Here is a 55,949-nt window from a genome sequence, read left to right as displayed (position 1 = left end):
GACATGCGGGTCTCCAGGGTGGGCAAATCACGCAAAGGATTTTGAGGGGGTGCCTTACACAAGCAATCGCAAAGCTGAACGTCTAATCAGTTTCCCCACTTTGGTTCGCCTACTTCCCAAGGCATGTCGCCGAGAATCACGTTTCTGCGCGATGAAGAACCGCAACCTCTCGTCGTCAGTACTTGAGCCGGATGGATCGTTTCCAGCATGGACGTTCGGGCGCGAACTTTAGAACCACAGCTGGCCGAGATCAATTAAAAATCCTGCTTCGTTCCATTTTTTCCAGGGCGGCGAACACCCCTCTGTTTTAACCGACAGGCATGACGTCACGATGTTCCGGATTCGACGCGCCGCTCGCCGACCGGATGGGCCGACCGGGGAGGCGGATACCGGCCCTCAGCCGGCGGCCTGCTCGGCCGGCGAGACGATGGTGGTCTTGCCGCGCGAGCGGCCGGAGCTGAGGTAATCGGCGATCGATTCCTGGGTGACTTCGCCCAGGAAATCGTTGTCGGCACTGAGCACTGGCAGCCAGGAACTGTTGAACTGGTACATGCGCGACAGGAGGATGCGCAGGTGTTCGTCGAACGCCGCGGTGGCGGTGAACGGCCGGATGAAGGCCCCGATCGCGCCGCTCTGCCCGCGCAGCTCGCGGCGACGGATGAAGCCCAGCGCCTTGTTGGCTCCGTCGGTCACCACCAGGTAGCGGCGATCGGATTCCTCCATCAGCTCCAGTGCATCGGCCACCGGCAACTCGGGCTGTACCGACGGCGCATTGTCGGCGGCGTCTTCGGCGCGGATCAGCAGCAGCCGCTTCAAGGTCGCGTCCTGGCCGACGAAGCTGGCGATGAACTCGTCCTTCGGGTGCGCCAGCAGGGTGTCGGGGTGGTCGATCTGCACCAGCTTGCCGGCACGGAACACCGCGATCTTGTCACCCAGCTTGATCGCCTCGTCGATGTCGTGGCTGACCATGATCACCGTCTTGTTCAAGGCCCGCTGCATCTGGAAGAACTCGTTCTGGATGGCGTCGCGGTTGATCGGGTCGACCGCGCCGAAGGGTTCGTCCATCAGCAGCAGCGGCGCATCGGCGGCCAGCGCGCGGATCACCCCGATGCGCTGCTGCTGGCCCCCGGAGAGTTCGCGCGGGTAGCGCCTGAGGTACTGCTTGGGATCGAGCTGGACCATGCTCATCAGCTCCATCGCCCGCTCGTGGCACTTCTTCTTGTCCCAGCCGAGCAGCTTGGGCACCACGGTGATGTTTTCCTCGATAGTCATGTTGGGGAACAGGCCGATCTGCTGGATCACGTAACCGATGTTGCGCCGCAGGCTGACCTCGTCGAGCGCCGCCGTGTCCTCGCCGTTGATCAGCACGCGCCCGGACGTCGGCTCGATCAGCCGGTTGATCATCTTCAGCGTGGTGGTCTTGCCGCAGCCGGAGGGGCCGAGAAAGACGCAGATCTCGCCTTCGTTGACGGTCAGGCTGACGGCGTCGACCGCGGTCACGTCCTTGCCGTTCTTCTGCTTGAAGGTCTTGGTCAGCTTGTCGAGTTCGATCATCCGTTTTCTCCGGCGCTCAGGTGCGCAGCCCCTTGGGCGTCAATGTACGTTGCAGCCACTGCAGCAGCAGGTCGGCGATGATCGCGAGAATGCTCACGATGATGGCCCCGACGATGAGCTGGCCCATGTCGCTGCGGCTGATGGCGGTCAGGATCAGTTCGCCGAGGCCCCCGGCGCCGATCACCGCGGCGATGGTCATCACCCCGATGTTCATCACCACCGCCGTGCGCACGCCGGCGAGAATCACCGGCACGGCGAGCGGGATGTCGACCATGCGCAGGCGCTGCCAGAAGGTCATGCCGATGCCCTTCCCCGCTTCGCGAATGCCGGGTTCGACATTGGTCAGCGCCAGGTAGGTGTTGCGCAGGATCGGCAGCAGCGAATAGAGAAAGGCCGCGGTGACCGCCGGCAACGGGCCCAGGCCCTGCCCGATCTTCGAGTACAGCGGCAGCATCAGGCCGAACAGGGCGATGGACGGGATCGTCAGTACCACCGTGGCGGCGCCCTGCAGCGGCCCGGACAACCAGGGAAAGCGCGTCATCGCCACCCCGAGCGGCACGCCGGCGAGGATCGCCAGGCCGACCGCCACGCCGACCAGGGCGATGTGCTGCAGGGTCAGGGTGCCGACCTGGCCCCAATCCATGTAGGTGAACGTCGATAACCAGTCCATGGGGCTCCTAGGGTCTGTTGAGGGTTCGGCGCGAGCTGCGCTGCGGCGATAAATCGCGCCAGGCAAGGAGCGGGACGCCGGTGATGGTCGCTCCCTTGCCAAATCCCGCGACGCCGCCTGGCGCGATTTGCCGCCCAGCCCGAAGGGACGGAGCGCTTCTTTCGCCATGCAGCACTGCTAGTCGTTCGTTCAAAGCAACCACGTTTTTCTCCTGCATGATTACGCGAAAGAAGCGCTCCGTCGCGCCGTGCGCAATCGTCAATAGCCCCTAGATCAGCTCGTGCTGGCGCAGAAAGTCGGCCGCCACCGCCGCGGGCGTCTCGTGGCCGATGTCCACCCGGGCGTTGAGCGCCCGCATGGTGTCGTCATCGAGCAACCGGGCCAGCGAGGCCAGCAGCTCGGCCAGCTCCGGGTTGGCATCGAGCACGTCGCGGCGCACCACGGGCGCTGCGGTGTAATCGGGGAAGTGCTGCCGGTCGTCCTCGAGCAGGTGCAGGTCGAAGGCATCGAGCCGGCCATCGGTGGTGTACACCAGGCCCGCGTAGACCTGCGCGTTGCGCAGCGCGGTGTAGACCAGGCCGGGGTCCATCTGCCGGACCTCGTTGCGGGTCAGCGACAGCCCGTAGCGCTCGACCAGCGGCGTCAGCCCGTCCGGACGGTTGGCGAACTCGATGTCGAAGGCGATCAGGTGCGGCTCGTCGGTGGCGTTGATCACCCGCGTCAGGTCGCTGATGGTGCGCACGCCGTCGCGTTCGGCGACCTCGCGCGGCACCGCCAGCGCGTAGGTGTTGCTGAAGCGCGACGGCTCGAGCCAGACCAGGCCCTTGGCCCCATCCAGCTCACGGACGCGCGCGAGCGAGGCTTCGGGCGAAAGCACCTCGGTCTGGTTGTTGTAGGCGAACAGCGAGGTGCCGGTGTATTCCCAGTTCAGGTCCAGCTCGTTGTTTTCCTGCGCGCTGCGCGCCACGGTGCTGCCCAGCCCGGCCACCACGCGGGTGCGATAGCCCTTGCTCTGCAGGTACTGCGCGGTCATCTGGGCGAGGATGCGCTGTTCGGAAAACACCTTGGCGCCGATGCGGATCAGCGGCTTTTCCTGGGCGCAAGCGAGCCCGCCGGCAAGCGCCAGGAACACTGTCATGCACAGCAGTACGTATCGTTTCATCGCGCGCATCCTCAGCGGGCCAGGCCGCGTTCGAGCCACAGGCGGCTGCCGAGGCTGACCAGCCCGTCGAGCAACAGCGCCAGCAACGCCGTGGTGGCGGCTCCGAGCAGCAACAACGCCTGGTTGTTCAGCGCGATCGCCGGAAAGATCAGGCTGCCCAGGCTGTTGGCGCCGATGAGGAACGCCAGCGGCGCGGTACCCACGTTCAGCGCCAGCGCCACGCGAACGCCGCCGACGATGATCGGCACCGCATTGGGCAGCTCGACCCGCAGCAGCACCTGGCTTGGCGTCATGCCGATACCGCGGGCCGCCTCCTTCAGCGAGCCCGGGACGTTCTTCAGCCCCTCATAGGTGTTGCGCACGATGGGTAGCAGCGAGGCGAGGAACAGCGCGAAGATCGCCGGCCCGTTGCCGATGCCCAGCACCCCGAGGGCGATCGCCAGCACCGCCAGCGGCGGAATGGTGTTGCCGATGTTGAAGACCTGCATGAAGCGTTCGGCGCTGCGGGCCATGAATGGCCGGCTGAGCAGCACCCCGACCGGAATGCCCAGCAGCAGCGCCATCAGCATCGAGGCGCCGACCAGCAGCAGGTGCGATTGCAGGTAGAACAGCAGATCGCCGCGCGTGTCGCGCAGCGTCTGCACACCGATCCAGTGAACCAGCAGCGCCAGTACCACGACGAGGACTGCCAGCCCGGCGAGCAGCTTGCCGGTGGTCTTGCTCATGACGACTCCCTTCGAACCCGCGCGTCGATCCGCAGGCATGTTCTGATGGGCGCGGCCCGCCTGGCAGGCGCAACCGCTTGATTCTCCGACGGCATTTGCCTCCAAGAGGTTCCACCGGCCTCGCGCGCGCAACGCTTGGCGTCAGGTCGGACGAACACGGCGACCTCCGCGGCGCCCGGGGTTTTGCCGTATACTCGCGGGCTTTTTCCGACACGCTTTAGATACCGGGACCGCCATGACCACCCAGGCCGCCGAAGTCGCGAAACGTCGCACGTTCGCCATCATTTCCCACCCCGACGCGGGCAAGACCACCATCACCGAAAAACTGTTGCTGATGGGGCAGGCGATCGCCGTGGCCGGTACCGTCAAGTCGCGCAAATCCGACCGCCATGCCACCTCCGACTGGATGGAGATGGAAAAGCAGCGCGGCATCTCCATCACCACCTCAGTGATGCAGTTCCCCTACCGCGAGCACATGATCAACCTGCTCGACACCCCCGGCCACGAGGACTTCTCCGAAGACACCTACCGCACCCTGACCGCGGTGGACTCGGCGCTGATGGTGCTCGACGGCGGCAAGGGGGTCGAGCCGCGCACCATCGCCCTGATGGACGTCTGCCGGCTGCGCGACACCCCCATCGTCAGCTTCATCAACAAGCTCGACCGCGACATCCGCGACCCCATCGAGCTGCTCGACGAGATCGAGGCGGTGCTCAAGATCAAGGCCGCGCCCATCACCTGGCCGATCGGCTCGTACCGCGATTTCAAGGGCGTCTACCACCTCTCCGACGACCGCATCTACGTCTACACGCCGGGCCACGGCCACGAGCGCATCGAGACCCGCGTGATCGAGAAGCTCGACTCCGACGAAGCCCGCACCCACCTGGGCGACCTCTACGAGCGGTTCGTCGAGGAGCTTGAGCTGGTCCAGGGCGCCTGCCACGCGTTCGACAAGGACGCCTTCATCCGCGGCGAGATGACCCCGGTGTTCTTCGGTACGGCGCTCGGCAACTTCGGCGTCGACCAGGTGCTCGACGCGGTGGTCGACTGGGCGCCCCGCCCGCTGTCGCGCGCCGCCAACGAGCGGGTGGTCGAGCCGGTCGAGGAGAAGTTCTCCGGCTTCGTGTTCAAGATCCAGGCGAACATGGACCCCAAGCACCGCGACCGCATCGCCTTCATGCGCATCTGCTCGGGCCGCTATGAAAAGGGCATGAAGCTGCGCCATGTGCGACTCAAGAAGGACCTGAAGATCGCCGACGCGCTGACTTTCTTCTCCAGCGAGCGCGAGATGCTCGAAGAGGCCTGGGCCGGCGACATCATCGGCCTGCACAACCACGGCACCATCCAGATCGGCGACACCTTCACCGAAGGCGAGAACCTGGGCTTCACCGGCATCCCGCACTTCGCGCCGGAACTGTTCCGCCGGGTGCGCCTGAAGGACCCGCTCAAATCCAAGCAGCTGCGCCAGGGCTTGCAGGAACTGGCCGAGGAAGGCGCCACCCAGGTGTTCTTCCCCGAGCGCAACAACGACATCGTGCTGGGCGCGGTCGGCGTGCTGCAGTTCGACGTGGTCGCCAGCCGGCTGAAGGAGGAATACAAGGTCGAGTGCGCCTACGAGGCGATCAACGTCTGGTCGGCGCGCTGGATCGAATGCGACGACAAGAAGAAGCTCGAAGACTTCAAGAACAAGGCCTACGAGAACCTCGCCATCGACGGCGGCGGCCACCTCACCTACCTGGCGCCCACCCGCGTCAACCTGAGCCTGATGGAAGAGCGCTGGCCGGACGTGAAATTCCGCGCGACGCGGGAGCATCACTAGCCCGTCGCCCGCGCCCGGCGCGAACCTTGCGGGCAGGCGTGCAAGCACGGCGCCTGCCCGCAAGGTCACACCCGGCCACCTTCTCCTGGACGACAGGCACCTGCCGATGCCTGTCGCGCTAGTCCTCAGGCGCGCTGAGGTTCCAGGGTCCTGGAAAACACCGCGGCACCGTCGATGTCCCGAAGGGTGACGCTCAAGGCGCCGCTGCGCGAATCGATCTCCACCTCTCCGAAGAACTGGAAGCCGGCATAGGGCGACGCGTTGGCGGTCGCCGGCGCTTTCTGGAAGACCACCTGCGGGCCGAAGGTCGCATCCAGCGGATTGGGCCCGAAGCTGCCGGCGTTGAGCGGCCCGGCGACGAACTCCCAGAACGGATCGAACTCCTGGAAGGCGGCGCGATTGGGGTGATAGTGGTGCGCCGCGCAGTAGTGCACGTCGGCGGTCAGCCACAGGGTATTGCGGACCCGATAACGGCGGATGAAGCCAAGCAGATCGGCGATTTCCAGCTCGCGGCCACGCGGCGGGCCGTCCTGCCCGTTGGCGATCGCCTCCCAGCGCGCACGCCCGGCTTCATCGGTGCCATCGGGCACATGCAGCCCAATGGGCATATCGGCGGCGATGACCTTCCATGTCGCCCGCGAATGACGCAATTCGCTCTTGAGCCACGTCAGCTGCTCGGCACCGAGAAACGCGGTGTCCGGCCCCTGCGTCTGCTGAAGGTTATGGGTGTTGGGGCCGCGATAGGTGCGCATGTCCAATACGAACACATCCAGCTGCGGCCCATAGGCGATCTTGCGATAGACGCGCCCGGAGGCATCGCGCCCCTCCAGGCGCATGGGGGCGTACTCCAGAAACGCCTGGCGACCGCGACGGGCCAGCAGGTCGATGTCTCTGACCTGGTAGCGCTCGTCCAGCACCTTGCCGGGGGACCAGTTGTTGGTGACCTCGTGGTCGTCCCACTGCCAGATCTGCGGCACCTCGGCATTGAACTGGCGCAGGTTGTGATCGAGCAGGTTGTAGCGGTAGTTGCCGCGAAACTCGTCGAGCGTCTCGGCGACCTTCGTCTTGGGTTCGGTGACGACGTTGCGCCACAGACGCCCGTCCTCGGCGGTCACCTCGGCCTGGATCGGGCCGTCGGCGTAGATCGCATCGCCGCTCTGGATGAAGAAGTCCGGCCGGCGCTGGCGCATGGCTTCGTAGATGCGCATGCCGCCGAAGTCGGGGTTGATCCCCCAGCCCTGGCCGCAGGTATCCCCGCCCCAGACGAAGCGGATGTCCCGCGCCCGCCTGGGCGCCGTGCGCAGGTGCCCCAACCAGGGCTCGCTGCGCACATGATCGCGGGCGTCTTCGAAATAGGCGCGATAGAAGATCGACTGGTCCGAAGGCAGGCCGCGCAGGTCCAGGCGCGCCGTGTAGTCGAGGCGCTCATCGGTCGGTCGCGAGACCATCCGCCGGGCATTGCCGAACCCGCTGGTGGTGTCCCACTCGACCACCAGCCGGGCTGGCCGATCACAGCGGCTCCAGATCACTGCGCGATCGGCCAGTACATCGCCGGACTGCACGCCGTCGGTCATCCAGGGCCGCGCGGTTGGCGCCGCGACGATGGCGGGCGATACGCCCAGCGCCGGCAGCGCGAGCCCCGCGCCGAGGCCTTGAACGAGGCGGCGGCGTATGGGGTCCGGTTCGGTATGGTTCTGCTCGGTTACGGTCGGTTCGGTCATGGTGGTCCCTCCAACGTGTGCCCGTCGAGAAGGGTTAAGCGACACGCTTGACAGAACCGTGACGCGCCGACGAACGGCGTGCCGTCGAGCCGCGCCCATGAGCCCTGAAGGCGACGGCACCACTCACCGCGACGCCTCCGGGCCTACTGCTCCTCCTCCAGCGTCCAGGCCACGACCGAATCGCCGATCTGGGTACCGAACGAGCCATGCCCGCCAGCCATCTGCACCACGTACTGCTTGCCGGTCCTTTCCGACACGTAGGTCATCGGCGTCGCCTGGCCTCCGGCCGGCAGGCGACCTTTCCACAGTTCCTCACCGGTCTGCAGGTCGTAGGCGCGCAGGTAGTAGTCCAGGGTGCCGCTCATGAAGGCCAGGCCTCCGGCCGTGACGATCGGGCCACCCAGCGCGGGCGTGCCGACCCGCAGGGGAATGCCCAGCGGGGCGCTGTCGCGGCTGGTGCCGTTCTTGCGCATCCAGACCTTCTGCATGGTGCGCAGGTCGACGGCGGTGACGTAGCCCCACGGCGGCGCCTGGCATGGCAGGCCGAGCACCGAGAGCAAGGGATTCAGCCGCACCATGTAAGGCGCGCCGAGGTTCGGCTGCAGGCCGGTCTCGCCGCCGCCTGTGCGCTCTTCGGGATCGACCTCGCTGCGCTTGACCATCTGCGAGACGAACGCCAGGTAGTTGGGCGCGCCGAACAGCAGCTGGCGGCTCGGGTCGACGGCCACCGAGGGCCAGTTGAAGGTCCCGACGTTGCCGGGGTAGATCAGCGAACCCTGCTCGGACGGCGGGGTGAAGTCACCCTCGTAGCGCAGCTTGCGGAACTGGATGCGGCACATCATCTGGTCCAGCGGGGTACCGCCCCACATGTCGCGCTCGTACAGCGGCTCGTCCGGCGCGTAGCTGAGGGCAGAGGCCGGTTGGGTCGGCGCGGTGAAATCGCCCTCGACGGTGCCCTGCGGCACCGGGCGCTCCTCGACCGGAACGATCGGCACGCCGGTGCGCCGGTCGAGCACGTACAGATCGCCGCGCTTGGTGGGCTGGATGATCGCCGGCACCCTGCCCTGCGGGGCGTCGATATCCACCAGGGTCGGCTGCGAGGGCAGGTCCCGGTCCCAGAGGTCGTGATGGATGGTCTGGAACTCCCAGCGCACGCGGCCGGTTTCCAGCTCCAGCGCGACCAGCGTCGCCGTGAAGCGCTCTGACTCGGGCGTGCGCAACACACCCCACTGGTCCGGCGTCTGGTTGCCGGTGGGGATGTAGACCAGGCCGAGCGACTCGTCGGCCGTGGCGATGGTCCAGGCGTTGGGCGTGCTGCGTACGTAGGTCTCGCCCGGCGGCAGCGGCTCGGTGGCGTCCGGGTTGCCCGGATCGAAATTCCACACCAATTGGCCGCTGCGCACGTCGTAGGCGCGAATCACGCCGCCCGGGGAGTCCACCGCGCCGTTGTCGGTGATCGAACCGCCGACGATCACCAGCCTTTCGGTGACCACCGGCGGCGAGGTGGGCAGGTAGACACCCAGCGCGTCGTCACCCAGCCCGACCTTCAGGTCGACCACCCCGGCGTTGCCGAAGTCCTCGCAGGGCTTGCCGTCCTCCACGTCGAGGGCGATCAGGGTGCCGTCGTTGGTCGGCAGGAACAGCCGGCGCTCGCAGCGTCCGGCAGGCTGCGGGCTGGTCGGCGTCGCCCCGGCATAGCGGGTCGCGTCGTGGAAGGCCAGGCCACGGCAGGTCATGTGCTGGTAATACTCGGCCTTGCGGTTGATGCTCGGGTCGAAGCGCCAGCGCTCCTCGCCGGTGTCGGCATCCAGCGCGATGGCGATACTGTGCGGGGTGCAGAGGTACAGCGCGTCGCCGATCTTGAGCGGCGTGACCTGGTTGGTCAGCTCGCCCGGATCGCCTTCGCCCGGCAGGTCGCCGGTGTGGTACTCCCAGGCCTTTTCCAGCTTGTCGACGTTCTCCGGGGTAATCAAATCCGCCGTCGAATAGCGGTCGCCCCGGTCCGAGCCGCCGTAGGCCGTCCAGGCGTTGGCGGAACGATCGGCCTGCCCGTCCGGGCCGATGCCCTGCATCTGCGCGTCGCTGAACTGGCCCTCGATCGAATGGTAGTCCTGGGTCAGCGAATAGACGGCCATCAGCACACCGGCGAGCAGCCCCACGCCGAGCAGGCCGCTGGCACCGTCGCGCCAGGAGCGCCGGTCGTCCACATGGCGGTTGACGAAGGGCAGGATCAGCCACAATCCCAGCAGGCACCAGAGATCGATGCGCGGCGCCAGTTGCCACCAGTCGAACCGCACCTCGTAGATCGTCCAGGCCAGCGTCGCCAGCAGCAGCACCGCATACACCCAGAGCGCCGCCCGGCGCCGGGTGAACAGCAGGCCCGCCACCACCAGCAACCCGACTCCGGCGACCAGGTAGTACCAGGAGCCACCCAGTGCCGCCAGGTAGAGGCCGCCGGCCGCCATGATGCCGCCCAGCACCAGCACCACCAGGGCGGTCAGGGTAATCCGCAGCGGTCGGGCCCCGTGTTCGATGCTCATCAGCACGCTCCTGCTCGTCGGTTGAGGCGAAGGGGCGAAGCGAAACGTTTTGATACACCTCACCCGCTATGGATGGATGCAGCTGCGGGGCCTTAGTTCAGCTCAGGCGACGGCGTCGACGCTCAACGGTTGTGCCTCGGGCTTCTTGATGACGGCATAGACCACGCCGGTCAGCAGGCTGCCGGCGGCGATGGCCAGCAGATAGAGCAGCGCGTGGTTCATCGCATTGGGGATCAGCAGCACGAACAGCCCGCCGTGGGGGGCCAGCAGGCGGCAGCCGAAGGCCATCGACAGCGCGCCGGTGAGCGCGCCGCCGGCGATGCTGGCGGGGATGACCCGCAGCGGGTCCTTGGCGGCGAAGGGAATCGCCCCCTCGGAGATGAAGCACAGCCCCAGCACGCCGGCGGCCTTGCCGGCTTCGCGTTCGGCCTGGGCGAACTTGCGTCGGGCCAGCACGCTGGCGATCGCCATGCCGATCGGTGGCACCATGCCGGCGGCCATGGTCGCGGCCATCGGCGCATAGCTCTGGGAAGCCAGCAGGCCGACGGAAAAGGCATAGGCCGCCTTGTTGATCGGCCCGCCCAGGTCCACGCACATCATCGCGCCGAGCAACAGGCCGAGCAGTATCGCGTTGGACGTGCCCATGGTGTCGAGGAAGGCGGTCAGCCCGTTGAGCATCTGCGCGACCGGCGTACCGACCACATAGATCATCACCAGCCCGGTGAACAGGCTGGCGAGCAGCGGAATGATCAGGATCGGCTTGAGCGACTCGACGCTCACCGGCAGCCGCACCCAGCGGATCACCGCCAGCGCGCTGTAGCCGGCCACGAAGCCGGCGATGATGCCGCCGATGAAACCGGCGCCCAGGCTGCCGGCCAGCAGCCCGCCGATCATCCCCGGCGCGAGGCCCGGGCGGTCGGCGATCGAATAGGCGATGTAGCCGGCCAGCAGCGGCACCATCAGCTGGAAGGCGGTCTCGCCGCCGATCTTCATCAGGGCCGCGGCGAGCGTCCCCTCTTCCTTGAACGCCTCGATGCCGAAGACGAACGACAGGGCGATCAGCAATCCACCGGCCACAACCATCGGCAGCATGTAGGACACGCCGGTCAGCAGGTGCTTGTAGACGCCCGTCTTCTCGGCCTTTTTCGGCGCCTGGTCGGCAGCGCTTGCGCCACTGCTCTCGACGCGCGCTTCGTCGAGGGCCTTCTGCAGCGTCGCCTCGGGCTGCTTCAGGGCGACGCCGGTACCGCAGCGGTAGATGCGCTTGCCGGCGAAGCGCTCGACATCCACCTCGATGTCGGCGGCCAGCAGCACCGCATCGGCATCCTCGATGGCCTGGCGCTCCAGCACGTTGCGCGCGCCAACCGAACCGCGGGTTTCGACCTGCAACTGGTAGCCGAGCTTCCCGGCCGCCTGCTGCAGGGCCTCGGCGGCCATGAAGGTGTGCGCCACCCCGGTCGGGCAGGCGGTGATCGCCACCAGCCGCGGCGAGCGCTCAGCCTGCGCCGTGGCGGGCTCGCCTTCGCCCTCGAACACCTGGGCCTCGGCAGCCGCCTGCTGGATGAACGCCTCGGGGTCGCGCAGCGCCTGAGCCGGCGTCGACTGCACCAGCCGCTTGCCGACGAAGCGCTGCAGGGACAACGGCCCGGTCCTGACCACCACCACCAGGTCGGCGGCGGCGATTTCGGCGGCGGTCAGTGGCGAGCCGATCGCACGCGGGTCGTGCACCTCGACACGCGTCGACCAGCCGAGGCGCTGCGCCGCGGCTTCCAGCAGGCGCGACGTCAGCACGCTGGTGACCATGCCGTTCGGGCAGGCCGTGACGATCAGAAGATTCATTCCTCACCTCGTGTCGGGGTTGGCTCGAGCGCCTGCACGCTCACCTCGGTTTCCAGCCGGGCCAATTGCTGGCGGTCGCCGATGCCGAAACCGATCTGCCCGACCGCCTGCGCGGCGACCGCCGTGGCCAGGCGCAGGGTGCGCTCGCCGCTCCAGCCCTCGAGCAGCCCGTGGAGCATGCCCGCCAGCAGCGAGTCGCCCGCACCGACGGTGCTGATCACCTCGACCCCGGGCGGCGCCGCCTGCAGCAGCCCCTCCGGGCCGAACCAGCTGACCCCCTCGGCGCCCCGGGACACCACCACATGCTCGATCCCGGTGTCGCGCAGCCGTCCGGCCTCGGCCGCCAGCGCCGCGGACGAATCGAGCGTTGCGCCGCTGGCATCGGCCAGCTCTTGCTCATTGGGCTTGATCAGCCAGGGCGACACCGCGAGCCCGGCCCGCAGCGCCGCGCCGCTGGTGTCGATCGCCAGCGGGATATCGAGTTGCCGGAGCATCCCGAGCAGCTCGGAGAACCACTCGACACCGACGCCCCGCGGCAGGCTGCCGGCGACCACCACCGCGTCGTGGCCCGGCGCGATGCGGGCCAGGCGCGCCAGCAGCATCGCCTGGGCCTGCTCGCTGGCCATCAGCCCCGGGCCGTTGATGTCGGTCACCCGCCCGCCGGTTTCGGCGAGCTTGACGTTGCTGCGTGTCTCGCCCGGCACACGGACGAACTCGTCGGCGAAACCGCGGCGGGCGAACAGCGCATCGAAATCGTTGGGGTTGCTTTGCCCCAGAAAGCCGCTGACCGTGCAGCGATGCCCCAGGTCGGCCAGCACCTGGGCCACGTTGAGCCCCTTGCCGGCCGCATGGACGCTCAGCGACTCGCCGCGATTGACCTCGCCGAGGCGCAGGTCGCCCAGGCGTACGGTCAGGTCGATCGCCGGATTGGGCGTGATGCTCAGTATCCTCGCCATCAGCTTTGCTCCGTCACGAAGGCGCGCACGTCGGCCGCGCCGGGCAGGTTGAGGGCCTGCTGGGCCAGTTGCCGGCAGCGGGCCTGATCGAGTTCGCGCACCCGTGCCTTGACCAGGGCGATGCTGCGCGCCGACACGCTCAGCTCGTCAACGCCGAGGCCGATCAGCAAGGGCACGGCCAGCGCATCGGCGGCCAGCTCGCCGCAGACGCCGACCCACTTGCCATGGGCATGGGCCGCCTCGACGGCCATGCCGATCAGCCGCAGCACCGCGGGGTGCAGGCCGTCCGCCTGGCCCGAGAGGGAGGGATGGCCGCGGTCGATGGCCAGGGTGTACTGGGTCAGGTCGTTGGTGCCGATGCTGAAGAAATCCACCTCGGCGGCCAGCACGGGCGCGATCAGCGCGGCCGACGGCACCTCGATCATGATGCCGACCTGCAGGTCGGCCACCGGAATTTCCTCGCGCAGGCGGTCCACCAGCTGCCTGGCGACGCGCCACTCCTCCATGAAGCCGACCATGGGGAACATGATGCGCAACGGCCGTCCCTCGGCCGAGGCCAGCAGGGCGCGCACCTGCACGTCGAGGATGTCCGGGCGCTGCAGGCTCAGGCGGATACCGCGCACGCCGAGGAAAGGGTTCTCCTCGGCGGGCATCGGCCAGTAGGACAAGGGCTTGTCGCCCCCCACGTCGAGGGTACGCACCACCAGCGGCCGGCCACCGAGGGCGTCGAGCACGCGTCGGTATTCGGTTTCCTGGGTGGCCTGGTCCGGCGCCTGGGCGTGGTTCATGAAGACCAGCTCGGTGCGCAGCAGGCCGATGGCTTCGGCGCCCTGCTCCACCGCATCGGCGGTTTCGGCGCTGCTGCCCAGGTTGGCGGCTACCTCGATCCGCCGCCCGTCGCGCGTCACCGCCGGTTCCATGCGCCGGGCGTCGGCCAGGCGCTGTCGTTCCAGGCGCTGGGCCCGTGCCTCGATCGCCTTCTGCAGCTCGCCCTCGCTCGGCGCGACCTGCAGCTCGCCGCGATCGCCATCGAGCAGCAGGAGCGTGCCCCTGTCGAGCCCCAGCACCGTCGCGCCCGCGCCGACGATGGCGGGAATGCCCAGCGCACGCGCGATGATCGCGCTATGGGCGGTGGCGCCACCACGCGCGGTGAGGATGCCGGCCACCCGCTGGCGGTTGAGGGTGGCGACATCCGAAGGCGCTACCTCATCCATCACCAGCACGTAGGGCTCGTCCGGTGCCTGCTCGGCTTCGGCGCCGATCAGGCAGGCCAGCACCCGCCGGCCGACGTCGCGCAGATCCGCGGCACGCTCGGCCAGCAGCGCGTCGTGCAGGGCTTCCTGCTGGCGCGCCGCCGCCTCGACCTCGTCGGCCCAGGCCGCTTCGGCGCTCAGGCCCTGCTGGATCTTCGCCAGCACGTCCTCGCGCAGGGCCGGATCGCGCAGCATCGCCTGGTGGGTGACGAAAATGTCGCGCACGCTGGCCACGTCGCTTTCGGCGATCAGCCGGTCGATCTGGGCGAACACCTCGTCCAGCGCGGCGTCCAGGCGCTGCTGCTCGACCTGCGCCGATGCGCCCTCGCGTGTGAAGTCCATCGTCAGTGGCGTGCGTACCAGCGCCGGGCCGATGGCGATGCCGGGCGAAGCGGCCACGGCCTGGATGCGCTCGCCCGGCTGCAGCCTCGGCACGGCGGCGGCATCGGCTTGCGGGTAGGCGGCCGGCGCCTCGAGCACTTCGTCCAGCTCGGCGGGCAGCGGCTCGACCGCCTCGCCGAGCCCCTCCTCGACCGCCGCCACCAGCACCGGCAGGGCGTCGGCGGCGATGCCCGGCTCGGCGAGAAACTCCAGCGCCTGGCCCCGCTGGACGCCCATCGCGAGCAGCTTGCTCAGGCTCTTGGCCGACACACCGGGGCCATCGGTGCCGGCCAGCCGCACACGGATATCGCCGGCGAACTGCTGGGCGACTTCGATCAGTCTCTTCGCCGGGCGCGCGTGCAGGCCGTGGGCGTTGGCCAGGACCACCCGTGCCTGCGGCCAGTCCGCGGTCACCTCGCCGCCCAGGGCCTCGAGCACCACGCGGCTGCTGCGGGCATGGGCCAGCTCCTCGCCCCGCCCTTCGATGAGCAGGTCGCAGAGGCGCTCGAGCATCGCGCGATGGGCTTCGCCGAGGCTGGCCAGGCAGAACAGCCCGGTTACCGGCTCCCCGCCGTGGCTCAAGGCCCTGGCCGGTGTGACGAAGGCCAGCGCCGGGCGCAGCACGGACTGCTCGCTGCTCAGCCACCAGAGGCCCTGGCCCAGCGGCAGCGCTTCATCCAGCGACAGGCTGTGGCCGAAGCCGGACTCGACGCAGTCGGCCTTTTTCAGCAGCCTGACGCTCTGCCAGACCAGCTCGTCGAAATCATCGGCGGCAGTGGCCAGGGCCACCAGCTGGCTGTCGAGGGCCAGCTCCCGGGGCGCGCCCTGCAGCAGGTCGATGATGGTTTCGGCGCGCTCGGCGCTCTTCAAGGCATCGCTCATGTCCGCCTCGCCCAGGGCGCGGGTAAGCAGCTGCAGCAATCGCAGGTGTTCGTCGGAGCGGGCGGCGATGCCGATCGCCAGGTAGACGCGGTGGCCGTCGCCCCAGTCGACGCCATCGGGAAACTGCAGCAGGCGCACGCCGGTGGCATGTACCTGGTCGCGGGTCTGCGGGGTGCCATGGGGAATCGCGATTCCCTGGCCGAGGTAGGTCGAGCCCTGGTCCTCGCGGGCGCGCAGGCCCTGCAGATAACCGGGGGCCACCAGACCATCGGCCACCAGGGTGTCGGCCATCAGCGCCAGCGCGGCGGACTTGTCGGCTGCGTACTGGCGCATGCGGATATGCTGGGCATGCAACTCGAGCATGGGGTCTCCTGTACCGGCTACGGCCCGCCGGAATGGGCTCGCTCGCGGTGCAGCGGGCGAGCGAAATCATGAGAGGCGGTATGACCGGACGACTGCTGAAACGTTTCACCAAGACTGGAAACATACCCTACTCTCGGGTCATCCTAGAAGTCCCGCGGCCGATACGCCCCATCAACCTTAGGACATTCGCTTGAAACTGACCGACATCGCCCGCCTCGCCCAGGTCTCCGTGACCACCGCCAGCTACGTGATCAATGGCCAGGCCCAGCGCCGGCGCATCAGCCAGGCGACGGTCGAGCGGGTCATGGCGATCGTCGAGCAGCAGGGCTATCAGCCCGACCAGCAGGCCGCCGGCCTGCGTCGCGGCCAGACCCGCACCCTGGGGCTGGTGGTGCCGGACCTGGAGAACCCCAGTTACGCCCGCCTGGCCAAACTGCTGGAGCAAGGCGCGCGCCGGCGCGGCTACCAGTTGCTCATCGCCAGCTCCGATGACGACCCGGACGCCGAGCGCACCGTGGTGCAGGTGATGCGATCGCGGCGCTGCGACGCGCTGATCGTCGCCAGCTGCCTGCCGGCCGAGGACCGCGGCTATCGCCGCCTGCTCGAGGCCGGCCTGCCGATCATCGCCCTCGACCGGGCGATGGACCCGGAGCACTTCCGCTCGGTGGTCAGCGACGACCACCAGGCCGGCGCCCAGCTCACCGCCTCGCTGCTGAGCCCACCTCCCCGGCACATCGCGCTGATCAACGCCCGCCCGGGCCTGCGGATCAGCCAGGAGCGCGAGCGCGGCTTCAACGATGCGCTCGAAGGCTTCTCCGGGCGCGTCAGCATTCTGCGGGCCGAGCAGTTCAGCCGGGCCAGCGGACGTGAAAAGATGCTCGAACTGCTCGCCGACGACATGCCCGATGCCCTGGTGACCACCGCCTACCTGCTGCTCAAGGGGGTATTCGATGCCCTGCGCGAGCGCCAGATGCTCTGGCCCGAACACCTGCGCCTGGCCACCTTCGGCGACTCGCAGCTGCTCGACTTCATGCCGCTGCCGGTCAACGCCATTTCCCAGCAGCACGAACGCCTTGCCGAGCGGGTCCTGGAGCACGCCTTCGGCGCCATCGAACAGGACGACTACCGCCCCGGCATCGAGGCGATCGAGCGCATCCTCAAAGTCCGCGCCTAGCCTCGACCGCCGGTTGCGCCCGCGCGGCGCCTGGCGGAAGCTAGCGGCTTTTCACGCGAGCCGTCCCATGAACATCGACACGATCGTGCAGCGCCTGCACCGCATCCGCGACGCCAACGACTGGCGCCGCTATCACTCGCCGAAGAACCTGGCCATGGCCGCGAGCGTCGAGATGGCCGAGCTGGTGGAGATCTTCCAGTGGCTCGACGAGGACCAGGCACGGCAGCTCGACCAGGCGCAGCGCGAACACGTCGGACAAGAGGTGGGCGACATCCTGATGTACCTGATGCTGCTCTGCAGCGAGCTGGGCATCGACATGGAACAGGCGCTGCTGGCCAAGCTCGCCGACAACGAACGGCGCTTCGCCCGATGAGCGATCGCCACTTCGACGAACTGGCGACCCGCTTCGCCGAGAAGATCTATGGCGGCGCCAAGGGCGCGATTCGCCTGGCCGTGCTGCAGGCCGACCTGGCCGAGGCGCTGCCCGAGCGCCCGCTGCGGGTACTGGACGTCGGCGCGGGGCTCGGCCACATGAGCCTCTGGCTCGCCGCGCAGGGGCACCGGGTCACCCTCACCGAGCCGGCCGAACCGATGATCGAGGGCGCCCGCCAGCGCTTCGCCGAGGCCGGTCAGGAAGCGACCTTCATCCAGGCGCCCTGGCAGGCGCTGCCCGAGCGGCTCGAGGGCCCGTTCGACCTGGTGATCTGCCATGCGGTGCTCGAATGGCTGGCCGAACCCCAGGCGATCCTGCCGGTGCTGCGCCAGTTCACCGCCGACGATGGCTGGCTGTCGCTGGCGTTCTACAACCGCGACGCGCTGATCTACCGCAACCTGCTCAAGGGCCACTTCAAGAAGCTGCGCAGCGGGCAGTTCGCCGGCGAGCGGCAGAGCCTGACGCCGCAGCGACCCCTGGACCCACGCGAGCTGGCCGCGCAACTCGACGCGCAGTGGAGGGTCGAACACCGTAGCGGCGTGCGGGTCTTCCACGACTACATGCCGTCCGATTTCCAGGCACGCGCAGAACCGGCCGAGCTGGTCGAAATGGAGCTGGCCCATCGCAGACATCCGGCCTTCGCCGGCCTCGGCCGCTACCTGCACTGGTTGTGCCGTCCACGCTGATTACGGCACAGGAGGTTCCGACATGATCCGCCCGCTCGCCCTGGCGCTCTGCCTTGGTCTGGTCGGCTGCCAAGGGCCGCAGCCCTACGTCGCAGAGTCCACGCCGATTCCGCCCGCGCCGGCCAACGTCGGCCAGGGGCCGGACATGAGCGCCTATCCGGCAGCGCCGCTGGACTTCTCCCGCTACCAGCACTGGAGCTGGAGATCGCCGCCAGCCGGCACGGCATCCGTCACCCCCGAAAGCCTGCAGGAGATGGTCAGCGGCGCGCTCGACCAGCGTGGCCTGAGGCCGGCGCCCGGCGGCAGCCGGGGCGACGTGCAGGTCACCGCCGACGCACGCCTGGAGACCCGCACGCGGCAGGTTTATGACAGTTACGGCACCTACTACGGGCAAGGCCTCTACGGCCGCGGGTACGGCCTCGGAGGCCAGGTCCCGCTGGCGCGCAGCTACGAAGAACAGGTCATGCTGGTGCGCATCGCCCTGTTCGACGCGGCCACGGGACGACAGGTCTGGAGCAACCAGGCCGAAGCCCGCAGCTCCGGCAGCCAGGCCGAGCGTGCCGACGCGATGCGCGAAGCGGTGCACCGTGCGCTGGACGATTATCCGCCGCGCTAGCGCCGCTGGCTCGGCCCCCAATTCAATGCAGGAGATCGACATGATCCAGCGACTGCTTCTGATTCCCGCCCTGCTGCTGCTCGCCGCCTGCCAGAGCGTTCAGCTCGATCGGGACTTCGACCCCAACCGGGACTTCGCCGGATACCGCAGCTGGGACTGGAAAGAACCGGCGGTGCAGTATCGGCCGGACGACCCCCGCATCCAGAGCGACCTGACCGAGCAACGCATCCGCGAGGCCATCGGCGACCAGCTCGACCAGCGGGGCCTGCGCCCGGTGGCGGCAGGCACCAGCGCCGACCTGCTGGTCCAGGCCTGGTACCTGGTCGATGAGCGCGAAGAGCAGGTGATGACCAGCAGCTACGGCGGCTGGGGCGGCCCCTGGCATGGCTTCTGGGGCGGGCCGGGAATCACCCAGATGCGCACCATCCGCTACCAGGTGGGCACCTTGCAGATCGACCTCTACGACCGCCGCGACGGCAAACTGGTCTGGCGGGGCACCGGCAGCCAGATGCTGCAGGCAGGCCAGCCAGGCCCCGGCGAACGTGCCGCCGCGATACGCGAGACGGTGACCCAGGTGCTGTCGCAATACCCGCCGCGCTAGAGCGCCTGCGCGGCTCCCGAAGCTGAACTATCCTGACAGCGACGCCGTCGAAACGTTGGTCCCGCATCGTACGGACCTCGTCGCAGCGTTACCGGAACAGCCAGGGGGGCCGCCATGCGCACTGGACATCTACGCCCTCTGTCTTCCGAAGAGCGGCGCCGACAGGACGATGCGGAGCTGATCGAAATCCGCTCGCCGGACCCTGGCTGGCCTCGGCGCTACCTGGACGAAGCCTGCGCGATCAACCGCACCATGAAGGCCTACGGCATTGAGGGGATGCGCTTCGAGCATTTCGGCAGCACCTCCGTCCCCGGCCTTGCCGCCAAACCCATCATCGACATCATGATGCTGCCGCCGCCGGGGTGCGACTGGCGCCAGCTCGTCGTGCCGCTGCTGTCGCTGGGCTATGTCCACTGGCGCGACAACGTCGCCCCGGAGCGCATGTTCTTCGTCAAGTCGATGCTCCCCCAGGGCCGTCAGCGCACCCATCACGTGCACGTGATGACCCTCGCCGAAGCCGACAAGCACCTGCGTTTTCGCGACTATCTGCGGCGCCATCCCGACGTGGCCGAAGCCTATGCCGACCTCAAGCGCGCCCTCGCCCGCCAGCACCCCTACGACCGCGCCGCCTATACCCGCGGCAAGGACGCCTTCTTCGCGATGACCCTCGGCCAGGCCAATGCGGAGCGCATCCTGCAGCGCTGACGTGGCGACGACAGCCGACCTTGCCCATACTGTCGCGCCCCGTTTCCGGAGATTTCAGATGCCCGCTACTGCCTGGTGGCTGCTCGCGCTGCCCTTCATCGCCGGTTCCTTCCTGCCCCTGCAGGCCGGCATCAACGGACAACTGAGTCGGCAGATCGCCAGCGTCACCGGTGCCGCGCTGATTTCCTTCGCGATCGGCACCCTGGCATTGCTGGCGCTGGTCATCGCCCAGCGCGAACTGCCGACGATGCAGGCGCTGCGGGAATTGTCGTGGTGGCACTGGAGCGGCGGGCTGCTCGGCGCGTTCTTCATCACCACCGCAGCCTTCGCCGGACCGCGCATCGGTGCGCTGCTGTTCATGGCGCTGGCCCTGGCCGGCCAGCTCGCGATGGCGACGCTGCTGGATCACTTCGGCTGGGCCGGCTTCCGTCAGTCGGCGGTCAGCCTGAGCAAGATCGCCGGACTGCTGCTGATCTTCGGCGGCGTCTGGCTGATCAATCGCGGCTGAGCCGGCCTGCCGTCACTGCCGCGAAAAGACGTAGAACAGGTTCGGCTCACTGACCAGGTAAAGGTCGCCACGCCCATCGAAGGTCATCCCTTCGGCCTGCGGCACGCCGCGCTCGAGGCCCGCGAAACCGCTCCAGAGGGGCCGCGAACTGACCAGTCGGCCCTCGCCGTCCAGTTCGACGATGATCTGCGACTCGTCGCTGAGCAGCGCCAGATGGCCGCTGCGCGCATCGTAATGCACCGATGACAGATCGCTGACCGGCAGCTGGTCAGCCAGCCAGGCGGCCCGGTCGATCACCTCGATGTTCAGCGCGCCATTCATGCTCCCCTTGAGCCCGCGGATCTCGTAGAGCTTCATCGGGGACTTTTCCTTGACCACGAACAGCCGGTCGCCGGCACGATCGTAGTCGACGCCTTCGAAGCCCAGGTTGTCGCCGTCACCGAGCGCCAGGGTCAGGCTGCGCGACTGGTGCCGATGGATCGATCCGGGGCTGGTGGGCACCGGCAGTATGTGGACGGCCTGGCTGCGCTCTTCGAGCACCACCAGAAGGTCGTCCCCCAGGTAGGCGACGCCCTCCACATCGATGAAGCCGCTCAGGGGGTACTGGCCAAGCACGTGGCCGTCGCGGCTCAGGGCGAGCAGGGTCTCGGGGTTGTTGACGACCGCCCAGAGCTGGTCACGGTCTTCATCGAAGGCCAGCCCGGAAAGGTTGTTCTGCACCTGTGCGACCGGATGAGCCTCCACCCGTACCTGGTAGCTGCCCAGGGCCATGCCCGCGGACGCCGGCGCCGCCTGGCGCCACGCCGACTTCAGCGCATGATAGAGGTGATCGTCCAGATGGACCTGATGCAGCTGGTACAGGGCGAGCAGCCCGCAGGCGGCGAATATCAAGCGCCAGGGGCGCGCGGTGGGACGCGCGGCGAACCACGATTTCATGGTGGTGATCATCGATAGACTCGGCTTATCAGTACGGGCCGAGTCTACCCCGTCAATGTGTCAGCCTGACGACCGATGTCGCACTATCGAAACGCCATCAGGGCGCGGTACAGGCCAGCTCACGGCGAAACCCCGAGACATCCAGGCGCCGTCCCTGCTGCACCGAGCCGATCAGCTGTGGATCGCGTACGGCATGGCGCAACAGGGCGTCGCGGATCTGCGCCGCGCTGGCACAGGGGTTGAGCGAGGCATACAGCGCTGCCGCCCCCGCGACGTGCGGGGCCGCCATCGAGGTGCCGCTGTAGTAGGCATATCCGCCTTCGGTGGCCGTCATCGGCGCGGTGGAGATGATGTCCACGCCGGGCGCCGAGAGGTGCACGCTGGCGGCGCCGTAGTTGGAGAACTCGGCCCGGGCACCGCTCGGGTCGTGGGCCGCCACGGTGATGACGTTGGGCAGCGCGTAGCTGGCCGGGTAGCTGGGGAAACGGTCGATATCGAGGCCGTCGTTGCCGGCCGCGGCGATGAACAGGATCCCGGCATCGCCCGCGGCCCGGATGGCATCGGCCAGCGCCTGGGAATAACCGCCGCCGCCCCAGGAGTTGTTGGTCGCGACCAGGGCGATGCGCTTCTCGCGCTTGAGGGTGGTGAGGTAATTCACCGCGGCGATGGCGCCGGCCGTGGTGCCTCCATCGGCGCCGAGAAACTTGGCGGCGATCAACTTCGCGCTCGGGCAGACGCCAGCCACCCCGATGCCATTGTTGGTGACCGCGGCGATGGTCCCCGCCACATGGGTGCCATGATCGTCCTGCACGCCATCGAAGACCGAGGCGTCGTTGGCGTCGAAATCCCAGCCGTGGACATCGTCGACGAAGCCGTTGCGGTCATTGTCCTGGCCGTCGGGCCGGCTGCCTTCGCCCGGGTTGACCCAGACATTGGCGCGCAGATCGGGGTGGTTGACCATCACGCCTTCGTCGATCACCCCGACATGCACCTGACTCGAGCAGAGCGCCGACGCATTCCAGGCCGCCAGTGCGCCGGAGCCGTAGGGGTGCGCGGGCGAGGTGGTCGGCCCCTGCAGCCCCCACATCCACTCCAGTCCCGGATCGTTGGGGTTGCTCCGCTGGGTGCGGTAGACCCAGTTGGGCTCGACGTATTCGACCGCGGGGTCGTTCAGGAAAGCCGCGAGAGTCGCCCTGTCGAGCCGTTTGCCGGCCAGGCGCACCTTCACCAGATCGCCCCTGCCGTCGCGACGCTCGCGCTTGCTCGCCAGGCGCCGCGCAGGCGAGGCGGCGTGCCGCGAATAGGCGGCGCTCTTGGCCTCCTCGCTGGCCTCGGCGCGAAACTGCACGATCAGCTCGCCGGCCACGTGCGGCCGCCCCGAGCGCAACGAACCTTCGATCGATTCCACCGTGGGACGCGCCATCAGATCCCCGCATCCCAGTCCCAGCAGCCCTGCCAGGGCCATCCCCATACGCCGTTCGATCATCATGTCTACCTCGGGAACAACGATTGAGGACCCGCCGTTGCGGCGGCATTTACTACAAAAGGTTTCAGGATCTTAGCGGCTCCGCTCACCCGCACCCGAGCGCACCGACGAAAGGCAGAACGCCCGGAAGGCCGCCATACCCCGGGGTTACGGAACTCCCCGACCGTCACCGCAGCCCAAGTGAGGCGCCGTGCGTGGACGACGGCGCAGCACTCGACCCAAGGGAGCGAAACATGCAGGTAGATTTCTTCGGCTGGCTCGGCCAGGCGCTGGGCACGGTGATCCGTTATATCGTCGACGGGCTCGAATGGTTCTTCGGCCTGTTCGCCGTCGCCGGCCACAACTTTCTCCGCGGCCTCTCCGAAGCGCTGGGCATGGACCAGTCGGTGATCAGCCTCGGCGCTCTGGTGGTCGGCCTGTTGCTGCTGGTGGCCGCCGCCCGGGCCTTCTTCCGCCGCTCGATCGTCGCCGGCATCATCTGGCTGGTCCTCGGGCTCTGGCTGCTGAGCTGGATCATTCACTGACGCAGCAGACCTGCCGGCCATCGCGCCGTATCATGCGCGCTTCCCCATCAAGCCAGCCTTCCCCATGCCGATGACCGCCTGGCGCGATCGCCCTACCCATCGCCGGGTCTGGGCGCTGGCCGCGCCGATGATCCTGTCCAACCTGTCGGTGCCGCTGGTGGCGCTGGTCGACACCGCGGTGATCGGGCATCTGCCCCACGCCCACCAGCTGGCGGCGGTGGCGGTAGGCGGCAGCCTCTACACGCTTCTGGTCTGGGTGCTGGGCTTCCTGCGCATGGGCACCACCGGCTTCGCCGCCCAGGCGGTCGGTCGCGGCGATGGCGGCGCGCTGCGCCAGGTCCTTCTGCAGGGACTGTTGCTGGCGCTCGGCTTCGCGCTGCTGCTGGGCCTGGCCGCCGTGCCGCTCAGCGGGCTGGCGCTGCAGCTGATGCAGCCCTCGGCCGAACTCGACGCCCTGACCCGCGACTATTTCCACACCCGCCTGTTCGGCCTGCCGGCGGCGCTCGCCAGCTACGCACTGATCGGCTGGTTCCTCGGCGCACAGAATGCCCGCGCACCGCTGGCGATCCTGCTCACCGCCAACCTCACCAATGTCGCGCTGGACCTCTGGTTCGTGCTGGGCCTGGACTGGGGCGTCGCCGGCGCCGCGCGGGCTTCGGTGCTGGCCGAATGGGCCGCTGTGCTGATCGGCCTGGCGCTGGTACCCAGGGCACTGGCGCACCATCCCGGCAAGCTGAATACCCGGGCGCTGGGCCTGTGGCGCAACTGGCGACCTCTGCTGGCGGTCAATCGCGACATCTTCATCCGCTCCCTGGCGCTGCAGCTGGTGTTCTTTCTGGTCACCACCCAGGGCACCCGCCTGGGCGACGCCACAGTGGCCGCCAACGCGCTGTTGCTCAACGGGCTGATGCTCACCGCCCATGCGCTCGACGGCCTGGCGCATGCCGTCGAGGCCCTGGCCGGCAGGGCCATCGGCGCAGGTGATCGCCGCGAACTGGTGCGCGTGATGACGGTGGCCGGGGGCTGGTCGCTGCTGGCGAGCGCCGGCTTCGGCCTGTTCTTCCTGTTAGGCGGCACCCTCTTCGTCCAGCTGCAGACCGACATCGCCCCGGTACGCGAACAGGCGATCACCTACCTGCCCTATCTCGCCGCGCTGCCGCTGGTGGCGGTATGGAGCTACCTGCTAGACGGGTTGTTCATCGGTGCCACGCGGGCGCGGGAGATGCGCGACAGCATGCTGCTGGCGGTCGCGATCGCGTTGCCGCTCGGCTGGCTGCTCCAGGGCTTCGGCAACCACGGGCTCTGGCTGGCGTTCCTCACGTTCATGCTGCTGCGCGCGCTCTGCCTGGGGATGCTCGCCTGGAAGCTGCAGCGCGATGACGGCTGGTTTACCCTTGCGCACCAACCACCACACGCCGAACCGAAAGGATCCTGACATGGCGTACGCGTTCGCCGCCTACCTGCACTTCATCGCCATCTTCGTGCTGTTCGCCCTGCTCACGCTCGAGCACCAGCTGTTTCGCCTGCCGCTGACCCTGGAGCGGGCACGCAGCCTGTTCCGCATCGACATCGCCTTCGGCGTGACCGCTGCCGTGGTGCTGGCCACCGGCATCACCCGGGTGGTCTGGTTCGGCAAGGGGCTGGGCTACTACCTGAGCAACAGCGCCTTCCACGCCAAGATCGCGCTGTTCCTGCTGGTTTCGCTGCTGTCGATCTACCCGACCCTGACGTTTCTCAACTGGCGCAACGCGCTCAAGGCCGGCCAGGTGCCGGAAGTCAGCCCACAGACCGGCCAGTGGGTGACCTGGGTGATCCGCCTGGAACTGATGCTGTTGCTGCTGATCCCCCTGGCCGCGGCGCTGATGGCGCGCGGCTTCGGAGTGATCACCTGAGCGCCGCTCAGGGCGTGAGGTAGGACGAGCGGGTCAGGCCCAGGCGCAGCGCGTCGATGTACTGGGTCCGCTCCTTGGCGCTGAGCTTGGCCCCGGCCACCTTGTCGCGGTAGTAGGTCATCAGCTCTTCCGGCGACAGGTGCACGTAGCGCAGCATGTCCTCGATGGTGTCGTGGGTCTCGATGCCGGCGTGGTAGAAGGTGCCGTCCTCGCGCTGGTAGACGTTCACCGAGTCGGTGTCGCCGAACAGGTTGTGCATGTCGCCGAGGATCTCCTGGTAGGCGCCGACCAGGAAGACACCGAGGAAATACTCTTCGCCGGCCTGGATTTCATGCACCGGCATGCTGCTCTCGATGCTCTGCTCGTCCACGTAGTGCTTGATCTTGCCGTCCGAATCGCAGGTCAGGTCCTGCAGCACGGCGCGGCGCACCGGCTCCTCGTTCAGGCGCTGCAGCGGCACGATCGGCAGGATCTGGTCGATCGCCCAGGTGTCGGGCAGGCTCTGGAACACCGAGAAGTTGCAGATGTACTTGTCGGCGAGCTTGTCGTTGAGCTCGTCCAGCACGGCGCGGTGCGAGCGCTGACGGGCCTTGAGCTGGTTGTACAGGCGGCGGCAGATGGCGAAGTAGCTCTGCTCTGCCAGCGCCTTCTGCGCCAGCGTCAGCTTGCCGGCGGCATATTGAGCCGCGGCCTCGCTCATGTAGTGGGTGGCACGCCAGTAGGTTTCGGTGACCATCTCCGGGTCCGACGGGCCGAGCAGGTCGGCCAGCGACTGCACGATGTCGGGCAGCTCGTTGTAGTTCTCGATGGTCGGCGCCTCGTCGTTGTGGCGCTCGAAGTCGGTCACCTGCATCACCAGCACCGCGTGGTGCGCGGTCATCGCCCGCCCGCTTTCGGAGAAGATGTGCGGGTGCGGCAGCTCCTGGCGGTCGCAGAACTCCTTGAGCATGCCGACCACGGTGCCCGCGTACTCGTCGATGTCGTAGTTGATCGAACTGGCGTTGCGCGAATGGGTGCCGTCGTAGTCGACGCCCAGGCCGCCGCCGACGTCGATGTGGTCGACCGGCAGGCCCAGCGCGCGCAGCTCGGCGTAGTAACGGATGGCTTCGCGGAAACCGTCGCGGTAATCGGCGAGGTTGGCGATCTGCGAGCCCATGTGGAAATGCAGCAGGCGCACGCCCTGGTCGATGCCAGCCTCGCGGAAGCGCTCGATGACGGTCAGCAGCTGTGCGGCGGACAGGCCGAACTTGGACTTTTCACCGCCGGTATCGGCCCACTTGCTCGACGCCAGCGACGACAGCCGCACGCGCAGGCCCACCTGCGGCACCAGCTTGAGCTCGGCGGCCTCCTCGATCACCAGGCCCACCTCGGACATCTTCTCGATGACGATGAAGACGTTGTGCCCGAGCTTCTGGCCCATCAGCGCCAGGCGGATGAACTCGCGGTCCTTGTAGCCGTTGCAGACGATGGTGCCGCCCTTGGGCGCCAGCGCCAGCACCGCCATCAGCTCCGGCTTGGAGCCCGCCTCGAGCCCGATGGAGACGTTCTGGGTGGCGATGATGTTCTCGATCACCGCTTCCTGCTGGTTGACCTTGATCGGGTACAGCGCGGTGTAGCGGCTCTGGTATTCGAGACGCTCGATGTTGGCGTCGAAGGCGCCGGTCAGCCGCCGCACGCGGTCCTGCAGGATGTCGGGAAACCGCACCAGCAACGGCAGGGTGAGACCTGCCTCGCGCAGCTGCTCGATCAGGCCGGTGAATTCCACCGGTGCGCCATCGGGTCCCTGCGGGCGGACCTCGACCTGGCCCTCGTCATTGATCGAGAAGTATCCGGCGCCCCAGTGGCGAATGCCGTAAACACTGCGGCTGTCGGCTGCGGTCCACTGGCTGCCATCGTCTTTGCGTGTGCGTCGTACAGGCATCGAAGCCTCCTGAAAAATGCATTCGTCCAGCCGCGGCGCTGATCACGCGGCAGGCATATCGGGTTTGGACAGGCCGGGGCCCGGGAAAATCGTTTCACAAGCGGGCGGTCGTGCGATCAGCCCTCAGCCGCCGGACTTCTTCGCCTTGAAGCCACGCTCGAGCAACTCGTCGAGCAGCAGCTGGACGTGGTCGCCCTGGATCTCGATGACCCCGTCCTTGAGCGAGCCACCGGTGCCGCACCGACGCTTGAGCGCCGTCGCCAGCGCCTTGAGCTCGACCTCGGTCAGGGGTATGCCGGTAACGGTGGTGACGGTTTTCCCGCCGCGCCCCTTGGTTTCGCGGCGCACGCGCGCAATCCCGTCGCCGGCCGGAATCACGCTCTGGCCACAGATGCATTCGGCCTGCGGCTTGCCGCAGTCGGGACAGTGCTTGCCGCCGTCGGTGGAGTACACCAGGCCACCCAGGCCTGCGAACGAGGTGGTTTTCTTCGCCACGAAGACCTCATCGAACAGAATGGTGATCGGCCCGGCATCGGGCCCGAAGGGGCGGCAATGTATCAGCAAAGTGTGTCGATGCTAATCCCCGCCCCTGGCCGTCAACGCTCAACCCAGCCGACCGCCCGGCGCGTACGGGGTGGGGTCGACGATCGGCGCCCGCCCGCTCATCAGATCGGCCAGCAACTGGCAGGACGCCGGCGCCAGCACCAGACCGTTACGGTAATGGCCGCAGTTGAGCCACAGCCCCTCGAAACCATCCACCCGTCCTATATAAGGAACGCCTTCGGGCGACCCCGGACGCAGCCCGGCCCAATGACGCACCACCTCGGCATCGGCCAGCGCGGGCAGCAGTTCGATGGCGCTGGCCCTGAGGCTGTCCAGCGCGGTATCGGTGGGCGTCTTGTCGAAGCCGGCATGCTCCAGGGTACTGCCCACCAGGATATGCCCGTCGCGGCGCGGGATCGCATAGCGCGTCCTGGCCAGCACCATGCTCGGCAGGAAATCGTCGGCGCACTTGAAGAGAATCATCTGCCCCTTGACCGGCTCGACCGGCAGCTCGAGGCCAAGCGTGGCCAGGAGCTCGCCGGACCAGGCACCGGCCGCGACCACCACCTGATCCGCCAACATCTGCCCCTGCGCCGTCTCCACGCCGAGGATGCGTTCCCCCTGACGGACGAAGCCGCGCACCGGACAGTTCTCCAGCAGACGTACGTTGGGCATCCGCCGCAACGCCTCGCGCAGCGCACGGAGCAACCTGGGATTGCGCACGTTAGCCACGCCCGGCATGTGGATGGCGCTGGAGAACCCCGGCCCCAGCGGCGGAACCGCCCGATGGACCTGCTCGAGGTCCACCGACCGAAGCGGCCGCCCTTCCCGACGCGCCCACTCCAGCGCCTGCGCTTCGTCTTCCAGGTCCAGCCAGTAGAGGCCGGTCACGTGCACCTCGGGATCGACGCCCGTCTGGGCGAGCAGCTGCTCGCCCAGCTCCGGGTAGAACGCCTGCGACCAATGCGCCAGGGCCGTCACGGCCGGGCTGTAGCGCCACGGATACAGCGGCGAAACGATCCCACCACCGGCCCAGGATGCCTCCTGGCCGGCAGCCTGCCGTTCGGCCAGCACGACCTGCGCCCCGTCCCGCGCCAACATCGCCGCGCTGAGCAGCCCGATTACACCGCCGCCCACAACCAGGAACTGCGTCACAAACTTCTCCTTCAATAAACCGTCGAGCGTTGACCTGGCCTCAGCAAAGGCTGAAAAGAGAAAGGCAACCTCATTCGAACCACAAGGACGTGGTCATGAAACGAACCAACACAGGCATGTCGTTGGCGGAGCTGCTTATCGTTGTATGCCTGCTCTGCATCGCGAGCAGCATTGCACTGCCCGCCTTCTCCCACTTTCTTCAACGCAACACGCTCGAAGCCCTCACCGAGCAGTTGCAGGGCCAGCTCGCCCATGCCCGGGCCTTGAGCGTGGCGACTCATCGCGACGTGGAGCTCTGCGGCACCGTCGATGGCAGCACCTGCACCAGCTCCTGGGAAAGAGGCTGGATACTCCGCTCGCCCGCGACCGGGCTCGTCATCAGTCACCATGCGATCGATGTTCCGCGGCAGCTGCGCTGGGCAGGCGCGTCGAAGAAGATCAGCTTCTATCCCAATGGTACGACAAAGATGGGCAATGGCCGATTCTACCTCTGCGATCGGCAGGGCGAGGTCGCCTGGCAGCTCGTCCTCAACAAACAGGGCCGGATCAAGCGCATCCGGGGCCTGGAAAAGAATCAGCAGGTCAGCAAACCTTGCGGTTGAGCACACAACCGACAGCCCGGTTACCGGTCATCGCCACTCAGCCTCCAGTCATCTGGCACTCTAGAGACAAAGACATGGCGCTTGCGCATCATCGCCTCCAGCTAATCTCAGGAGTACCGCATGGACAGCACGAGGAAACCCCAGGGTTTCACTCTGATCGAACTGATGGTCGTCATCGCCGTGCTCGGCGTATTCGCTGCGATCGCAGTTCCCAGCTTCACCCAGTTCGTCAAGAACAATCAGACCCAGTCCGCCAGCAACGAAACCCAGTCGCTGCTGCAGCTCGCCCGTGCGACCGCGGTGACCAACCGGGAAATGCTGAGCGTGTGCATCGACGATCAGGTGTGGAGCCTCAAGAAGGACTGCGGCGACAACATCGCAAACGCCTTGCGCGTGGTCGAGCCCCCTAAAAATGTCTTGCTCAGCGCCGACAGAACCTCCATCGCCTTCAACGTGAACGGTACCGCCCCGGCAACCAACATCACCGTTTGCCAGGACGATGACGCGAGCAACGGTTACACCATCAGCATCAAGAGCAGCGGCCACATTCGCCAGTTCGCCCGAGGGAAGGCCAACGCCGAAGGAAACGCCATGAGTACCTGCACGCCATGAACACATCCATGAAATCGCACCTGGGCTTCAGCATGATCGAGGTCCTGATCACCCTTCTGCTGGTCTGTATCGGCGTGCTGGGCATGGTGGCCTTGCAAGGCAAGACCATTGCCTACACGCAGGACTCGGTTCAACGCAACGTGGCGGCGACGCTCGCCAACGACCTGATCGAACTGATGCGGGCCAAGCCGGACGGGCTTCCGGCCAGCTCGGGCTTCTACAAGGCCAGGACGGCCGCCTTCCCCACCACGCCGGCGGCCTGCACACCTCTTCCGGATGAGCAAAGCGCTCAGCTCGCCTGCTGGGCAGAGCGAGCCAAAGCGGCCCTGCCAGGCGCCGCGGAGCTGCTCCAGAGCGAATTCTACGTATGCCGCTCGCTGAGCTCGGGCAACTGCACCAGCAATGGATCGGCAGTGGAAATACAGCTGGCCTGGCGGGTCAAGGCGGGCGAATGCATGGACGCCAACGCCACCGGCGACAACACGATCTGCCGCTACCGGCTGCGCAGCCAGCTCTAGGGAAACGATATGACTTTCAGCAAGCACCAATCCGGGTTGTCCCTGATCGAGCTGATGATCGCGCTGCTGATCAGCAGCTTCCTGATCCTCGGCGTGACCCAGATCTACATCGACAACAAGCGCAGCTACCTTTTCCAGCAGAACCAGGCCGAGAACATCGAGGCCAGCCGCTACACGCTGCTGGTTTTGCAACAGGAAGTCGGCAAGGCAGGCTATCGCCGCCGCCCCGACGAAACCATCGAGGCCGCATTCCCGGCGTTCAACGCGGCCGACTGCAGCTTCATCGCCGGTGAAGTCACCAAGGCGACCAACTCGCCCGCCGCGTCCCTCTGCATTCGCTACCAGCCCATGGACCCCACCGACCGGGATTGCCTCGGCAACCTGCCGGTAAGGACCTCCGAGATCAACGATCCTTACACCAGTGCCGTAGAGATCGTCGTCGAGCGCATCTACCTGGACCCGGCCGACAAGAGCCTGAAGTGCACCGTCGCCAATACCGACAAGACAGGTTCCACCCTGCGTGCGGCGCAGACCGCCGAGCTGGTTACCGGTGTGGCCGGTCTGCGGCTGGAGTCGGGAATCCCCAACGCCACCGACCCCCGGGCCATCGCTCAGTACACGACCGATCCCTCCACTCAACAGGTCCTGGCGCTTCGCTACACCGCGCTGATGCAGAGCAGTAACCCCAACATGCGCGACGCCGTGGACGTCGACACCGCTTTGGCCAACTGGAAGCAGTTCACCAACGCCTCCGACGACGAAACCAACGCGATAAAGGCCGCCGACAAGGGCGAGCTCTATCAGGTCATGCAAAGCACCATCATGCTCAGGAACCTACTGCCATGAAATCGATGCCAAGGCGCCAGGATGGAGCCACCCTGTTCATTGCACTGATCATCCTGCTGGTCGTGACGCTGCTGGCGGTATCGAGCGTTCGCGAAGTCACCCTCGAATCGCGAATGACCGGCAACTTCGTCGAGCAGCAACGTCTGCTCAACGCCTCCGAGGCAGGCCTGCGCGAAGGCGAAAGCCGTCTGACCGCGCCGATCAAACCGCTGGAGGTTGGCTGCTCCGCGGGCTACTGCCTGCGTGACATCGACCCCACGTACGAGCAGACCTTCAACACCAGCCTGGCCTACAGCCCGGCCGACGGCACGCAGAGCAACTCAGGAACCGCCGTCAGGTGGTATGCCCTGCCCGCACCCTCGGGCAGCGCCGAAGGCGCCGCGGAAAACCCGGAATACGGAAACATGATGCAAGGCATAGGGGTGTTCCGCTACGAGGTGAACGCCGAAGCGACCAACACCAGTTCGGAGCGCACCACCAACCTGCGCACCACCACCGCCAAAGTATTCAACTGAGACTCTGAAATGGAAATCAAGACGCGCATTAATCATGCGAAGGCCTTTGCGAGCCTGCTGACCTTCAGCCTGTTGTTTGGCGGCATCCAATCGGCCCATGCAACCCTGCTGGATATCAGCCAGAGGCCGCTTGTGCTGTCCGACAGCGTAGCGCCCAACCTGATCCTGACCCTGGACGACTCGGGAAGTATGCGCTTCGGGTTCGTTCCGGACCTTATCGGTCAAGAGTCCCAGGGACATCGGAATTATCGTCGTACCAAGTCGGCTGTATTCAACAGCATGTACTACGACCCCACTATCACCTACCAGCTTCCGTTGAAGATAAACAATGACGGCTCGCAGGCCACGGTGGGGTATGGCACGAGCTTCACTGCTGCCTGGAACAATGGCTTTGATACAGGCAGGGGCTCCGTAAACCTGACCAACAACTACAGGGTATCCTGGGACGTCCCTATCACTGCCGCCCCGTCAGCCTACACCTACTCCAACTCCAGCAACTATTCTGGCAGCGGAACCATCTTCAGGCTGGCTGAGAACCCCGCATCTGACTTTTCGAGCAGCGTAACCCGAAGCAGCAACGGCACTAGCTCCGTCACTTCTCCTGGGGGCATCGTCTTTTCCATCAACCGGACCGGCACCAATTCCTGTACCGCAACCGCCGCATATCCTGGCGTGTTCACCAACGTAACCGCCGACTGCTCCAGAACCGCGAACAACGTCTTCACCGCGACGCTGAGGCAAAGAGCTGTACCAGCGTATTACTACACGCTGAAGCCCAACTGTACCAATGTAGCGAATGATGACTGTTACCAGCTGCGGTTCGTAGCTGGTAATACAGAGCAGCAGAACTTCGCAATCTGGTATTCCTTTTACCGCAACCGTGCACTGGCGACACTCAGCGCTGCAAACCTGTCGTTCAACCAGCTACCTAACTCGGTCCGCCTGACTTGGCAGACACTCAACGGCTGCAAGACCTTGAACTCAGCCAATTGCGGCGTCAATTATTTCAGAGCCTTTTCCAATCAGCATCGTGGAAACTTCTTCTCTTGGCTGAGTGGAGTCCCCTTCGACGGGGGCACCCCGCTGCGCGAGGCACTGGGTCGTGCCGGTGAGTTCCTCAAAACCGATGACGCCTGGGCGCATACGCCCAACCCTTTCACCGCCAATGGCGGAAGAGGCACGACAAACCATAGCCTGGACAAGTACAGCTGCCGACCCAGCTACCACATCCTCATGACCGATGGCATGTGGAACGGGAACAATGCGAGCCCCTCGCAACTAAAACCCGACCATTCCAACACTACTCTGCCGGATGGAAAAACCTACAGCACCCAACAGAATCCGTTCCAGGACGCTACAACCAATACTTTGGCCGACCTTGCGTTCCATTATTGGGCTACCGACCTGTCGAGCCTCGCCAACGATGTAAGGCCCTTTACCCCTTTTGCCGCCAGCAGCAGCAGCCTGACCAACGCCGAATACTGGGACCCACGCAACAACCCGGCCAACTGGCAGCACATGGTCAACTTCATGGTTGGTTTAGGCCTGACCTCTTCGCTTCAACAAAGGGGCCTGGAATGGAATGATCAGCTGGGCACTTATGGCGGCACGGGTTACGAGAACCTCAAGAATAACGGGGGCTGGCCTCGCGCTGAAGCCGATAGCAGCAATAACGTCTACGACCTCTGGCACGCGGCGATCAACTCGCGCGGGGAATTCTTCAGCGTTGACGACCCGGACAGCATGGTGGGTGCATTCGACAAGATCATCGCCCGAATCGGTGACCACACCACGTCGGCAAGCCGTCCTGCCGTGACTGCCTCCCAGGTCAACGGAGCCACCTCCCGTGAGGTCTATGAAACCGAGTTTTCCAGTGAAGACTGGAGCGGCGACCTCAAAAAATATGCAATCGACACGGTGGGCGTTCGCACCCAGGCCTGGAGTGCCAAGAGCAGGCTGAACGGTGAGCGCTCGGTAAAGATGGCCGCGGCGAACGGCAGGCAACTCCAGGAGTTCAGCTGGACCAACCTCACCACCGAACAACGCGCCTATTTCAATGTGGATCCTGACAACATCACCGGCAGGACCGATAACAAAGGCGAAGCCCGGGTGAACTACATCCGCGGTAACCGCAGTAACGAAGGAACGGCGGACGGCACCTTCCGCCTTCGCGGCAGCGTACTGGGCGATATCGTCAACTCGGCCCCGGTAGTCGTGAAGGACGCGCAATATTTGGCGTATCTCGCCGACCGTATCGATGGCTCGCCAGGCGACTACTACCAGTTCCAACAACGAGTCGCCAACCGCAAGGAAATGATCTACGTCGGCGCAAACGACGGCATGCTGCATGGCTTCAATACCGCCACCGGTGTCGAGGAGCTGGCATTCGTGCCTAACGCCGTGCTGCCCAATCTGTACCGGCTGACCGGGCAAAGCTATCAGTCCGGCGGGCACCGCTACTATGTCGACGGCACCCCCGTGGTATCGGACGTGTACTTCAACAATGCCTGGCACACGGTGCTGATCGGTTCGCTGCGAGGCGGCGGTCGCTCCCTCTTTGCTCTTGATGTTACCGACCCCAACAATATCCGGCCGCTGTGGGAGTTCACCCATCCCAATATGGGCCATACCTTCCCGCAACCCGTTGTCGCACGGCTGCATACCGGCAAATGGGCGGTGGTCACCGGTAATGGCTACGGCAACCAGGAGGGCAGCATCGCCGACAAGGCTGCACTCTTCGTGATCGATGTCGAAACCGGTGAACTGGTGCGCGAAGTCGTCGTCGAGGGTGATACCACCAAGGCCAACGGCCTGTCGTCCGTGCGGCTGGCGGACAACGACAGCGACGGCATCGCCGACTATGCCTATGCAGGCGACCTGCAGGGCAACCTCTGGCGCTTCGATCTGTTCCGCGCCACCAATAGCACCACACCGCCCGGCAACCCCTTCGCGTCCTCGGTCATCGGCACCGCTCAAGCAGAACATATCGTGGCGTCGTATGGCGGCAAGCCCCTGTTCAAGGCCACCGATGGTACGACCGGTGCGGTTCAACCCATCACGGCGGCGCCCTCCCTGGTTCGTCATCCCTCGCAATTGGGCTATCTGGTGATCTTCGGGACCGGCAAGTACTTCGAGGACAGCGACGGTAACGTCAACACCAGCCTGGGCCACAGCGTCTACGCCATCTGGGACCGCAAGACGAAGGCCGAGACCACCGCGACTCCGCCAACCATCACGCGCAACAGCCTGCTGTCCCAGACGATCCTTAGGGAGCTCAGCACGGACATCAACGGTGTCACCAGTGAAAGCCGCCTGGTCAGCCAGAACGTGCCGCAGTGGTACAAAGACAACGCCACGGGCCTCACCGATAGCGATGTCAATCACTGGGGTTGGCGCCTCGACCTGCAGGTGGGCGCAACAAGGTCCGGCGAGATGATGATCAACCCGATGGCGGCCCGCGGTCAGGCGCTGATCTTCAGCACCCTCACCCCCAACGACGACCCGTGCAAAGACGGTGTGGAAGCCTGGCTCTACGGTATCAACCCGTCCTCCGGTGGTCGCACTACCTTCAGCGTGTTCGATATGGACGGCAGTGGCGACGTCAATAGCAGTGACACTTATAACAACGAGGTGGTGTCCAGCCGTAAGCTGGATTCGGCCAGCGGATTCAACCTGAACGGCGACACGCTGTTCAGCACCGACGAAAGCATTGTGGTCGATTACGGCCCAACCTCCAGCGGACGCCAGAGCTGGCAGGTCATACCCAAGAGGAACGATTAATGTCCATGCGTAAACAAGGCGGCTTTACCCTGATCGAGTTGATGGTCGTGGTCGCCATCATCGGGATCCTGTCTGCCATCGCCATCCCCAGCTATCAGGATTACGTGTTGCGCGGCAATCGGACCGAAGGCATGGCGCTGCTCAACGATGCAGCGGCCCGCCAGGAGCGCTATCACGCGCAGAATAATACCTATGCCGACACCCTGGCCAAGCTGGGGCTTCAGGAGAGTTCGAACAACAACCTCTATACCTTGAGCATCAGCAACACCAGCAGCACTGCCTACACCCTGACGGCAACACCCAAGGGCAGCCAGACCAGGGACACCAAATGCGGAACCCTGGGTCTGAACCAGGCGGGCACGAAAACCAAGACAGGAACCGCAGCGCTGAGCGATTGCTGGAAGTAACCTGAGCGACAGCAAAAAGGCCAGGAGCCGCAGGCTCCTGGCCTTTTTTATTCCCACTGTTTTTAAGGTTGCTGATGGAGTGTCGGTCAACGGCCTTGTCGCTTCAGCGGCTCTGGCCCCCGCCAGCCCCTTCGCCCGGTGGCCGGCCCGATCGATCACCCAGCGTTTCAGCCCTTTCAGCAGACGAAGGGCAACGGGTCGACTATACGGCCTTCAGCCGCAACTCCTTCGGCATGGAAAACGTCACGTTTTCCGGGCGGCCCGCCAGTTCGTCGGTGCCTTGCGCGCCCCACTTGCCCAGCTGTTCGATCACGCCGCGCACCAGCACCTCGGGAGCCGAAGCGCCGGCAGTGATGCCGATGTTCTGCGCGCGCTCGAACCATGCCTGCCTGAGGTCCTCGGCGCCGTCGATGAGGTACGCCGGGGTGCCCATTCGCTCGGAGAGTTCGCGCAAGCGGTTAGAGTTGGAGCTGTTGGGGCTGCCGACCACCAGCACCACGTCGCATTCCCTGGCCAATTGCTTCACCGCATCCTGACGGTTCTGGGTGGCGTAGCAGATGTCGTCCTTACGCGGTCCACCGATGCTCGGGAAGCGCGCCCGCAGCGCGTCGATCACTCGGCTGGTGTCATCCATCGACAAGGTGGTCTGGGTGACGAACGCGAGCGAGTCGGGATTGCGCACCTGGAGCTGCGCCACGTCCTCCTCGTCCTCGACCAGATAGATCGCACCGCCGTTGCGGTCATCGTACTGGCCCATGGTGCCCTCGACCTCAGGGTGCCCCTCGTGGCCGATGAGCACGCATTCACGTCCTTCCCGGCTGTACTTGGTCACTTCCAGATGCACCTTGGTGACCAGGGGGCAGGTGGCATCGAACACCTTAAGCCCACGCTTCTCGGCTTCCTGACGAACCGCCTGGGAAACGCCATGCGCACTGAAGATGACGATGACGTCGTTCGGCACCTGGTCGAGTTCTTCGACGAACACGGCACCACGTGCACGCAGGTCTTCGACGACGAACTTGTTGTGGACCACTTCGTGGCGAACGTAGATCGGCGGGCCGAACACCTCGAGCGCCCGGTTGACGATCTCGATGGCGCGGTCGACACCGGCACAGAAGCCGCGGGGGTTTGCGAGTTTGATCTGCATGGTTATCTCGGCACGCATGGCAAAGGCGTCAGTGTAACGCGAGTGGCGCGCGCGGGCAGCGCGCAGAGGGCAGACCCGGGCGACCTCGCCCGGGTCTGCCGATCAGGCCGGCTGGACGTCGAAGATCTCGACGTCGAAGGTCAGTGCCTTGCCGGCTAGCGGATGGTTGAAGTTGACGATCACCTGCTGATCGTCGAAGGCCTTCACCACGCCGGGCAGCTCGGTATTGGCGGCGTCCTTGAAGATCACCAGCAGCCCCTCGGACAGCTCCATACCCTCGAACTGGCTACGCGGCATGACCTGTTCGTTCTGCGGGTTGGCCTGGCCGAAGCCCTGCTCCGGAGGAATCGGGAGCGAACGCTTGTCGCCCGCCTTGAGCCCGAACAGTGCCTGTTCGAAACCGGGCAAGAGATTGCCGTCGCCGACCTTGAAGGTGGCGGGCTTCTTGTCGAAGGTGCTGTCGACGACGTCGCCGTTTTCCAGCTTGAGCGCGAAGTGAAGGGTGACCTGGCAGTCAGCCCCGATGCGCTGTTCAGTCATGTGCGGGTTCTCCGGTTTTGTTGCCCTTGAACATGTCCAGCGCCAGCATGATCGCGCCCACGGTGATGGCGCTGTCGGCGATGTTGAACGCGGGGAAATACCAGCGGTTCTGCCAGTGGACAAGGATGAAGTCGACCACATGGCCCAGCACCATGCGATCGTAGAGGTTGCCCAGCGCGCCGCCAAGCACCAGCGACAGCGCGATGGCGAGCCAGGTTTCGTCGGGTTTGAGCCGCTTGAGCCAGACGACCAGTACGGCACTGACGCCGATGGCGATCGCCGCGAACAGCCAGCGTTGCCAGCCGGAATGATCCGCCAGGAAGCTGAAGGCGGCGCCGGTGTTGTAGGCCAGCGTCCAGCTGAAATAGTCGGGAATCACCTCGATGCGCTGGTACAGCGTCAGCGCGCCCTCGAAATAGAACTTGGTCGCCTGATCCAGCACGACCACCACCACGCTGAGCCAGAGCCAGGGCAGCTTGCCGAAGCGGGCACTCATGGCCTGGCCCCCCACACGGAACGTCGATCACGCATAGTGGCGAACCTCACCGCTGCCTTCGATGTTGTCCAGGCAGCGACCGCAGATTTCGGGATGCGCGGCATGGGTGCCCACGTCAGGCAGGTGATGCCAGCATCGGCCGCACTTGGCGTGGCCGGTCTTGCTGATCCGAAGCTTGAGGCCGGGCAGCTCGCTCTGCACGGCTTCGGCCGGCGCCTCGGCGAGAGGCGCTACCGTCACCGCCGAGGTGATCAGCACGAAGCGCAACTCGCCGCCCAGCTTGGCCAGATCGCTTACCAGCGCCTCTTCGGCATAGAGCACCACCTCGGCCTGGAGGTTGCCACCGATGGTCTTGGCGGCGCGCTGGGTTTCCAGCTCCTTGTTCACCGCCGCCTTGACCGCCATGACCTTGTCCCAGAACGCACGATCCAGCTCGGCATCGCCCGGCAGCTCGCTGAGGCCTTCGTACCAGGTGTTGAGCATCACCGACTCGTTACGCTCGCCGGGCAGGTACTGCCAGATCTCATCGGCGGTGAACGACAGGATCGGCGCGATCCAGCGCACCAGCGCCTCGGCGATGTGGTACAGCGCCGTCTGGCAGGAGCGCCGCGGCAGGCTGTCGGAACCGGTGGTGTACTGACGATCCTTGATGATGTCGAGGTAGAAGCCGCCCAGTTCCTGTACGCAGAAGTTGTGCACTTTCTGATAGACGTTCCAGAACTTGTAGCTACCGTAGGCTTCCTCGATTTCCCGCTGCAACAGCAGGGCGCGATCGATCGCCCAGCGGTCGAGCGCGATCAGCTGATCAACCGGAACCAGGTGCTGCGCGGGATCGAAACCGTCGAGATTGCTCAGCAGGAAGCGCGCGGTATTACGAATGCGCCGATAGGAATCCGCGCTGCGCTGCAGGATGACCTTGGAAACCGCCATCTCGCCGGAATAATCGGTGGACGCCACCCACAGGCGCAGGATGTCGGCACCGAGACTGTCGGTGACCTCCTGCGGCGCAACGACGTTGCCCAGGGACTTGGACATCTTGCGGCCGTTCTCGTCGACCACGAAGCCGTGGGTCAGCAGCCCCCTGTAAGGCGCGTGTCCGTCGATCGCCGAGCCGGTCAGCAGCGAGGAGTGGAACCAGCCACGGTGCTGGTCGGACCCTTCCAGGTACAGGTCGGCACGCGGGCCGCTTTCATGCCCCATCGGGTGCGAGCCGCGCATCACGTGCCAATGCGTGGTACCGGAGTCGAACCAGACGTCCAGGGTGTCGCTGATTTTCTCGTACTGCGCCGCTTCGTCACCCAGCAGCTCGGCCGCATCCAGCTTCGACCAGGCCTCGATGCCGCCCTGTTCCACGCGCTGCGCCACCGCCTCCATCAGCTCGACGGTGCGCGGATGCAGCTCGCCGCTTTCCTTGTGCAGGAAGAACGGAATCGGCACGCCCCAGGTCCGCTGACGCGAGATACACCAGTCCGGACGCCCGGCGATCATGCCGTGCAGCCGCGCCTGGCCCCAGGCGGGGACGAACTCGGTCTGCTCGATGGCGTCCAGCGCACGACGACGCAGGGAGCTGCCGTCGTGGGCGACCTTGTCCATGCCGACGAACCACTGCGCCGTGGCGCGATAGATCAGCGGCGTCTTGTGCCGCCAGCAGTGCATGTAGCTGTGCTGGATCGATTCGTGCTTGAGCAGCGCGCCGATTTCACGCAGCTTCTCGACGATCTGCGGGTTGGCCTTCCAGATGAACTGGCCGCCGAAGAACGGCAGATCCGATACGTAGACGCCATGGCTCTGCACCGGGCTGAGAATGTCGTCGTTCTCCATGCCGTACTGCTTGCAGGAGCGGAAGTCATCCTCACCGTATGCGGGCGCCGAGTGGACGATGCCGGTGCCGGCGCCGGTTTCCACGTACTCGGCCAGGTACACCGGTGCGAAGCGCTCATAGAACGGGTGGCGGAACCGGATGAGTTCCAGCGCCCTGCCCTCGCAGCGGGCAATGATTTCGCCCTGCAGACCGTAGCGCTGCAGGCAGGATTCGACCAGCGCCTCGGCGAGCACCAGCAGGCTGTCGCCGGTATCGACCAGCGCATAGCTGAAGTCGGGATGGACGTTGAGCGCCTGGTTGGCCGGAATGGTCCAGGGCGTGGTGGTCCAGATGACGATGCTGGTCGGTCTGGACAACGCCGCGATACCGAAGGCCGCGGCGAGCTTGTCCGCGTCCTCGACCTGGAAGGCGACGTCGATCGCATCGGACTTCTTGTCCTGATATTCGACCTCCGCCTCGGCCAGGGCGGAGCCGCAATCGAAGCACCAGTTCACCGGCTTCAGGCCCTTGAAGACGAAGCCGCCCTCGACCATCTTCGCCAGCGCGCGGATTTCGCCGGCCTCGTTGGCAAAGTCCATGGTGCGATAGGGGTTGTCCCATTCGCCGAGCACGCCGAGGCGGATGAAGTCGGCCTTCTGCCCTTCGATCTGCTCGGCGGCATAGGCGCGGCAGCGCTCGCGGGTCAGATCGGCAGGCTGGTTCTTGCCAAAAGTGATCTCGACCTTGTGCTCGATCGGCAGGCCATGGCAATCCCAGCCCGGCACGTAGGGTGCGTCGAAGCCGGCCAGGGTCTTGGAGCGGACGATCATGTCCTTGATGACCTTGTTCACCGCATGACCGATGTGAATGCTGCCGTTCGCGTAGGGCGGGCCGTCATGCAGGATGAACTTCGGGCGACCCTCTCCAATCTGCCGCAGTTTCCGGTACAGATCGATGCTGTTCCAGCGCTGCAGAATCTCCGGCTCGCGCTGGGGCAGACCGGCCTTCATCGGAAATGCCGTGGCCGGCAGATTGAGGGTCGCTTTGTAATCGGTCATTTCAGTCCTGGCTCATGGTAGAGGGTGAAGCCCGCCAATAGGCACGGGCAGCAGCGATGTCCGCGTCGATCGCTGCCTTGAGCGCCTCCAGAGAGGCGAAACGCTGCTCGTCGCGCAGCTTGCGATGGAAGGTGATCCGCAACCGGCGCCCGTACAGGTCGCCGGCATAGTCCAGCAGATGCACTTCCAGATGCGGTTGGCCGTCGCTTTTCACCGAAGGCCGCATGCCGATGTTGGCCACACCGGGCCATTGCCGGCCGTCCAGCTCGGCGCTGACGGTGAACACGCCGTCGACCGGAGGCCGGCGCCGCTTGAGCTGAATGTTCGCGGTCGGCGCATCGAGCTGCCGACCGAGCTTCTGGCCATGCAGAACACGCCCGGTGATGGCGAAGGGTCTGCCCAGCAGCCGCTCGGCCAGGGCAAAGTCCGCTGCCGCCAGCGCGGCGCGCAACCGCGTGCTGCTGACCCGTTCGCCATCGACCTCGATGGTGGTCGCCGACTCGACGGTGAAGCCCTCGACGGCGCCGGCCCTGCGCAGGAAATCGAAATCCCCGGCCCGGTCACAGCCGAAGCGAAAATCGTCGCCCACTTCCAGGTGCTCGACGCCCAGCCCCTCGACGAGCACCGCATGGACGAACTCGGCGGCGCTGAGCTCGCGCAGGCGGCGGTTGAAGGCCAGACAGAGCACGCGATCGACGCCCTGCTCGGCCAGCAGCTCGAGCTTCTCGCGCAGGCGGGTCAAGCGTGCGGGTGCCTGGCCGGGCGCGAAATATTCCCGCGGCTGGGGTTCGAAAATCACCACGCAGCTCGGCAGCCCGAGCTCGGCCGCGCGCTCGCGCAGACGCGCCAGGATGGCCTGATGCCCCCGGTGCACGCCGTCGAAATTGCCGATGGTGGCGACGCACCCCCGATGCCGGGGTTGCAGACTCTGTAGACCTCGAACCAGCTGCATACCGCACTTCTTGATCGTAAAGTGGCCAATTATACGCACGCGGCGGGTAGCGCGGACAGCGTCACTGCACCCGTGGATCGACGGCGCGGGCGATCAGTGACGCAAGTGGCGCGGCCGCAAGCCCAGCACCAGCAGCCCCAGAGCGAAAGCCGCCAGCCCGCCGGTCACCAGCAACGCCAGCTGCAGCGCCCGGCGCTGCCATCCCCAGGAGAACCACTCGGCCGACGGCACGTTCAGCCACCACACCACCGACACCATCGCCGCGCACGCGCCCAGCAGGCGAAACGCGAACAGCCCCCAGCCCGGCGCCGGCTGGAAGACGCCGATCCTGTACAACCCCCAGAACAACAGGAAGGCGTTGAGCATCGACGACAACGAGGTGGCCAGCGCCAGGCCGACGTGCTTGAGCGGCCAGATCAGCAGCAGGTTGAAGACCATGTTGGCGACCATGCAGATGATCGCGATGCGCACCGGCGACTTGAGGTCCTGACGGGCGAAGAAACCGGGCGCCAGCACCTTGATCAGCATGAAGGCCAGCACCCCGAGCGAGTAGGCCTGCAGCGCTGCCGCCGACTGCACCACCGCCTCCTCGCTCATGGCGCCATAGAAGAACAGGCTGGCGATCAGCGGCTCGGCCAGGATGCCCAGCGCCAGCGCCGCCGGCACGCCGACCAGCAGCACCATGCGCAACGCCCAGTCGAGGGTGGCCGAGAACCCTTTCGGATCGGCACCGGCATGCTGGCGGGACAGGCTGGGCAGGATCACGGTCCCGATCGCGATGCCGAAGGCCCCGAGGGGCAGCTCGGACAGCCGATCGGCGTAGTACAGCCAGGACACGCTGCCAGTTTGCAGGAAGGATGCGAGCACCGTGTCGAGCAGCAGGTTGATCTGGCTGACCGACACCCCGAACAGCGCCGGCACCATCAGCAGCATGATGCGCTTGACGCCCTCGTCGTCGCGCTTTATCCGCGGCCTCGGCAGCAGCCCCAGGCGCGCCACGAACGGCAGCTGGAAGCCGAGCTGAACCACCCCGGCGATCAGCACCCCCCAGGCCAGCGACATGATCGGTTGCTCGAAATACGGGGACAGCAGCACCGCGGCGCCGATCATGCAGACGTTGAGCAGTACCGGGGTGAAGGCCGGCACGGCGAAGCGCCCATAGCTGTTGAGCACGCCGGCCGTGAACGCCGTCAGCGAAATCAGCAACAGATAGGGAAAGGTGATGCGCAACAGCTCGCCGGCCAGCTGCAGCTTTTCGGGCTCACCGCGAAAGCCCGGCGCGAAGAGCATGATCAGGTAGGGCGACGCCACCACCCCGAGCGCCGTCAGCGCCGTAAGGGTCAGGCCGAGCGTACCGGCCGTGCGGTCGACCAGCAGCTTGACCTCGGCCAGGCTGCGCTTGGTGCGATACTCGGACAGCACCGGCACGAAGGCCTGCGCGAAGGCCCCTTCGGCGAACAGCCGGCGCAGGAAGTTGGGGATCTTGAAGGCGATGAAGAAGGCGTCCGCCGCCGCGCCCGAGCCGAAGTAGCTCGCCACCACCATGTCGCGTACCATCCCCAGCACCCGGGAAAACAGCGTCATCACGCTGACCACTGCACTGGAGCGCAGCAAACCGCCTTTGCCGGATGTCTCAGACATGTGTGTTCCTAACTGATTGCAGCGCATAGGGTCGGACGAATTGCCCGATGGCCCAATACGACAGGAAACGAGCGCGCGAGTTTAACCAGCGCCCACCCGTCAGACCAGTATTCGGACTTCATGGCCAGGGTTGACATTCGCTCTGTGCATCGGCATGATTCGCGGCCTTATTTGTTCCGGCAATCCCCCCAAGTTTTCGAGGAGTTCGACGGTGGCCAACAGCCCTTCCGCCAAAAAACGCGCAATTCAGGCTGAGAAGCGTCGCAGCCACAATGCCAGCTTGCGCTCCATGGTTCGCACCTACATCAAGAACGTGGTCAAGGCTATCGACGCCAAGGACCTGGAAAAAGCCCGCACCGCCTACACGGCAGCCGTACCGGTCATCGACCGCATGGCCGACAAGGGCATCATCCACAAGAACAAGGCCGCCCGTCACAAGGGTCGCCTGAACGCTCACATCAAAGCCCTCGGCGAAGCCGCTGCCGCCTAAATAGAGCGTTCAACAAAAAACCGGCCATGTGCCGGTTTTTTTGTGCCTGCAAGAGAGACCCCTTGAGCCAGCGCGCGCACCGCTCAGCGCACCGACTCGGCCCAGGGCAGGATCGGAATCGCCGTGACCGCGTTCTGCGGACTGCCTTCGATCACCCGGTCGCTGTAGACCAGATAGACCAGCGTGCTGCGCTCCCGATCGAAGAAGCGCACCACCTGCATGGTCTTGAACACCAGCGAAGTGCGCTCGCGAAAGACCGTCTCGCCATCCTTGAGCCCCTGATCGAAGCGGATCGGCCCGACCTGGCGACAGGCGATGGATGCCTCGGCACGATCCTCCGCCAGGCCCAGCCCACCCTTGATACCGCCGGTCTTGGCCCGCGACAGGTAGCAGGTGACGCCCGACACCTTGGGATCATCGAACGCCTCGACCACGATCTTGTGATTGGGGCCGAGCCACTTGAACACCGTATCGACTTCGCCGATTTCCCGCCCCTGCCCCACCGCCGGCAACAGCAGCAGCGCAGCGGTCACGATCGTTTTCGCCGAGGCCATCACCACCTCACACCAGGATCAGATTGTCGCGATGAATGAGTTCGGGCTCATCGACATAGCCGAGCAGCTTCTCGATATCGTCCGAAGCATGACCCAGGATTCGCTGAGCCTCGAGCGCGCTGTAGTTGACCAGGCCGCGAGCGATCTCTCGTCCCTGCGGATCGATGCAGACCACCATTTCGCCCCGACGGAAGCCCCCCTGCACCGCCCGCACGCCGACCGGCAGCAGGCTGCGCCCGGAACCCAGCGCCTGGGCCGCACCGGCATCGAGCGTCAGCGTGCCGCGCGTCTGCAGATGCCCCGCGAGCCACTGCTTGCGTGCCGCATGGCGGCTACGCTCCGGCGCGAGCAGGGTACCCAGACGCTCGCCAGCCTTCAGACGCGCCAGCACCTGCTCGATGCGCCCGCCCACGATCACGGTATGAGCACCGGAACGCGCCGCCAGCCGAGCCGCCCGCAGCTTGGTCTGCATGCCGCCACGCCCCAGCGCGCCACCCGTGCCGCCAGCCACGGCATCCAGCGCCGGATCGTCGGCACGCGCCTCGCTGATCAGCAGCGCATCCGGATTGACCCGGGGGTCGGCGTCGAACATCCCGTCGCGATCGGTGAGGATCACCAGCAGGTCCGCCTCGACCAGATTCGCGACCAGGGCCGCGAGGGTGTCGTTGTCGCCGAAGCGGATCTCGTCGGTCACGACCGTGTCGTTCTCGTTGATCACCGGGATGGCGCCGAACTGGATCAGGGTGCGCAGGGTGCTGCGCGCATTGAGGTAGCGCTTGCGATCGGAAAGATCGTCATGGGTCAGGAGGATCTGCGCGGTGTGGCGCTGATGACGGGCGAAACTCGACTCCCAGGCCTGCACCAACCCCATCTGCCCGATCGCGGCGGCCGCCTGCAGCTCATGCATCGCCTTCGGCCGAGCACTCCAGCCAAGCCGGCTCATGCCGGCTGCCACCGCACCGGAGGAAACCAGCACCAGCTCGACCCCAGCCTCGCGCAGCGCCACCATCTGCTCCACCCAGACCGCCATCGCCGCCTGGTCCAGACCGCGGCCATCGGCCGTCAGCAACGCGCTGCCAATCTTAACCACCCAGCGCCGCGCGCCGGTCACCTTGTCCCGCATCATGCCCGCCTTATGATCCGATCAATCCTTCAAGGCGCAGCCGGCGATTGCACCGGCGCGTCGCACGACGATCAGCGCACGTAGATGATCTCGGCGCCGTCCTCGTCGTCATCGTCATCGTCGAAGTCGTCATCATCGACATCGTCCACAGCCTTGACCCCGGCACGCCGCAGCGCACGCTGGTCATCGAGGGCCTGCAGGCGCGCCCGCGCCTCATCCTCGATACGCTGATCCAGTTCGGCCAGCGCCTCGGCAAATGCCGGCTCCTCGGCGATGCGCAGCGCGCGCTCGTCCAGGTAGCGCATGATTGCCTGACTGAGCGCCTCGGTGCCCTCGCGCTCCAGGGCAGAAATGACGAACACCGGCCCTTTCCAGTCGAGTCGCTCGATGACCCGGCGCTTGCGCTCCTCCTGCTCTTCCTCGAGCAACTGGTCAGCCTTGTTCAGCACCAGCCAGCGGTCACGCTCGGTCAGCGCCGGGCTGAATTTCTCCAGCTCGTGCAGGATGGTCTCGGCCGCATCGGCCGGATCGCTTTCGTCCAGCGGCGCCATGTCCACCAGATGCAGCAGCAACCGGGTACGCGAAAGGTGCTTGAGGAACCGGATACCGAGCCCCGCGCCTTCGGCGGCCCCCTCGATCAAACCGGGAATGTCCGCGATCACGAAGCTCTTGTAGCGCCCGACGCTGACCACCCCGAGGTTGGGCACCAGGGTCGTGAAGGGATAGTCCGCCACCTTCGGCTTGGCCGCCGAGACCGAGCGAATGAAGGTGCTCTTGCCGGCGTTCGGCAGGCCCAGCAAGCCGACATCGGCCAGCACCTTGAGCTCCAGCTTGAGATCCCGCGCCTCGCCAGGCTTGCCCGGCGTGGTCTGGCGCGGCGCACGGTTGGTGCTCGACTTGAAGCGGGAGTTGCCCAGCCCGTGCCAGCCACCCTGGGCCACCATGATGCGCTGACCGGGCTTGGTCAGGTCACCAATGATTTCCTGGGTATTGGCATCGATGATGGTGGTGCCGACCGGCACCGGCAGGATCAGGTCCTCGCCCTTGGCACCGGTGCAATCGGTGCTGCCACCCTTCTCGCCGCGCTGCGCCTCGAAACGGCGGGTGTAGCGATAGTCGATCAGGGTGTTGAGGTTCTCGTCGGCCTCCATGAACACCGAGCCGCCGTCGCCGCCATCGCCGCCGTTGGGGCCACCCTTTTCGATGAACTTCTCGCGACGAAAGCTCATCATGCCGTTACCGCCGTCGCCGGCCTTTACAAAAATCGATACTTCATCGACGAATTTCATGGGTACGCCTCCCGCCGGGACAGCGGGCCAGATAACAAAAGAAACAGAACGGTCGCCGAACAGGACGATCGCGACTGCAGTGTTTGAGAGCTGCGGATCGAAAAGACTCGACTCGCCGCCTACCGCCCGTCGCAGCTACCGGTTAACAGCTCAACAGGATACAGAAACAAAAAAGCCCCGTCGCATGACAGGGCTTTTTCAGCAACGTCGCGATCAGGCCGCGACGACGCTCACGTAGCGACGGCCGAAAGCGCCCTTCACTTCGAACTTGACCACGCCTTCCACTTTCGCGAACAGGGTGTGGTCCTTGCCCATGCCAACGCCGTAACCAGCGTGGAACTCGGTGCCGCGCTGGCGAACGATGATGTTGCCGGCCTTGATGGCCTGGCCGCCATACATCTTCACGCCAAGGCGTTTACTTTCGGAATCGCGACCGTTGCGGGTAGAACCGCCAGCTTTTTTGTGTGCCATGAGTTCAATACTCCTATAGAGGATTCAGGCGAATCAGCCCTGAATACCGGTGATTTTGACCTCAGTGAACCACTGACGGTGGCCCTGACGCTTCATGTGGTGCTTACGACGGCGGAACTTGATGATGGTCACTTTGTCGTGGCGGCCCTGGGCAACCACTTCAGCGGTGACTTTGGCACCATCGACCACCGGAGCACCGATGGTGACGTCGTCGCCGTTGCCGATCAGCAGAACGCGATCGAAAGTGACCGCTTCGCCAGTGGCAACTTCGAGCTTTTCAATCTTCAGGTATTCACCTTCGGCAACCTTGTATTGCTTGCCGCCGGTTACGATAACTGCGTACATCTGTGTATCTCCGTTAATCCTGCTCACCCAGCGCTTTGGAATGGTGTTTGGTGGCTGGCATGGCTGCATGGGGCCGGAAGGGACGCCCGTGCAATTGCGTAAGGCAGGGAAATGCCCAGGGGGAAGTTCAGGGGCCGCGATTGTACGCAAGCCACTGGCGCTGCGCAAGGGCCACGGGGCCTCGCCTTGACAGCCCCGGACCCGCCCCATAGCATGCCGCGCATCCTTCGAGGAGCGACAGCCCGCACATGCAACCCCAGGCTTTCTACCAGATCGTGGCGGACGACTTTGCCGCGGTCGACGGCATCATCCGCAAACAGCTCACGTCGCGCGTGCCGCTGGTGGAAAAGATCGGGGACTATATCACCTCCGCGGGCGGCAAGCGCCTGCGCCCGCTGCTGGTCCTGCTCAGCGGCAAGTCGCTGGGCTACGAGGACGAGCAGCTGCGCCTGCTGGCCGGCATCATCGAATTCCTCCACACCTCGACCCTGCTGCACGACGACGTCGTCGACATGTCCGGCATGCGTCGCGGGCGCTCCACCGCCAACGCGCTCTGGGGCAATGCGCCGAGCGTGCTGGTCGGCGACTTTCTATATGCCCGCTCCTTCGAGATGATGGTAGAGCTCGGCTCGATGGACGTCATGCGCATCATCTCCCAGGCGACGCGTGTCATTGCCGAAGGGGAAGTGCTGCAGCTGTCCAAGGTGCGCGACGCCAGCACCACCGAAGCGACCTACATGGAAGTCATCCGCGGCAAGACGGCCATGCTGTTCGAAGCCTCGACCCACAGCGCCGCCACCCTGGCCCAGGCGCCAGTGGAACAACGCGAGGCGCTGCGTACCTTCGGCGATCACCTCGGCGTTGCCTTCCAGCTGGTCGACGACCTGCTGGACTACCAGGGCGACAGCGACGCGCTGGGCAAGAACGTCGGTGATGACCTGGCCGAAGGCAAGCCCACGCTGCCGCTGATACGCACCATGAGCCATGGCACCCCGGAACAGGCCGCGCTGGTGCGCCACGCGATCCAGAAAGGCGGGATCGAGGACCTGGAATCCATCCGCAGCGCCGTCGAAGCGTCCGGCGCCCTGGCCTACACCGCCGAGCTCGCCCGCGACTATGCCGAGCGCGCCATCGCCTGTCTCGAAGTCGTCCCGGCCAACCGCTATCGCGATGCACTGATCGAACTGACCCGCTTCGCCGTCGCCCGCACCCACTGACAGCCGCGCTCGCGGCTGTCTTCTCCTGCCTTTGAAGTCGCCTAGACATCGCACCCGCGCGCGATGCCGACTGTCGTCCGCGCGAAAGAGTTACAGCTGCCCCTCTTGCCAAATTGCAATTAATAATTATTCTCATTAAGGCAATTTACTGGAGGTACAACCATGACTTATCTGATCGACGCCTGGCTCGACCGCCCGCAACCCTATCTGCGCATTCTCGACCGCAGTACCGGCAATGCCTGCGTGACCCTCGACGGCGAGGCGCTGGAAGAGCTGAGGGAACAGGGGGATCTGGACCTGCACGAGCTCGGCACCACCGAACCCTGCATCCTGAAGGAACAGGTACGCAACCTGTTCCTGTTCAGCTATGCGCGGGCGCTGCGTCCGCTGGAGAAACGCAGCTGACCTCGCCGCACCCCTGCCCCGACCTTGCGTCGGGGCGGCGCGCGTGACGCGACCTCAGAGGACGGCCAGCAGCTCGACGTCGAACACCAGCGTGCTGTGCGGCGGGATGCTGCCGACGCCCTGGGCGCCATAGGCCAGCTCGCTCGGCACGTAGAGGCGCCATTTGCTGCCGGCATTCATCAACTGCAGGGCCTCGGTCCAGCCCGCAATCACACCTGCAACCGGAAACTCGGCCGGCTCGCCGCGCTGGTAGGAGCTGTCGAACACGCTGCCGTCGATGAGCGTGCCGTGGTAGTGGGTGCGAACGCTGTCCTCGCGGCTGGGGCGAGCACCATCGCCGCTGGCGATCACTTCGTACTGCAACCCGGACGGCAACACGGTGACGCCCTCGCGCTTGGCATTTTCGGCGAGGAACGCCTTGCCCTCGCCCGCCGCCGCTTCGGCCCGGGCCTGAGCCTGTGCCTGCATCTGTTCGCGGATCACCTTGAAGCTGGCATTGAGCGCCTCGGGGCTGACCTGGCTGGCAGCGCCGCCGAACGCATCGCGGATGCCGGCGATGACCGCGTCCAGACTCACGCCGGGCGGCGGGTTCTCGCGCAGCTGATCACCGAGCTGGCGGCCGATGCCGTAGCTGACGCGCGCTTCGTCGGTGCTTAGATTCAATTCGGACATGCCGGGGCTCCGCTGGAAAAAAGGCCGGCCAGACTAGCACAGACCGCCACGGCCGGCAGCGCCGGCAGCGCCGGCGCGGTCGGAGTCTGTCTTCAGTGCTTGGTCAGCTTGTCCAGATAGCCCATGGCGAAGGCGGAGAAGACGAAGGTCAGGTGGATGATCACGTACCACATCAACTTCTCGGCTGCGATCTGCTGGGCGTCCATGAACATGCGCAGCAGGTGGATCGACGAGATCGCCACGATCGAGGCGGCCACCTTCATCTTCAGCGAACCGGAGTCGATCTTGCCGAGCCAGTCGAGCTTTTCCTGGCCTTCGGCGACATCCAGCCGCGAGACGAAGTTCTCGTAGCCGGACAGCATCACCATCACCAGCAAACCACCGACCAGCGCCATGTCGATCAGCGACAGCAGCTTGAGGATCAGGTCCGCCTCGCTGAGAGCGAAGACGGCCGGCATGATGTGGAACACTTCCTGGAAGAACTTGATGGCCAGCGCCAACAGGGCGAAGGCAAGGCCGAAATAGATAGGCGCCAGCAACCAGCGTGCGGCGTACATGGCGTTTTCGATCAGGCGTTCCATGGTTACTCGGTCAAAACGGACGGGCCGCCGAGTATACCCAGCGGGTTGCTGCAGACAAGGCGACCCTGCCCGGGCAGTAACACCGCTGACCGGCTCAGGCTTCGGGGCGCGACTGCCAGCCACCGCTCAGGTAGCGCGCCTGGTTGGCGTTGACCTTGCGCAGCTCGGCCTGCATGTGCAGTTGCCAGATGAAGGGCTCCTGCGCCTGCGAGTAGCCCTGCTCGGTGAGGTTGTTGGCGATCGCCGTGAGCACGGACTCGGCCATCCGCGGGCCGTGGAACGGGCCCTGCACCTTGATTGCCGTGGGCTGCGAATTGGCCAGGCCGGCGGCACAGAGCAACGTCCACAACCCGTTACCCCCGGACAGCGGACGGATGGAGCACTCGATGCGGGTAATCAGGCCCAGACACTGGCGGGTCAGACAGATGCTTTGCGGCATGACGGCGATCCTCGCTGTCGGCTACCGGCGCGACTGCATGGGCCAGCAACCCGGTCATCCGGCTGTGGATAACCTTGTGGATAGAGAGTGGGGAAACCCCCGGTCTCTATCCAGACCGACGCCGCCGGCCATCGTTCCGCCACCCTCCGAAGAAGGCTCTGCCCTTACAGCGAGACCGGTTTCTGCCCCGACGCCACCGCTGCATCCTCCAGCGCCTGGCTCGCAGGTCCGCCCTTGTCGTCCTCCTCCATGCCCATCTCGGCGATGTCGCGCAGCCGCTGGACGACACGTGCGTTGACGCTGCCCTTGGGGAAGCGCCCCTCCTCGTCCGCCTCGCCAACCGCCTCGCCCACCAGCAGCGCCAGTGCCTGATCGACATGGCGCACGGCATAGATGTGGAAGCGTTCCTGGCGTACGGCCTCGAGGACGCGCTCGTCGAGCATCAGGGTGGTGACGTTGGCGAAGGGAACGATCACCCCCTGCTCTCCGGTCAGGCCACGCGCCTCGCAGAGCCGGAAGAAACCTTCGATCTTCTCGTTCACGCCGCCCACCGCCTGCACTTCGCCGAACTGGTTGATCGACCCGGTGATGGCGAAGCACTGCTTGAGCGGCGTGCGCGACAGCGCGGAAATCAGCGTGCAGACCTCGCCGAGCGATGCGCTGTCGCCGTCGACGTAACCGTACGACTGCTCCAGCGCGATGCTCGCGGAGATTTCCAGCGGAAATTCCTGGGCGTAGCGGCTGCCGAGATAGCCGGTAAGGATCATCACGCCCTTGGAGTGGATCGGCTGGCCGAGGTTGACCTCCCGTTCGATGTCGACGATGCCCGAGCCGCCGGGATACACCGTGGCCGAAATACGCGCCGGCATGCCGAAGGCCGAGTCACCGACCTCGAGCACGGTCAGGCCGTTGCACTTGCCGATCGCCGCGCCTTCGGTGTCGATCAGGATGACGCCGGCCAGGATGTCGTCGAGGATGCGCGCCGAGACGCGGCCGGTGCGCGTCGCCTTGGCCTTGAGCGCCCGCTCGATGTGGCCGACGTCGGTGACCGCTTCCTTGGCCAGCTGGCGGATGAAATCGGCCTCGCTGACCAGCTGGAACAGATCGCCTATACGCGCCGACAGCCGCCCCTGGTGCTCGGCCAGGCGCGCGCTGTAGGTGGCCAGGCGCGCCACCGCCGCAGCGGTCAGGGGTGCCATGCCCTCTTCCGAGGTGCGGGTCTTGAGCAACTGGGCGAACTGCTCGAGGCTGTCCTCGGCCAGCGGGATGTCCTCGTCGAAGTCGACCAGCACCCGGAACATCTCCTGGAAGTCCGAATCCAGGTCCTGCAGCGTGTAGTAGAGCTGGCGCGAGCCGATGATGATGACCTTCAGCTGCAGCGGAATGACTTCCGGCGTCAGCGTCACGGTCGCCAGGCGGCCGAGTTCGGCCAGCGGCGACTCCATCTTCAGCTGCCGCGATTGCAGGGAGCGCTTGAGCGCTTCCCAGACGAAGGGCTCGCCCAGCATCTTCTCGGCTTCGAGGATCAGGAAACCGCCATTGGCGCGATGCAGGGCGCCGGGGCGCAGCTGCCGGTAGCTGGTATAGAGGGCACCCTGGTCGGTGCTGTATTCGATACGGCCGAACAGGTTGTCGTAGGTCGGATGCGGCTCGTACACCACCGGCGCGCCGCCGTTCATCTGGTGCCCCACCACCAGGCTCGGGCTGTACTGCTCTTCGAGCAGCTGTCGCGACTGGGCCTCCGGGCGGTTCTCGTCGACCAGCTGCTCGACCACGGTCTTGAGCAGGTTGACCTGCACGGCCTGCAGGTAGCCTTCGACCCCGGCGTTCTCGGCGTACTTCTCCGACAGCGGCGCCAGCAGCGGCTGCAGCGCCTGGGTGATGGTCTCGTCATTGAGCTGGCGCAACTGGTTGCTCGATTCGCGCTTCCATTGCGGCAGGCTCGCCAGCTCTTCGTTGAGCTGCACTTCCAGCGCGGAGATGTCGCTGTGGTAGCGCTCGCGCTCGGCATCGGGCAGTTGCGCGAACTCGGTTTCGTCCATCGACTTGCCGTCTTTCATCGGCGTGAAGGCGATGTTGCTGCTGTCGCGGTACAGCGCGATGCCCTTCTCCAGCGCCAGCTTCTCGATCACGTCCAGCGCACGGTCGTAGCGCTGATTGAAGGCGCGGTCGATGGCGCTCTTCTTCTGCTGGAAGCTGGGGTGTTCGAACACCGCCGGGAAGGTGGCCAGCAGGTTGTCGATCAGCCCGTTGATGTCGCTGATGAACTCATGCGCCGTGCCGGGCGGCAGCTCGAGCACGCGCGGCTCGCGGGGCTCGTCGAAATTGTTGACGTAGACCCAGTCCGAAGGCGTCGCCATGCGCTTGCCTTCGGCCTTCAGGTAGCGCTTGGCGAAGGAGAAGCGCCCGGTGCCCGGTTCGCCCATGACATAGACGTTGTAGCCGGCGCGCGGCATGGCGACGCCGAACTGCAGCGCCTCGACGGCCCGTTCCTGGCCGAGCACGCCGAGGAAGGGCTCGAGATCGTCGGTCGTGGTGAAGGTGAACTGGCTGGGTTCGAAGGGGCGGGTCAGTGCATCGGGCGCCAGGCGCAGCCCAGCAGCGGCAGTTTCAGACATCGGTATTCCTTGCAGGGTTGGCCAGCGGCCACGTCATGCGCGCCATTCTCGCGCCGCCACCGGCGAGTCGCAAGGCGCCCGGGTGCGCCACAGGTCGCGGAACCCACCGACAGCCGACGCCGCTGGGTCAATTTGACCCACCCCGGGACGCCGTCTCGCTTGACCTGTGTCAAGGCCCCGGAAGCCCGCCTGGCGCCTGCTAGAGGTGCCAATAAAACGATGAGGAGCATCCGGATGCGCATTCCAAACCCCGTGCTGTTAGGCAGCCTTATGATGATCGCCAACATGGCCCAGGCCGACGCTCTGCGCGAACGTGCCAGCACCCTGTTCAAACCCGTGCCCGAGGTGGTCACCGAGGTTCGCGGCCAGCCGGTCAGCGAAGCCCAGGCCGCGCTGGGCCACAAACTGTGGTTCGACCCGCGCCTGTCGCGCAGCCACATCATCAGCTGCAACACCTGCCACAACCTGAGCCTGGGCGGCGTCGACAACGTGACCACCTCGATCGGCCATGGCTGGCAGAAAGGGCCACGCAACTCGCCCACCGCGCTGAACTCGGTGTTCAACGCCGCGCAGTTCTGGGACGGCCGCGCCGAAGACCTGCAGGCCCAGGCCAAGGGGCCGGTGCAGGCCAGCGTCGAGATGAACAACACGCCGGAGCGGGTCGAGCAGACCCTCCAGAGCATCCCGGCCTATGTCAGCGAGTTCAAGAAGGCCTTCCCGAAGGACAGCAACCCGGTCAGCTTCGACAACATGGCGCTGGCCATCGAGGCCTTCGAAGTCGGTCTGACAACGCCCAACGCGCCGTTCGACCGCTACCTCAAGGGCGACGACAAGGCGCTGTCCGACAAGCAGAAAACCGGCCTTGCCCTATTCATGGATGCCGGCTGCGCCGGTTGCCACAACGGGGTGAACCTGGGCGGCCAGGGCTACTTCCCGTTCGGCGTGATCCAGCGGCCGGGGGCCGAGATCCTGCCCGAGGCGGACAAGGGACGCTTCACGGTGACCAACACCGCGTCCGACGAGTACGTCTTCCGCGCCGCACCGCTGCGCAACGTCGCGCTGACCGCGCCCTACTTCCACAGCGGCGAAGTGTGGGAACTGGAACAGGCGGTGGCGATCATGGGCGACAGCCAGCTGGGTCGCCAGCTCGATGCGAGTGAAGTCAACGCGATCACCGCCTTCCTCCACAGCCTCACCGGCGACCAGCCCCAGGTCGCCTATCCGGTGCTGCCGACCAGCACCGCGACCACGCCCAAACCCGAGTGACGGGCCGGCCCTCCCCCGCCTGGCGGCGGGAGGGCTTCGCCATCAGGGGCGGTCCTGCCCCTTGAGCAGATCGCGGATTTCCGTCAACAGCTCCTCTTCCCGAGTGGGCGCGGGCGGCGCGGAAGGCTCCTCGGCCTCCTTGCGCTTGAGGTGGTTGATCGCTCGCACACCCAGGAAGATGGCGAAGGCGACGATGGTGAAATCGATCACCGTCTGGATGAAGCGACCGTAGCTGAGCGTGACCGCCGGGCTGTCCGCCGTGGCCGCGCGCAATACGACGGCCAGGTCGGAAAAGTCCACGCCGCCGATCAGCAACCCCAGCGGCGGCGTGACCACGTCGCCGACGAAGGACGAGACGATCTTGCCGAACGCCGCGCCGATGATGATGCCGACCGCCATGTCGATCACGTTGCCACGCACAGCAAAGGTTTTGAATTCGGAGAGAAGGCTCATGGTGTTGCGTTCCTTTGAATGGGTAGAAGGGCCGTCCACGCGGCGGTGACCTTAGAGACTCTAGCT

The 55,949-nt window shown here is 65.9% G+C and carries 52 protein-coding genes; 22 read left to right on the top strand and 30 right to left on the bottom strand.

Annotation, left to right across the window (positions count from 1 at the left end; all coding sequences use genetic code 11):
* Positions 1-396: 396 nt before the first annotated feature.
* From DN824_RS17645 to DN824_RS17630, 4 genes are all read right to left on the bottom strand, one after another.
* Positions 397-1,554, bottom strand: coding sequence for an osmoprotectant ABC transporter ATP-binding protein OsmV (locus tag DN824_RS17645; RefSeq protein ID WP_138409718.1), 1,158 nt, complete (start codon positions 1,552-1,554; stop codon positions 397-399).
* 16 nt (positions 1,555-1,570) lie between these two features.
* Positions 1,571-2,224, bottom strand: coding sequence for an ABC transporter permease (locus tag DN824_RS17640; protein ID WP_138409717.1), 654 nt, complete (start codon positions 2,222-2,224; stop codon positions 1,571-1,573).
* A 268-nt stretch (positions 2,225-2,492) separates the two neighbouring features.
* Positions 2,493-3,386, bottom strand: a complete 894-nt coding sequence (locus DN824_RS17635; RefSeq protein WP_138409716.1) for a glycine betaine ABC transporter substrate-binding protein — start codon at positions 3,384-3,386, stop codon at positions 2,493-2,495.
* 11 nt (positions 3,387-3,397) lie between these two features.
* Entirely contained in the window at positions 3,398-4,111 is a 714-nt protein-coding gene (locus tag DN824_RS17630; protein ID WP_138409715.1) for an ABC transporter permease, read from the bottom strand.
* Between the two features lie 235 nt (positions 4,112-4,346).
* Between DN824_RS17630 and DN824_RS17625 the strand changes: the two genes are divergently transcribed.
* Positions 4,347-5,930 (top strand): peptide chain release factor 3, encoded by a 1,584-nt coding sequence (locus DN824_RS17625; RefSeq protein WP_138409714.1) that lies wholly within the window; start codon positions 4,347-4,349, stop codon positions 5,928-5,930.
* Positions 5,931-6,055: 125 nt separating this feature from the next.
* Here DN824_RS17625 and DN824_RS17620 read toward each other — a convergent pair whose 3' ends face one another.
* From DN824_RS17620 to ptsP, 5 genes are all read right to left on the bottom strand, one after another.
* Complete coding sequence (locus DN824_RS17620) at positions 6,056-7,651, bottom strand: alkaline phosphatase D family protein (RefSeq protein WP_138409713.1); 1,596 nt, start codon at positions 7,649-7,651, stop codon at positions 6,056-6,058.
* Positions 7,652-7,794: 143 nt separating this feature from the next.
* On the bottom strand, positions 7,795-10,191 hold the full coding sequence (locus tag DN824_RS17615) for a glucose/quinate/shikimate family membrane-bound PQQ-dependent dehydrogenase (RefSeq protein ID WP_138409712.1): 2,397 nt from the start codon (positions 10,189-10,191) through the stop codon (positions 7,795-7,797).
* Between the two features lie 102 nt (positions 10,192-10,293).
* A complete protein-coding gene (locus DN824_RS17610; RefSeq protein WP_138409711.1) occupies positions 10,294-12,030 on the bottom strand; it encodes a PTS fructose-like transporter subunit IIB in 1,737 nt (578 codons plus the stop codon).
* Positions 12,027-12,986 (bottom strand): 1-phosphofructokinase, encoded by a 960-nt coding sequence (pfkB, locus tag DN824_RS17605; protein WP_138409710.1) that lies wholly within the window; start codon positions 12,984-12,986, stop codon positions 12,027-12,029. Before pfkB ends, DN824_RS17610 begins: the two co-directional genes overlap by 4 nt.
* Positions 12,986-15,865 (bottom strand): phosphoenolpyruvate--protein phosphotransferase, encoded by a 2,880-nt coding sequence (gene ptsP, locus DN824_RS17600; protein WP_138409709.1) that lies wholly within the window; start codon positions 15,863-15,865, stop codon positions 12,986-12,988. Before ptsP ends, pfkB begins: the two co-directional genes overlap by 1 nt.
* A gap of 190 nt (positions 15,866-16,055) precedes the next feature.
* Between ptsP and cra the strand changes: the two genes are divergently transcribed.
* The 7 genes from cra to DN824_RS17565 all read left to right on the top strand — a co-directional run bounded on the left by cra (position 16,056) and on the right by DN824_RS17565 (position 20,588).
* Entirely contained in the window at positions 16,056-17,039 is a 984-nt protein-coding gene (gene cra, locus DN824_RS17595) for a catabolite repressor/activator (protein WP_138409708.1), read from the top strand.
* Positions 17,040-17,106: 67 nt separating this feature from the next.
* The gene (locus DN824_RS17590) at positions 17,107-17,412 is read left to right on the top strand and encodes a nucleotide pyrophosphohydrolase (RefSeq protein WP_138409707.1); all 306 of its coding nucleotides are present in this window, start codon (positions 17,107-17,109) and stop codon (positions 17,410-17,412) included.
* A complete protein-coding gene (locus DN824_RS17585; protein ID WP_138409706.1) occupies positions 17,409-18,158 on the top strand; it encodes a methyltransferase domain-containing protein in 750 nt (249 codons plus the stop codon). The genes DN824_RS17590 and DN824_RS17585 overlap by 4 nt, the downstream gene beginning before the upstream one ends.
* A gap of 22 nt (positions 18,159-18,180) precedes the next feature.
* Positions 18,181-18,774: a DUF4136 domain-containing protein gene (locus DN824_RS17580; protein ID WP_138409705.1), complete on the top strand. Its 594-nt coding sequence runs from the start codon at positions 18,181-18,183 to the stop codon at positions 18,772-18,774.
* 40 nt (positions 18,775-18,814) lie between these two features.
* The gene (locus DN824_RS17575; RefSeq protein WP_138409704.1) at positions 18,815-19,375 is read left to right on the top strand and encodes a DUF4136 domain-containing protein; all 561 of its coding nucleotides are present in this window, start codon (positions 18,815-18,817) and stop codon (positions 19,373-19,375) included.
* Between the two features lie 114 nt (positions 19,376-19,489).
* Positions 19,490-20,080, top strand: coding sequence for a GrpB family protein (locus DN824_RS17570; RefSeq protein ID WP_138409703.1), 591 nt, complete (start codon positions 19,490-19,492; stop codon positions 20,078-20,080).
* Between the two features lie 58 nt (positions 20,081-20,138).
* Positions 20,139-20,588: a DMT family transporter gene (locus DN824_RS17565; protein ID WP_138409702.1), complete on the top strand. Its 450-nt coding sequence runs from the start codon at positions 20,139-20,141 to the stop codon at positions 20,586-20,588.
* Positions 20,589-20,600: 12 nt separating this feature from the next.
* On the opposite strand, the gene DN824_RS17560 is transcribed toward DN824_RS17565, so the two are convergent.
* Both DN824_RS17560 and DN824_RS17555 read right to left on the bottom strand, forming a co-directional pair.
* A complete protein-coding gene (locus DN824_RS17560) occupies positions 20,601-21,524 on the bottom strand; it encodes an SdiA-regulated domain-containing protein (protein WP_241666727.1) in 924 nt (307 codons plus the stop codon).
* Positions 21,525-21,621: 97 nt separating this feature from the next.
* A complete protein-coding gene (locus tag DN824_RS17555) occupies positions 21,622-23,013 on the bottom strand; it encodes a S8 family serine peptidase (protein WP_138409700.1) in 1,392 nt (463 codons plus the stop codon).
* A 230-nt stretch (positions 23,014-23,243) separates the two neighbouring features.
* Between DN824_RS17555 and DN824_RS17550 the strand changes: the two genes are divergently transcribed.
* The 3 genes from DN824_RS17550 to DN824_RS17540 all read left to right on the top strand — a co-directional run bounded on the left by DN824_RS17550 (position 23,244) and on the right by DN824_RS17540 (position 25,426).
* On the top strand, positions 23,244-23,534 hold the full coding sequence (locus DN824_RS17550; RefSeq protein WP_138409699.1) for a hypothetical protein: 291 nt from the start codon (positions 23,244-23,246) through the stop codon (positions 23,532-23,534).
* A 70-nt stretch (positions 23,535-23,604) separates the two neighbouring features.
* Positions 23,605-24,969: an MATE family efflux transporter gene (locus DN824_RS17545; RefSeq protein ID WP_241666729.1), complete on the top strand. Its 1,365-nt coding sequence runs from the start codon at positions 23,605-23,607 to the stop codon at positions 24,967-24,969.
* A gap of 1 nt (position 24,970) precedes the next feature.
* Positions 24,971-25,426, top strand: coding sequence for a DUF2214 family protein (locus DN824_RS17540; RefSeq protein ID WP_138409697.1), 456 nt, complete (start codon positions 24,971-24,973; stop codon positions 25,424-25,426).
* Positions 25,427-25,433: 7 nt separating this feature from the next.
* On the opposite strand, the gene speA is transcribed toward DN824_RS17540, so the two are convergent.
* The 3 genes from speA to thiO form a co-directional block, all read right to left on the bottom strand.
* Complete coding sequence (gene speA, locus DN824_RS17535; protein ID WP_138409696.1) at positions 25,434-27,347, bottom strand: arginine decarboxylase; 1,914 nt, start codon at positions 27,345-27,347, stop codon at positions 25,434-25,436.
* 123 nt (positions 27,348-27,470) lie between these two features.
* Positions 27,471-27,842 carry a translation initiation factor Sui1 gene (locus DN824_RS17530; RefSeq protein WP_138409695.1) on the bottom strand — a complete coding sequence of 124 codons (372 nt, stop codon included), beginning with the start codon at positions 27,840-27,842 and terminating at the stop codon, positions 27,471-27,473.
* A 108-nt stretch (positions 27,843-27,950) separates the two neighbouring features.
* Positions 27,951-29,045, bottom strand: a complete 1,095-nt coding sequence (thiO, locus tag DN824_RS17525) for a glycine oxidase ThiO (RefSeq protein WP_138409694.1) — start codon at positions 29,043-29,045, stop codon at positions 27,951-27,953.
* Between the two features lie 95 nt (positions 29,046-29,140).
* Here thiO and DN824_RS17520 point away from each other — a divergent pair, with 95 nt between their 5' ends.
* From DN824_RS17520 to DN824_RS17490, 7 genes are all read left to right on the top strand, one after another.
* Positions 29,141-29,647, top strand: coding sequence for a GspH/FimT family pseudopilin (locus tag DN824_RS17520; RefSeq protein WP_125865157.1), 507 nt, complete (start codon positions 29,141-29,143; stop codon positions 29,645-29,647).
* A gap of 120 nt (positions 29,648-29,767) precedes the next feature.
* Positions 29,768-30,259, top strand: a complete 492-nt coding sequence (locus tag DN824_RS17515; RefSeq protein ID WP_125865156.1) for a GspH/FimT family pseudopilin — start codon at positions 29,768-29,770, stop codon at positions 30,257-30,259.
* An 8-nt stretch (positions 30,260-30,267) separates the two neighbouring features.
* The gene (pilV, locus tag DN824_RS17510) at positions 30,268-30,777 is read left to right on the top strand and encodes a type IV pilus modification protein PilV (protein WP_241663960.1); all 510 of its coding nucleotides are present in this window, start codon (positions 30,268-30,270) and stop codon (positions 30,775-30,777) included.
* 9 nt (positions 30,778-30,786) lie between these two features.
* Positions 30,787-31,623 (top strand): PilW family protein, encoded by an 837-nt coding sequence (locus DN824_RS17505; RefSeq protein ID WP_138409693.1) that lies wholly within the window; start codon positions 30,787-30,789, stop codon positions 31,621-31,623.
* Positions 31,620-32,138 (top strand): pilus assembly PilX family protein, encoded by a 519-nt coding sequence (locus DN824_RS17500; protein WP_125865153.1) that lies wholly within the window; start codon positions 31,620-31,622, stop codon positions 32,136-32,138. Before DN824_RS17505 ends, DN824_RS17500 begins: the two co-directional genes overlap by 4 nt.
* 9 nt (positions 32,139-32,147) lie before the next feature.
* Positions 32,148-35,918 (top strand): pilus assembly protein, encoded by a 3,771-nt coding sequence (locus tag DN824_RS17495; RefSeq protein WP_138409692.1) that lies wholly within the window; start codon positions 32,148-32,150, stop codon positions 35,916-35,918.
* A 5-nt stretch (positions 35,919-35,923) separates the two neighbouring features.
* Positions 35,924-36,325 carry a type IV pilin protein gene (locus tag DN824_RS17490; protein ID WP_138409720.1) on the top strand — a complete coding sequence of 134 codons (402 nt, stop codon included), beginning with the start codon at positions 35,924-35,926 and terminating at the stop codon, positions 36,323-36,325.
* A gap of 202 nt (positions 36,326-36,527) precedes the next feature.
* Here the strand turns inward: DN824_RS17490 and ispH are convergent, their stop codons facing one another.
* The 6 genes from ispH to murJ form a co-directional block, all read right to left on the bottom strand.
* Positions 36,528-37,472 (bottom strand): 4-hydroxy-3-methylbut-2-enyl diphosphate reductase, encoded by a 945-nt coding sequence (gene ispH / locus DN824_RS17485; RefSeq protein ID WP_138409691.1) that lies wholly within the window; start codon positions 37,470-37,472, stop codon positions 36,528-36,530.
* Positions 37,473-37,574: 102 nt separating this feature from the next.
* Positions 37,575-38,012 (bottom strand): FKBP-type peptidyl-prolyl cis-trans isomerase, encoded by a 438-nt coding sequence (locus DN824_RS17480; protein WP_138409690.1) that lies wholly within the window; start codon positions 38,010-38,012, stop codon positions 37,575-37,577.
* Positions 38,005-38,508 carry a signal peptidase II gene (lspA, locus tag DN824_RS17475; protein WP_138409689.1) on the bottom strand — a complete coding sequence of 168 codons (504 nt, stop codon included), beginning with the start codon at positions 38,506-38,508 and terminating at the stop codon, positions 38,005-38,007. Before lspA ends, DN824_RS17480 begins: the two co-directional genes overlap by 8 nt.
* 27 nt (positions 38,509-38,535) lie before the next feature.
* Positions 38,536-41,367, bottom strand: a complete 2,832-nt coding sequence (gene ileS, locus DN824_RS17470; protein ID WP_138409688.1) for an isoleucine--tRNA ligase — start codon at positions 41,365-41,367, stop codon at positions 38,536-38,538.
* 1 nt (position 41,368) lies between these two features.
* Positions 41,369-42,319, bottom strand: a complete 951-nt coding sequence (gene ribF, locus DN824_RS17465; protein WP_138409687.1) for a bifunctional riboflavin kinase/FAD synthetase — start codon at positions 42,317-42,319, stop codon at positions 41,369-41,371.
* Positions 42,320-42,412: 93 nt separating this feature from the next.
* Positions 42,413-43,960, bottom strand: coding sequence for a murein biosynthesis integral membrane protein MurJ (gene murJ / locus DN824_RS17460; RefSeq protein WP_138409686.1), 1,548 nt, complete (start codon positions 43,958-43,960; stop codon positions 42,413-42,415).
* Positions 43,961-44,171: 211 nt separating this feature from the next.
* Here murJ and rpsT point away from each other — a divergent pair, with 211 nt between their 5' ends.
* Entirely contained in the window at positions 44,172-44,450 is a 279-nt protein-coding gene (gene rpsT, locus DN824_RS17455) for a 30S ribosomal protein S20 (protein WP_138409685.1), read from the top strand.
* A gap of 83 nt (positions 44,451-44,533) precedes the next feature.
* Here the strand turns inward: rpsT and DN824_RS17450 are convergent, their stop codons facing one another.
* The 5 genes from DN824_RS17450 to rplU all read right to left on the bottom strand — a co-directional run bounded on the left by DN824_RS17450 (position 44,534) and on the right by rplU (position 48,232).
* Positions 44,534-45,004: a CreA family protein gene (locus DN824_RS17450; protein ID WP_138409684.1), complete on the bottom strand. Its 471-nt coding sequence runs from the start codon at positions 45,002-45,004 to the stop codon at positions 44,534-44,536.
* A gap of 7 nt (positions 45,005-45,011) precedes the next feature.
* On the bottom strand, positions 45,012-46,127 hold the full coding sequence (proB, locus tag DN824_RS17445; protein ID WP_138409719.1) for a glutamate 5-kinase: 1,116 nt from the start codon (positions 46,125-46,127) through the stop codon (positions 45,012-45,014).
* Between the two features lie 71 nt (positions 46,128-46,198).
* Complete coding sequence (gene cgtA / locus DN824_RS17440; RefSeq protein ID WP_138409683.1) at positions 46,199-47,416, bottom strand: Obg family GTPase CgtA; 1,218 nt, start codon at positions 47,414-47,416, stop codon at positions 46,199-46,201.
* Between the two features lie 213 nt (positions 47,417-47,629).
* Positions 47,630-47,887, bottom strand: a complete 258-nt coding sequence (gene rpmA, locus DN824_RS17435) for a 50S ribosomal protein L27 (RefSeq protein WP_138409682.1) — start codon at positions 47,885-47,887, stop codon at positions 47,630-47,632.
* 33 nt (positions 47,888-47,920) lie between these two features.
* On the bottom strand, positions 47,921-48,232 hold the full coding sequence (gene rplU / locus DN824_RS17430) for a 50S ribosomal protein L21 (protein WP_138409681.1): 312 nt from the start codon (positions 48,230-48,232) through the stop codon (positions 47,921-47,923).
* A 248-nt stretch (positions 48,233-48,480) separates the two neighbouring features.
* Between rplU and DN824_RS17425 the strand changes: the two genes are divergently transcribed.
* Together DN824_RS17425 and DN824_RS17420 are read left to right on the top strand one after the other, a co-directional pair.
* Positions 48,481-49,449: a polyprenyl synthetase family protein gene (locus tag DN824_RS17425; protein ID WP_138409680.1), complete on the top strand. Its 969-nt coding sequence runs from the start codon at positions 48,481-48,483 to the stop codon at positions 49,447-49,449.
* Positions 49,450-49,611: 162 nt separating this feature from the next.
* A complete protein-coding gene (locus DN824_RS17420; RefSeq protein WP_138409679.1) occupies positions 49,612-49,854 on the top strand; it encodes a PA4570 family protein in 243 nt (80 codons plus the stop codon).
* 54 nt (positions 49,855-49,908) lie between these two features.
* Here DN824_RS17420 and DN824_RS17415 read toward each other — a convergent pair whose 3' ends face one another.
* From DN824_RS17415 to DN824_RS17400, 4 genes are all read right to left on the bottom strand, one after another.
* Positions 49,909-50,526, bottom strand: a complete 618-nt coding sequence (locus DN824_RS17415) for a BamJ family beta-barrel-assembly machinery protein (protein ID WP_138409678.1) — start codon at positions 50,524-50,526, stop codon at positions 49,909-49,911.
* Positions 50,527-50,618: 92 nt separating this feature from the next.
* Positions 50,619-51,107, bottom strand: coding sequence for a TIGR00645 family protein (locus tag DN824_RS17410; protein WP_138409677.1), 489 nt, complete (start codon positions 51,105-51,107; stop codon positions 50,619-50,621).
* Positions 51,108-51,201: 94 nt separating this feature from the next.
* A complete protein-coding gene (locus tag DN824_RS17405; RefSeq protein ID WP_138409676.1) occupies positions 51,202-51,546 on the bottom strand; it encodes a PA4575 family protein in 345 nt (114 codons plus the stop codon).
* Between the two features lie 164 nt (positions 51,547-51,710).
* On the bottom strand, positions 51,711-54,164 hold the full coding sequence (locus DN824_RS17400; protein ID WP_138409675.1) for a Lon protease family protein: 2,454 nt from the start codon (positions 54,162-54,164) through the stop codon (positions 51,711-51,713).
* Positions 54,165-54,398: 234 nt separating this feature from the next.
* On the opposite strand from DN824_RS17400, the gene DN824_RS17395 reads away from it, so the two are divergent.
* Positions 54,399-55,430, top strand: a complete 1,032-nt coding sequence (locus DN824_RS17395) for a cytochrome-c peroxidase (protein ID WP_138409674.1) — start codon at positions 54,399-54,401, stop codon at positions 55,428-55,430.
* A 42-nt stretch (positions 55,431-55,472) separates the two neighbouring features.
* Here the strand turns inward: DN824_RS17395 and mscL are convergent, their stop codons facing one another.
* Positions 55,473-55,883, bottom strand: coding sequence for a large-conductance mechanosensitive channel protein MscL (gene mscL / locus DN824_RS17390; RefSeq protein ID WP_138409673.1), 411 nt, complete (start codon positions 55,881-55,883; stop codon positions 55,473-55,475).
* Between the last annotated feature and the right edge of the window lie 66 nt (positions 55,884-55,949).

Source organism: Stutzerimonas nosocomialis (assembly GCF_005876855.1).
GTDB classification, from domain to species: Bacteria; Pseudomonadota; Gammaproteobacteria; order Pseudomonadales; family Pseudomonadaceae; genus Stutzerimonas; species Stutzerimonas nosocomialis.
This window is presented reverse-complemented; position numbering and strand designations above follow the sequence as displayed.

Coding starts and splice junctions, on each gene's coding strand:
- DN824_RS17645 (WP_138409718.1), bottom strand. CDS start 1,554: ATGATCGAACTCGACAAGCTGACCAAGACCTTCAAGCAGAAGAACGGC.
- DN824_RS17640 (WP_138409717.1), bottom strand. CDS start 2,224: ATGGACTGGTTATCGACGTTCACCTACATGGATTGGGGCCAGGTCGGC.
- DN824_RS17635 (WP_138409716.1), bottom strand. CDS start 3,386: ATGAAACGATACGTACTGCTGTGCATGACAGTGTTCCTGGCGCTTGCC.
- DN824_RS17630 (WP_138409715.1), bottom strand. CDS start 4,111: ATGAGCAAGACCACCGGCAAGCTGCTCGCCGGGCTGGCAGTCCTCGTC.
- DN824_RS17625 (WP_138409714.1), top strand. CDS start 4,347: ATGACCACCCAGGCCGCCGAAGTCGCGAAACGTCGCACGTTCGCCATC.
- DN824_RS17620 (WP_138409713.1), bottom strand. CDS start 7,651: ATGACCGAACCGACCGTAACCGAGCAGAACCATACCGAACCGGACCCC.
- DN824_RS17615 (WP_138409712.1), bottom strand. CDS start 10,191: ATGAGCATCGAACACGGGGCCCGACCGCTGCGGATTACCCTGACCGCC.
- DN824_RS17610 (WP_138409711.1), bottom strand. CDS start 12,030: ATGAATCTTCTGATCGTCACGGCCTGCCCGAACGGCATGGTCACCAGC.
- pfkB (WP_138409710.1), bottom strand. CDS start 12,986: ATGGCGAGGATACTGAGCATCACGCCCAATCCGGCGATCGACCTGACC.
- ptsP (WP_138409709.1), bottom strand. CDS start 15,865: ATGCTCGAGTTGCATGCCCAGCATATCCGCATGCGCCAGTACGCAGCC.
- DN824_RS17590 (WP_138409707.1), top strand. CDS start 17,107: ATGAACATCGACACGATCGTGCAGCGCCTGCACCGCATCCGCGACGCC.
- DN824_RS17585 (WP_138409706.1), top strand. CDS start 17,409: ATGAGCGATCGCCACTTCGACGAACTGGCGACCCGCTTCGCCGAGAAG.
- DN824_RS17580 (WP_138409705.1), top strand. CDS start 18,181: ATGATCCGCCCGCTCGCCCTGGCGCTCTGCCTTGGTCTGGTCGGCTGC.
- DN824_RS17575 (WP_138409704.1), top strand. CDS start 18,815: ATGATCCAGCGACTGCTTCTGATTCCCGCCCTGCTGCTGCTCGCCGCC.
- DN824_RS17570 (WP_138409703.1), top strand. CDS start 19,490: ATGCGCACTGGACATCTACGCCCTCTGTCTTCCGAAGAGCGGCGCCGA.
- DN824_RS17565 (WP_138409702.1), top strand. CDS start 20,139: ATGCCCGCTACTGCCTGGTGGCTGCTCGCGCTGCCCTTCATCGCCGGT.
- DN824_RS17560 (WP_241666727.1), bottom strand. CDS start 21,524: ATGAAATCGTGGTTCGCCGCGCGTCCCACCGCGCGCCCCTGGCGCTTG.
- DN824_RS17555 (WP_138409700.1), bottom strand. CDS start 23,013: ATGATGATCGAACGGCGTATGGGGATGGCCCTGGCAGGGCTGCTGGGA.
- DN824_RS17550 (WP_138409699.1), top strand. CDS start 23,244: ATGCAGGTAGATTTCTTCGGCTGGCTCGGCCAGGCGCTGGGCACGGTG.
- DN824_RS17545 (WP_241666729.1), top strand. CDS start 23,605: ATGACCGCCTGGCGCGATCGCCCTACCCATCGCCGGGTCTGGGCGCTG.
- DN824_RS17540 (WP_138409697.1), top strand. CDS start 24,971: ATGGCGTACGCGTTCGCCGCCTACCTGCACTTCATCGCCATCTTCGTG.
- speA (WP_138409696.1), bottom strand. CDS start 27,347: ATGCCTGTACGACGCACACGCAAAGACGATGGCAGCCAGTGGACCGCA.
- DN824_RS17520 (WP_125865157.1), top strand. CDS start 29,141: ATGAAACGAACCAACACAGGCATGTCGTTGGCGGAGCTGCTTATCGTT.
- DN824_RS17515 (WP_125865156.1), top strand. CDS start 29,768: ATGGACAGCACGAGGAAACCCCAGGGTTTCACTCTGATCGAACTGATG.
- pilV (WP_241663960.1), top strand. CDS start 30,268: ATGAAATCGCACCTGGGCTTCAGCATGATCGAGGTCCTGATCACCCTT.
- DN824_RS17505 (WP_138409693.1), top strand. CDS start 30,787: ATGACTTTCAGCAAGCACCAATCCGGGTTGTCCCTGATCGAGCTGATG.
- DN824_RS17500 (WP_125865153.1), top strand. CDS start 31,620: ATGAAATCGATGCCAAGGCGCCAGGATGGAGCCACCCTGTTCATTGCA.
- DN824_RS17495 (WP_138409692.1), top strand. CDS start 32,148: ATGGAAATCAAGACGCGCATTAATCATGCGAAGGCCTTTGCGAGCCTG.
- DN824_RS17490 (WP_138409720.1), top strand. CDS start 35,924: ATGCGTAAACAAGGCGGCTTTACCCTGATCGAGTTGATGGTCGTGGTC.
- ispH (WP_138409691.1), bottom strand. CDS start 37,472: ATGCAGATCAAACTCGCAAACCCCCGCGGCTTCTGTGCCGGTGTCGAC.
- DN824_RS17480 (WP_138409690.1), bottom strand. CDS start 38,012: ATGACTGAACAGCGCATCGGGGCTGACTGCCAGGTCACCCTTCACTTC.
- lspA (WP_138409689.1), bottom strand. CDS start 38,508: ATGAGTGCCCGCTTCGGCAAGCTGCCCTGGCTCTGGCTCAGCGTGGTG.
- ileS (WP_138409688.1), bottom strand. CDS start 41,367: ATGACCGATTACAAAGCGACCCTCAATCTGCCGGCCACGGCATTTCCG.
- ribF (WP_138409687.1), bottom strand. CDS start 42,319: ATGCAGCTGGTTCGAGGTCTACAGAGTCTGCAACCCCGGCATCGGGGG.
- murJ (WP_138409686.1), bottom strand. CDS start 43,960: ATGTCTGAGACATCCGGCAAAGGCGGTTTGCTGCGCTCCAGTGCAGTG.
- DN824_RS17450 (WP_138409684.1), bottom strand. CDS start 45,004: ATGGCCTCGGCGAAAACGATCGTGACCGCTGCGCTGCTGCTGTTGCCG.
- proB (WP_138409719.1), bottom strand. CDS start 46,127: ATGCGGGACAAGGTGACCGGCGCGCGGCGCTGGGTGGTTAAGATTGGC.
- cgtA (WP_138409683.1), bottom strand. CDS start 47,416: ATGAAATTCGTCGATGAAGTATCGATTTTTGTAAAGGCCGGCGACGGC.
- rpmA (WP_138409682.1), bottom strand. CDS start 47,887: ATGGCACACAAAAAAGCTGGCGGTTCTACCCGCAACGGTCGCGATTCC.
- rplU (WP_138409681.1), bottom strand. CDS start 48,232: ATGTACGCAGTTATCGTAACCGGCGGCAAGCAATACAAGGTTGCCGAA.
- DN824_RS17425 (WP_138409680.1), top strand. CDS start 48,481: ATGCAACCCCAGGCTTTCTACCAGATCGTGGCGGACGACTTTGCCGCG.
- DN824_RS17420 (WP_138409679.1), top strand. CDS start 49,612: ATGACTTATCTGATCGACGCCTGGCTCGACCGCCCGCAACCCTATCTG.
- DN824_RS17415 (WP_138409678.1), bottom strand. CDS start 50,526: ATGTCCGAATTGAATCTAAGCACCGACGAAGCGCGCGTCAGCTACGGC.
- DN824_RS17410 (WP_138409677.1), bottom strand. CDS start 51,107: ATGGAACGCCTGATCGAAAACGCCATGTACGCCGCACGCTGGTTGCTG.
- DN824_RS17405 (WP_138409676.1), bottom strand. CDS start 51,546: ATGCCGCAAAGCATCTGTCTGACCCGCCAGTGTCTGGGCCTGATTACC.
- DN824_RS17400 (WP_138409675.1), bottom strand. CDS start 54,164: ATGTCTGAAACTGCCGCTGCTGGGCTGCGCCTGGCGCCCGATGCACTG.
- DN824_RS17395 (WP_138409674.1), top strand. CDS start 54,399: ATGCGCATTCCAAACCCCGTGCTGTTAGGCAGCCTTATGATGATCGCC.
- mscL (WP_138409673.1), bottom strand. CDS start 55,883: ATGAGCCTTCTCTCCGAATTCAAAACCTTTGCTGTGCGTGGCAACGTG.